This window comes from Isoptericola sp. NPDC055063 (assembly GCF_053608125.1).
The window spans coordinates 55,057-109,957 of record NZ_JBSGUW010000013.1 but is presented as its reverse complement, the minus strand read 5'-3'; the positions used below and the strand labels follow the sequence as shown (position 1 = coordinate 109,957).

Annotated in this window: 56 protein-coding genes and 1 tRNA gene (2 of these 57 running past the window's edge); 32 read left to right on the top strand and 25 right to left on the bottom strand. The window is 74.6% G+C overall.

The window, feature by feature from the left end; genetic code table 11:
- From ACWF41_RS16455 to ACWF41_RS16425, 7 genes are all read right to left on the bottom strand, one after another.
- A protein-coding gene (locus ACWF41_RS16455) for a S8 family serine peptidase (RefSeq protein WP_380320975.1) crosses the window boundary here: on the bottom strand, nt 1–65 show its 5' portion. The gene continues 2,470 nt to the left of window position 1, outside the view; only the first 65 of its 2,535 coding nucleotides appear in the window; the start codon lies at nt 63–65; its stop codon lies off the left edge, out of view.
- Nucleotides 66–174: 109 nt separating this feature from the next.
- Entirely contained in the window at nt 175–1,635 is a 1,461-nt protein-coding gene (locus ACWF41_RS16450; protein WP_380320978.1) for a hypothetical protein, read from the bottom strand.
- On the bottom strand, nt 1,632–2,234 hold the full coding sequence (locus ACWF41_RS16445) for an RNA polymerase sigma factor (RefSeq protein WP_380320981.1): 603 nt from the start codon (nt 2,232–2,234) through the stop codon (nt 1,632–1,634). Before ACWF41_RS16445 ends, ACWF41_RS16450 begins: the two co-directional genes overlap by 4 nt.
- A gap of 29 nt (nt 2,235–2,263) precedes the next feature.
- Nucleotides 2,264–2,737 carry a universal stress protein gene (locus tag ACWF41_RS16440; protein WP_380320984.1) on the bottom strand — a complete coding sequence of 158 codons (474 nt, stop codon included), beginning with the start codon at nt 2,735–2,737 and terminating at the stop codon, nt 2,264–2,266.
- Nucleotides 2,734–4,308, bottom strand: coding sequence for a tripartite tricarboxylate transporter permease (locus tag ACWF41_RS16435; RefSeq protein WP_380320987.1), 1,575 nt, complete (start codon nt 4,306–4,308; stop codon nt 2,734–2,736). The genes ACWF41_RS16440 and ACWF41_RS16435 overlap by 4 nt, the downstream gene beginning before the upstream one ends.
- 13 nt (nt 4,309–4,321) lie before the next feature.
- A complete protein-coding gene (locus tag ACWF41_RS16430; RefSeq protein ID WP_380320990.1) occupies nt 4,322–4,870 on the bottom strand; it encodes a tripartite tricarboxylate transporter TctB family protein in 549 nt (182 codons plus the stop codon).
- Nucleotides 4,867–5,877, bottom strand: a complete 1,011-nt coding sequence (locus tag ACWF41_RS16425) for a Bug family tripartite tricarboxylate transporter substrate binding protein (protein WP_380320993.1) — start codon at nt 5,875–5,877, stop codon at nt 4,867–4,869. Before ACWF41_RS16425 ends, ACWF41_RS16430 begins: the two co-directional genes overlap by 4 nt.
- A 108-nt stretch (nt 5,878–5,985) precedes the next feature.
- Here ACWF41_RS16425 and ACWF41_RS16420 point away from each other — a divergent pair, with 108 nt between their 5' ends.
- Nucleotides 5,986–7,731 carry a sensor histidine kinase gene (locus tag ACWF41_RS16420; protein ID WP_380320996.1) on the top strand — a complete coding sequence of 582 codons (1,746 nt, stop codon included), beginning with the start codon at nt 5,986–5,988 and terminating at the stop codon, nt 7,729–7,731.
- Nucleotides 7,728–8,417 carry a response regulator gene (locus ACWF41_RS16415; protein ID WP_380320999.1) on the top strand — a complete coding sequence of 230 codons (690 nt, stop codon included), beginning with the start codon at nt 7,728–7,730 and terminating at the stop codon, nt 8,415–8,417. The genes ACWF41_RS16420 and ACWF41_RS16415 overlap by 4 nt, the downstream gene beginning before the upstream one ends.
- A gap of 53 nt (nt 8,418–8,470) precedes the next feature.
- On the opposite strand, the gene ACWF41_RS16410 is transcribed toward ACWF41_RS16415, so the two are convergent.
- Complete coding sequence (locus ACWF41_RS16410) at nt 8,471–9,019, bottom strand: GrpB family protein (RefSeq protein WP_380321002.1); 549 nt, start codon at nt 9,017–9,019, stop codon at nt 8,471–8,473.
- A gap of 92 nt (nt 9,020–9,111) precedes the next feature.
- Here ACWF41_RS16410 and ACWF41_RS16405 point away from each other — a divergent pair, with 92 nt between their 5' ends.
- The 3 genes from ACWF41_RS16405 to ACWF41_RS16395 all read left to right on the top strand — a co-directional run bounded on the left by ACWF41_RS16405 (nt 9,112) and on the right by ACWF41_RS16395 (nt 11,067).
- Nucleotides 9,112–9,792: a histidine phosphatase family protein gene (locus ACWF41_RS16405; RefSeq protein WP_380321005.1), complete on the top strand. Its 681-nt coding sequence runs from the start codon at nt 9,112–9,114 to the stop codon at nt 9,790–9,792.
- 104 nt (nt 9,793–9,896) lie between these two features.
- Nucleotides 9,897–10,373 carry a GNAT family N-acetyltransferase gene (locus ACWF41_RS16400; protein WP_380321008.1) on the top strand — a complete coding sequence of 159 codons (477 nt, stop codon included), beginning with the start codon at nt 9,897–9,899 and terminating at the stop codon, nt 10,371–10,373.
- 43 nt (nt 10,374–10,416) lie between these two features.
- Entirely contained in the window at nt 10,417–11,067 is a 651-nt protein-coding gene (locus tag ACWF41_RS16395; protein ID WP_380321011.1) for a flavin reductase family protein, read from the top strand.
- 13 nt (nt 11,068–11,080) lie between these two features.
- Here the strand turns inward: ACWF41_RS16395 and ACWF41_RS16390 are convergent, their stop codons facing one another.
- Nucleotides 11,081–11,434, bottom strand: a complete 354-nt coding sequence (locus ACWF41_RS16390; RefSeq protein ID WP_380321014.1) for a DoxX family protein — start codon at nt 11,432–11,434, stop codon at nt 11,081–11,083.
- A 176-nt stretch (nt 11,435–11,610) separates the two neighbouring features.
- On the opposite strand from ACWF41_RS16390, the gene ACWF41_RS16385 reads away from it, so the two are divergent.
- The 6 genes from ACWF41_RS16385 to ACWF41_RS16360 all read left to right on the top strand — a co-directional run bounded on the left by ACWF41_RS16385 (nt 11,611) and on the right by ACWF41_RS16360 (nt 17,459).
- Nucleotides 11,611–12,597, top strand: a complete 987-nt coding sequence (locus tag ACWF41_RS16385) for a cold-shock protein (RefSeq protein ID WP_380321017.1) — start codon at nt 11,611–11,613, stop codon at nt 12,595–12,597.
- Between the two features lie 212 nt (nt 12,598–12,809).
- Nucleotides 12,810–14,693 carry a molecular chaperone DnaK gene (gene dnaK, locus ACWF41_RS16380; protein WP_380318318.1) on the top strand — a complete coding sequence of 628 codons (1,884 nt, stop codon included), beginning with the start codon at nt 12,810–12,812 and terminating at the stop codon, nt 14,691–14,693.
- A complete protein-coding gene (grpE, locus tag ACWF41_RS16375) occupies nt 14,690–15,310 on the top strand; it encodes a nucleotide exchange factor GrpE (RefSeq protein WP_380318225.1) in 621 nt (206 codons plus the stop codon). Before dnaK ends, grpE begins: the two co-directional genes overlap by 4 nt.
- A 119-nt stretch (nt 15,311–15,429) precedes the next feature.
- Entirely contained in the window at nt 15,430–16,431 is a 1,002-nt protein-coding gene (locus ACWF41_RS16370) for a DnaJ C-terminal domain-containing protein (RefSeq protein WP_380318228.1), read from the top strand.
- A 112-nt stretch (nt 16,432–16,543) separates the two neighbouring features.
- On the top strand, nt 16,544–16,969 hold the full coding sequence (locus tag ACWF41_RS16365) for a heat shock protein transcriptional repressor HspR (protein ID WP_380318233.1): 426 nt from the start codon (nt 16,544–16,546) through the stop codon (nt 16,967–16,969).
- 181 nt (nt 16,970–17,150) lie between these two features.
- Nucleotides 17,151–17,459: a DUF1540 domain-containing protein gene (locus ACWF41_RS16360; protein ID WP_380318236.1), complete on the top strand. Its 309-nt coding sequence runs from the start codon at nt 17,151–17,153 to the stop codon at nt 17,457–17,459.
- Nucleotides 17,460–17,471: 12 nt separating this feature from the next.
- Here ACWF41_RS16360 and ACWF41_RS16355 read toward each other — a convergent pair whose 3' ends face one another.
- A complete protein-coding gene (locus ACWF41_RS16355) occupies nt 17,472–18,248 on the bottom strand; it encodes a hypothetical protein (protein ID WP_380318239.1) in 777 nt (258 codons plus the stop codon).
- A gap of 226 nt (nt 18,249–18,474) precedes the next feature.
- Here ACWF41_RS16355 and ACWF41_RS16350 point away from each other — a divergent pair, with 226 nt between their 5' ends.
- Nucleotides 18,475–22,509: a sigma-70 family RNA polymerase sigma factor gene (locus tag ACWF41_RS16350; RefSeq protein WP_380318242.1), complete on the top strand. Its 4,035-nt coding sequence runs from the start codon at nt 18,475–18,477 to the stop codon at nt 22,507–22,509.
- Between the two features lie 66 nt (nt 22,510–22,575).
- Here ACWF41_RS16350 and upp read toward each other — a convergent pair whose 3' ends face one another.
- Entirely contained in the window at nt 22,576–23,211 is a 636-nt protein-coding gene (upp, locus tag ACWF41_RS16345) for a uracil phosphoribosyltransferase (RefSeq protein ID WP_380318246.1), read from the bottom strand.
- 172 nt (nt 23,212–23,383) lie between these two features.
- Between upp and ACWF41_RS16340 the strand changes: the two genes are divergently transcribed.
- Complete coding sequence (locus tag ACWF41_RS16340; protein WP_380318321.1) at nt 23,384–23,815, top strand: nucleoside deaminase; 432 nt, start codon at nt 23,384–23,386, stop codon at nt 23,813–23,815.
- A gap of 38 nt (nt 23,816–23,853) precedes the next feature.
- Nucleotides 23,854–24,894: a transglutaminase domain-containing protein gene (locus tag ACWF41_RS16335; RefSeq protein WP_380318249.1), complete on the top strand. Its 1,041-nt coding sequence runs from the start codon at nt 23,854–23,856 to the stop codon at nt 24,892–24,894.
- Between the two features lie 60 nt (nt 24,895–24,954).
- On the opposite strand, the gene ACWF41_RS16330 is transcribed toward ACWF41_RS16335, so the two are convergent.
- A complete protein-coding gene (locus ACWF41_RS16330; protein ID WP_380318253.1) occupies nt 24,955–26,535 on the bottom strand; it encodes a phytoene desaturase family protein in 1,581 nt (526 codons plus the stop codon).
- A 92-nt stretch (nt 26,536–26,627) separates the two neighbouring features.
- Here ACWF41_RS16330 and ACWF41_RS16325 point away from each other — a divergent pair, with 92 nt between their 5' ends.
- From ACWF41_RS16325 to ACWF41_RS16310, 4 genes are read left to right on the top strand one after another with little or no spacing between them, the layout of a single operon-like run.
- Nucleotides 26,628–28,028, top strand: coding sequence for a sensor histidine kinase (locus ACWF41_RS16325; RefSeq protein ID WP_380318256.1), 1,401 nt, complete (start codon nt 26,628–26,630; stop codon nt 28,026–28,028).
- Nucleotides 28,016–28,678: a LuxR C-terminal-related transcriptional regulator gene (locus tag ACWF41_RS16320; protein ID WP_380318259.1), complete on the top strand. Its 663-nt coding sequence runs from the start codon at nt 28,016–28,018 to the stop codon at nt 28,676–28,678. Before ACWF41_RS16325 ends, ACWF41_RS16320 begins: the two co-directional genes overlap by 13 nt.
- Nucleotides 28,675–29,535: a DUF4097 family beta strand repeat-containing protein gene (locus tag ACWF41_RS16315; RefSeq protein ID WP_380318261.1), complete on the top strand. Its 861-nt coding sequence runs from the start codon at nt 28,675–28,677 to the stop codon at nt 29,533–29,535. The genes ACWF41_RS16320 and ACWF41_RS16315 overlap by 4 nt, the downstream gene beginning before the upstream one ends.
- A gap of 30 nt (nt 29,536–29,565) precedes the next feature.
- Nucleotides 29,566–29,940, top strand: a complete 375-nt coding sequence (locus ACWF41_RS16310) for a hypothetical protein (RefSeq protein WP_380318263.1) — start codon at nt 29,566–29,568, stop codon at nt 29,938–29,940.
- 15 nt (nt 29,941–29,955) lie between these two features.
- Here the strand turns inward: ACWF41_RS16310 and ACWF41_RS16305 are convergent, their stop codons facing one another.
- From ACWF41_RS16305 to ACWF41_RS16290, 4 genes are read right to left on the bottom strand one after another with little or no spacing between them, the layout of a single operon-like run.
- Complete coding sequence (locus tag ACWF41_RS16305) at nt 29,956–30,864, bottom strand: NAD-dependent protein deacetylase (protein ID WP_380318266.1); 909 nt, start codon at nt 30,862–30,864, stop codon at nt 29,956–29,958.
- A gap of 20 nt (nt 30,865–30,884) precedes the next feature.
- The gene (locus tag ACWF41_RS16300) at nt 30,885–32,573 is read right to left on the bottom strand and encodes a carbohydrate-binding domain-containing protein (protein WP_380318269.1); all 1,689 of its coding nucleotides are present in this window, start codon (nt 32,571–32,573) and stop codon (nt 30,885–30,887) included.
- A gap of 32 nt (nt 32,574–32,605) precedes the next feature.
- Nucleotides 32,606–33,466, bottom strand: a complete 861-nt coding sequence (locus tag ACWF41_RS16295; protein ID WP_380318272.1) for a VTC domain-containing protein — start codon at nt 33,464–33,466, stop codon at nt 32,606–32,608.
- The gene (locus tag ACWF41_RS16290; protein ID WP_380318276.1) at nt 33,463–34,065 is read right to left on the bottom strand and encodes a DUF4956 domain-containing protein; all 603 of its coding nucleotides are present in this window, start codon (nt 34,063–34,065) and stop codon (nt 33,463–33,465) included. Before ACWF41_RS16290 ends, ACWF41_RS16295 begins: the two co-directional genes overlap by 4 nt.
- Nucleotides 34,066–34,243: 178 nt before the next feature.
- Here ACWF41_RS16290 and ACWF41_RS16285 point away from each other — a divergent pair, with 178 nt between their 5' ends.
- The 5 genes from ACWF41_RS16285 to ACWF41_RS16265 are packed head-to-tail and all read left to right on the top strand — an operon-like array spanning nt 34,244 to nt 37,860.
- A complete protein-coding gene (locus ACWF41_RS16285) occupies nt 34,244–34,759 on the top strand; it encodes a hypothetical protein (protein WP_380318279.1) in 516 nt (171 codons plus the stop codon).
- The gene (locus ACWF41_RS16280; RefSeq protein ID WP_380318282.1) at nt 34,756–35,985 is read left to right on the top strand and encodes an NRAMP family divalent metal transporter; all 1,230 of its coding nucleotides are present in this window, start codon (nt 34,756–34,758) and stop codon (nt 35,983–35,985) included. The genes ACWF41_RS16285 and ACWF41_RS16280 overlap by 4 nt, the downstream gene beginning before the upstream one ends.
- The gene (locus ACWF41_RS16275; protein ID WP_380318285.1) at nt 35,982–36,365 is read left to right on the top strand and encodes a hypothetical protein; all 384 of its coding nucleotides are present in this window, start codon (nt 35,982–35,984) and stop codon (nt 36,363–36,365) included. Before ACWF41_RS16280 ends, ACWF41_RS16275 begins: the two co-directional genes overlap by 4 nt.
- Nucleotides 36,362–36,796 carry a PRC-barrel domain containing protein gene (locus ACWF41_RS16270; RefSeq protein ID WP_380318288.1) on the top strand — a complete coding sequence of 145 codons (435 nt, stop codon included), beginning with the start codon at nt 36,362–36,364 and terminating at the stop codon, nt 36,794–36,796. Before ACWF41_RS16275 ends, ACWF41_RS16270 begins: the two co-directional genes overlap by 4 nt.
- A complete protein-coding gene (locus tag ACWF41_RS16265; RefSeq protein WP_380318291.1) occupies nt 36,793–37,860 on the top strand; it encodes an aromatic acid exporter family protein in 1,068 nt (355 codons plus the stop codon). Before ACWF41_RS16270 ends, ACWF41_RS16265 begins: the two co-directional genes overlap by 4 nt.
- A 36-nt stretch (nt 37,861–37,896) precedes the next feature.
- Here the strand turns inward: ACWF41_RS16265 and ACWF41_RS16260 are convergent, their stop codons facing one another.
- Nucleotides 37,897–39,093 (bottom strand): alcohol dehydrogenase catalytic domain-containing protein, encoded by a 1,197-nt coding sequence (locus tag ACWF41_RS16260; RefSeq protein WP_380318294.1) that lies wholly within the window; start codon nt 39,091–39,093, stop codon nt 37,897–37,899.
- 362 nt (nt 39,094–39,455) lie between these two features.
- On the opposite strand from ACWF41_RS16260, the gene ACWF41_RS16255 reads away from it, so the two are divergent.
- Nucleotides 39,456–40,124: a PAS and ANTAR domain-containing protein gene (locus tag ACWF41_RS16255; RefSeq protein ID WP_380318297.1), complete on the top strand. Its 669-nt coding sequence runs from the start codon at nt 39,456–39,458 to the stop codon at nt 40,122–40,124.
- Nucleotides 40,125–40,173: 49 nt separating this feature from the next.
- Here ACWF41_RS16255 and ACWF41_RS16250 read toward each other — a convergent pair whose 3' ends face one another.
- Nucleotides 40,174–40,740 (bottom strand): DUF2231 domain-containing protein, encoded by a 567-nt coding sequence (locus tag ACWF41_RS16250; RefSeq protein ID WP_380318300.1) that lies wholly within the window; start codon nt 40,738–40,740, stop codon nt 40,174–40,176.
- Between the two features lie 230 nt (nt 40,741–40,970).
- On the opposite strand from ACWF41_RS16250, the gene ACWF41_RS16245 reads away from it, so the two are divergent.
- The 6 genes from ACWF41_RS16245 to ACWF41_RS16220 all read left to right on the top strand — a co-directional run bounded on the left by ACWF41_RS16245 (nt 40,971) and on the right by ACWF41_RS16220 (nt 45,475).
- Complete coding sequence (locus ACWF41_RS16245; protein ID WP_380318303.1) at nt 40,971–41,174, top strand: hypothetical protein; 204 nt, start codon at nt 40,971–40,973, stop codon at nt 41,172–41,174.
- 117 nt (nt 41,175–41,291) lie between these two features.
- On the top strand, nt 41,292–42,017 hold the full coding sequence (locus tag ACWF41_RS16240) for a PAS and ANTAR domain-containing protein (protein ID WP_380318306.1): 726 nt from the start codon (nt 41,292–41,294) through the stop codon (nt 42,015–42,017).
- Nucleotides 42,018–42,064: 47 nt separating this feature from the next.
- Nucleotides 42,065–42,928, top strand: coding sequence for an SDR family oxidoreductase (locus ACWF41_RS16235; protein WP_380318309.1), 864 nt, complete (start codon nt 42,065–42,067; stop codon nt 42,926–42,928).
- Nucleotides 42,929–42,974: 46 nt separating this feature from the next.
- Complete coding sequence (locus ACWF41_RS16230; protein ID WP_380318312.1) at nt 42,975–43,430, top strand: DUF6098 family protein; 456 nt, start codon at nt 42,975–42,977, stop codon at nt 43,428–43,430.
- Nucleotides 43,431–43,536: 106 nt separating this feature from the next.
- Nucleotides 43,537–45,267: a glycosyl hydrolase family 18 protein gene (locus ACWF41_RS16225; RefSeq protein ID WP_380318315.1), complete on the top strand. Its 1,731-nt coding sequence runs from the start codon at nt 43,537–43,539 to the stop codon at nt 45,265–45,267.
- A 118-nt stretch (nt 45,268–45,385) separates the two neighbouring features.
- A tRNA-Ser gene (locus ACWF41_RS16220) sits at nt 45,386–45,475 on the top strand.
- Between the two features lie 66 nt (nt 45,476–45,541).
- Here the strand turns inward: ACWF41_RS16220 and ACWF41_RS16215 are convergent.
- Genes ACWF41_RS16215 through ACWF41_RS16190 form a run of 6 tightly spaced genes read right to left on the bottom strand, consistent with a single transcriptional unit; the run spans nt 45,542 to nt 50,873 of the window.
- Nucleotides 45,542–46,759, bottom strand: coding sequence for a tyrosine-type recombinase/integrase (locus ACWF41_RS16215; protein ID WP_380324716.1), 1,218 nt, complete (start codon nt 46,757–46,759; stop codon nt 45,542–45,544).
- 3 nt (nt 46,760–46,762) lie between these two features.
- The gene (locus ACWF41_RS16210) at nt 46,763–46,990 is read right to left on the bottom strand and encodes a helix-turn-helix transcriptional regulator (protein WP_380324719.1); all 228 of its coding nucleotides are present in this window, start codon (nt 46,988–46,990) and stop codon (nt 46,763–46,765) included.
- Between the two features lie 46 nt (nt 46,991–47,036).
- A complete protein-coding gene (locus ACWF41_RS16205; RefSeq protein ID WP_380324722.1) occupies nt 47,037–48,569 on the bottom strand; it encodes a replication initiator in 1,533 nt (510 codons plus the stop codon).
- The gene (locus tag ACWF41_RS16200) at nt 48,569–50,059 is read right to left on the bottom strand and encodes an FtsK/SpoIIIE domain-containing protein (protein WP_380324740.1); all 1,491 of its coding nucleotides are present in this window, start codon (nt 50,057–50,059) and stop codon (nt 48,569–48,571) included. Before ACWF41_RS16200 ends, ACWF41_RS16205 begins: the two co-directional genes overlap by 1 nt.
- Complete coding sequence (locus ACWF41_RS16195) at nt 50,059–50,427, bottom strand: hypothetical protein (RefSeq protein WP_380324725.1); 369 nt, start codon at nt 50,425–50,427, stop codon at nt 50,059–50,061. The genes ACWF41_RS16200 and ACWF41_RS16195 overlap by 1 nt, the downstream gene beginning before the upstream one ends.
- Nucleotides 50,427–50,873 (bottom strand): plasmid replication, integration and excision activator, encoded by a 447-nt coding sequence (locus tag ACWF41_RS16190; RefSeq protein ID WP_380324728.1) that lies wholly within the window; start codon nt 50,871–50,873, stop codon nt 50,427–50,429. The genes ACWF41_RS16195 and ACWF41_RS16190 overlap by 1 nt, the downstream gene beginning before the upstream one ends.
- A 121-nt stretch (nt 50,874–50,994) precedes the next feature.
- Here ACWF41_RS16190 and ACWF41_RS16185 point away from each other — a divergent pair, with 121 nt between their 5' ends.
- Nucleotides 50,995–52,140, top strand: a complete 1,146-nt coding sequence (locus ACWF41_RS16185) for a hypothetical protein (RefSeq protein WP_380324731.1) — start codon at nt 50,995–50,997, stop codon at nt 52,138–52,140.
- On the opposite strand, the gene ACWF41_RS16180 is transcribed toward ACWF41_RS16185, so the two are convergent.
- Nucleotides 52,108–52,581 (bottom strand): NUDIX hydrolase, encoded by a 474-nt coding sequence (locus ACWF41_RS16180; RefSeq protein ID WP_380324734.1) that lies wholly within the window; start codon nt 52,579–52,581, stop codon nt 52,108–52,110. The genes ACWF41_RS16185 and ACWF41_RS16180 overlap by 33 nt on opposite strands.
- Nucleotides 52,582–52,974: 393 nt before the next feature.
- On the opposite strand from ACWF41_RS16180, the gene ACWF41_RS16175 reads away from it, so the two are divergent.
- Nucleotides 52,975–54,901 carry the 5' portion of a DNA methyltransferase gene (locus tag ACWF41_RS16175; RefSeq protein WP_380324737.1) on the top strand. The gene runs 878 nt beyond the window's last position, so the window shows 1,927 of its 2,805 coding nt (coding positions 1–1,927); it begins with the start codon at nt 52,975–52,977; its stop codon lies off the right edge, out of view.

Below are 54,901 nucleotides of genomic sequence, written 5' to 3'. Positions count from 1 at the left end.
GCCGCCGTGAGCGAGGCTGCGGCCCAGACGGCGGTTCGGCGCCGGGACGGGCGGGGCGGGTGCATGGTGCGCTCCTCCAGTGGACAGGTATCGGGACCCTGAACGCTAGGAAGGAGGAGTTACTGAGGCGTTACCGGGTCGCCCGGCCGGCGCGCGCACCGGCCGGGCGGCCCGTCACCCGAAGGTGGGGGACCCGTGCCGGGTGCCGTCCTCGAGGCGCCAGACGAGCCGGGCGTCGTCCCACTGCTTCTCGCCGACCCCCGCGCCCGGGACCAGCCAGTAGCCGCCCGACAGGACCCCGTCGAGCAGGGTCCCGTCGGGGAGGCGCAGCCAGACGTGGGCCACGTCGTCGCCCGCCAGGCCGACCAGCGTCCGGGCGTCGTCCGAGCCGCCGCCGCCCAGGGCGATCGCCTCGTCCCGCGCCGGCCGGTCGGTCATCGTGCCGCTGAGCGTGTGCCACGCGCGGTACGGGGACTCGGCGTCCTGCGTGCACACGACGAACCGCTCGTCGTTCGCGAGGACGGTGATGCCGTCGTCGCCGGTCCGCTGCTCGATCACGGGCCGGACCCCGGTCGTGGAGCGGCCGGGTGCGCACGCGTCCCGGCGCGCCTCGGCGGGCGGCGTCACGGTCGTCGGGTCCGCGGGCCAGGCGCCCTCCAGCGGCGCCGTGCGCTCCGACCCGTCCGGGAGGCGCCAGCGGAGCGACACGTCGGCGTCCGCGGGCACCTCGTCGCCGTCGAGCAGCACCGCCCACCCGCCGTCGCCGGTCGAGCGCACCTCGACCACGAAGCCGTCACCCTCGGCCCGGTCAGCGCCCGAGGGGTCGGTGCTCGAAGGGTCGGTGCTCGAAGGGTCGGTGCTCGACGGGTCGGTGCTCGACCAGTCCGCCTGCAGGCGCAGGTCCCGCACGTCCGGCCCGGCGGTGCCCCACGCCACGTACCAGTCGTCGTCGCGGACCCCGGTGGCCACGACGCCGTCCTGGCCCGGCTCCACGGTGTCCTGGGCGTCCGGCCACAGGGTGGTCGACGCCGAGGAGCCGCCCGCGCCGCCGGCCTCCCCGCAGAAGCCGGTGAGATCGCCGTCCTCGGACCGCATCAGGGCGAGCCGCGTGCCGTCGTCGTGGGACTCGGTGGCGAGCGAGCGCCACGCCTGCGGCGGGTCGAGGTCGACGTCCTGGTGCGCGGCGGTCGTGAGCCGCGACGCGCACGCGCTCGGGGGCGGCCCCGCGGGCACGAGGGCGGGGGGGCGGCCGGTCAGCGCCAGCCCGACGGCGACCACGCCGACGACGCCCGCCGCGGCGGAACCGAGCAGCACGCGGCGCGTGCGGCGCTCGCGGGCGGTGCGGCCGCGGCCCAGCGGGACGACGACGTCGTCGTCGACCAGGGGGAGCGGGACGCCGCCGCCGTCGGCGTCGACGTCGTGGCCGGAGTGGCGGGCGCGCGCGGCGTCGAGGTCGAGCACGTGCGCGTCGCCGAGCCGCCGGCTGCGGGAGGGCCCGGTCCCATCGTCGGCGCCGTCGAGCACACCGTCGAGCACGTCGTCGAGCACGGCGCGCGCGGCGGTGAGCCGCTCGGGGTCGGGGGACGTGGTGGGCGCGAGGCGGGCGAGGCGCTCGTCGATGTCGGCGGTGCTCATGCGGACCTCCTCGAGGACGCGGGGGAGCGGGAGTCGTCGGTGCCGCCGCCTGCGGGGCGGCTCGTGGGGGCGTCGGCGGTGCCGTCCGCGAGGGACGAGAGCCGGCGTCGGGCGCGGTGCAGGCGCACGTGGAACGTCGCGGTGCTGCACCCGGCGACGGCGGCGGCCTCGGGCGGCGCGAGGCCGTCCCACGCCACCAGGAGGATGGCCTCGCGCTCCCGCTCGGTGAGGCGGGCGAGGGCCCGGAGCAGGTCGTCCCGCTCGACGGCGAGCGCCTCGGGGGCCGCCTCGGGCAGCGGCGCCGACGCCGCGAGGGAGGCGAGCTCCTCGTCGAGGGTGCGCCGCCGGCGCGCGGCCCGGTGGGCGTTGCGCACGAGGTTGCGCGCCACGACCAGCAGCCACGGCAGCGCCGGGTCGGGGACGTCGTCGAGGCGACGCCAGGCCACGAGGAACGTCTCGGAGAGCACGTCCTGGGCGGTGTCCGGGTCGGTGTGGCGCCACAGGTACGCCTGGACGCGGACGGCGTGCGCGCTCCACAGCGCGGACAGCCGGTCGCGCGGCTCGGCGGTGCCGTCGGGAGTGCCGTCGGGGATGGTCACACGACGTAGTGTCCCGGGCGGACGGTTCCTTACGCGGGCCGCTCGCCGGGCTTCACGGCGAGCACCGGGCACTCGGCGGTGAGCAGGATGCGCTGCGCGACGCTCCCCATGAGCAGCTTCCCCACCGGGCTGCGGTGCCGCAGGCCGACGACGACGAGCCGCGCGGACAGCTCGGACGCGACGTCGAGCACCTGCTCCGCGACGTCGCGCCCCATCTCCTGCCGCACCAGGTGCGGCAGGCCGGTGCCCCGCAGCCGCTCGGCCAGGTCGGCGAGCCCGGCGGGGGCGGCGTAGCGCTCGTCGACGAGGGCGTCGCCGCGGGTGCCGTTGACGACGGCGACCCCGCGCCCGCCCTCGCGCGCCCAGGCGATCCCGTGCTCCAGCGCCGCGTCGCCGAACTCGTCCGGGGTCCAGGCGACGACCACCCATCCGGTGTCGGTCGACGCCTCGGGGGACGTCTCGTGCTCGGTCGTCTCGTGCTCGGTCGTCTCGTGCTCGGTCACCGCAGTGCTCCTTCCGTCTCGGTCTCGCTCGCGGCCGCCGCCTCGGCCTCCAGCCGCGACTCGGTGCGCGACCGCCACCGCGACAGCAGCGGGCGGCCGGCGAGGGCGAGGGCGAGCACCACGTAGATGGCGATGGCCAGCGGCTCGCTCCACAGGATCGACGGGTCGCCGCCGGAGATGGTGAGCGCCTCGCGCAGCTTGGTCTCCATGAGCGGGCCGAGGATGACGCCGAGGATGAGCGGCAGCACCGGCAGCCCGAACCGTCGCATCGCCAGGCCCAGCAGGCCGAAGACGAGCAGCAGGCCGATGTCGAACGGGTCGAGGTTGGTCGCGTACGCGCCGAGGCAGGCGAAGAAGAGGATGCCGGCGTACAGCTGCGGCCGCGGGATGCGCAGCAGCCGCGCCCACAGGGGCGCCAGCGGCAGGTTGAGCACCAGCAGCAGCAGGTTGCCGATCAGCAGGCTGGCGAGCAGCGTCCACACCATGTCGGCGTGCTCGGTCATGAGCTGCGGGCCCGGCTGGATGCCGTACCCCTGCAGCGCGGACAGCATCACGGACGCCGTCGCGGTGACGGGCAGGCCGAGCGCCAGCATCGGCACGAGCATGCCCGCGGCCGAGGCGTTGTTCGCCGCCTCGGGGCCGGCGACGCCCTCGATGGCGCCCTGGCCGAACTCGTCCTTGGCGCCGGCCCGCCCCTTGGCGACGCCGCGCTTGGCCATGCTGCGCTCGGTGACGTACGACAGGAACGTCGGCAGCTCGGCGCCGCCGGCCGGCAGCGCGCCGAACGGGAAGCCGAACGCGGTGCCGCGCAGCCACGGCTTCCAGGAGCGCCTGAGGTCCTCGCGGCCCATCCACGGCTGCCCGACGGGCACGACCTCGGCGGGCTTGCGGCGCAGGTGGGCGGCCACCCACAGCGCCTCGCCGAGGGCGAAGATGCCCACGGCCACCACCACGATGTCCAGGCGGTCCACGAGCTGCGTGACGCCGAACGTCAGGCGCGGCTGGCCGGTGTTGAGGTCCAGGCCCACGAGGCCGATCGTCAGGCCCACGAACAGGGACATGAGGCCGCGCAGCGGGCTCGACCCGAGCACCGTGGCCGTGAGGACCAGCGCCAGCACCATGAGGGCGAAGTAGGACGGCGCGCCGATCTCGACCGCGACGTCGGCCAGCGACGGCGCGAAGAACGCGACCAGCAGGGTGCCGATCGTGCCCGCGACGAACGACCCGACGGCCGCCGTCGCCAGCGCCTGCGCGCCCCTCCCGGCGCGCGCCATCCGGCTGCCCTCCAGCGCCGTCATCACGGACGCCGACTCGCCGGGGGTGTTGAGCAGGATCGACGTCGTCGACCCGCCGTACATGCCGCCGTAATAGAGGCCGGCGAACATGATGAACGCCTGCGTGGGCTCCAGCCCGAACGTCACGGGCAGCAGCAGCGCGATCGCCATCGCCGGCCCGATGCCGGGCAGCACGCCGACGAACGTGCCGAGCAGCACGCCCACCGCCGCGTACAGGAGGTTCATGGGGGTGAGGGCGGCGCCGAGGCCGTCCCACAGCAGTCCGAGGTTCTCCATCAGTCCCGCCGCCTCACAGGATCCCGTCGAGGACGCCGGGGGTGAGCGGGATGCCCAGCCCGACGACGAAGCCGTACCAGCTGCCCACCGCGAGCACGAGCCCCACGAGGACGTCGCGCACGTGCGTGCGGCTGCCCAGCGCCCAGGCGGCGCCGGCGAAGAGGATGGCGCCCGCGAGCGCCCACCCGAGCCACGTCACCGTGGCGATCGTCAGCAGGACGACGCCCACCAGCTTGAGCACGGTGGGCCAGTCGGCCGCGGTCGTGACGTCGACGTCCTCGCCGGCCTCCGGCTCGGGGCGCGACCCGCGCGCCGTCGCCAGGGCCAGCAGCACGCTCGTCACGACGAGACCGCCGCCGATGAGGATCGGGAAGATGCGCGGGCCCACCGGGTCGGCGAACCCGACCTCCAGGGTGCTCGCGTCGTACACGGTGTAGGCGCCGACGATCAGCAGCACGGCGGCGAGGCCGTACTGCGCGCGGTCGACGCGCGGCGTCGCGGTCGGGCCCTGCGGACCCGGGTCCGCGGCCCCCGGTGCGGGGGTCTCCACGTCGGTGCTCACAGCAGGTTCAGCTCCTTGAGGGTGGTCGACACCCGCTGGTCCTGCTCGCGCAGGAACTGCTCGAAGTCGTCGCCGGTGACGAAGGCGTCCGTCCAGCCGTTGTCGGCCAGGGCCTGCTCCCACTCGGGCGAGTCGTGCATGCGGGTGAGGTGGTCGATGAGCCGGTCGCGGGCCTCGTCGCTGATGCCGGGCGGGGCCACGACGCCGCGCCAGTTGGTGAAGACGAGGTCGATGCCGCTCTCGGTGAGCGTGGGGACGTCGGCGAGGGTGTCCCCGGCGACGCGCTCGTCGCCGGAGACGGCGAGCACGCGCAGCTCGCCCGCCTCGATCTGCCCCTCGAACTCGGCGAGGCCGGAGAACCCCACCTGGATCTTGTGCCCCAGCAGGGCGCTGGTCAGGGGACCGCCGCCGTCGTACGACACGTACCGCAGGTCCTTCGGGTCGACGCCCGTGGCCTTCGCGAGCTGCATGGGGAACAGGTGGTCGGGCCCGCCGGGCGACGAGCCGCCGCCCAGCACCACGGAGCCCGGGTCCTTCTTCCACGCGTCGACGAGGTCGTCGATGGTCTCGAAGGGCGAGTCGGCGGGGACGAGGACGCCCTCCTGCTCCTCGATGAGCTGGGCGAGCGGGGTGGCGTCCTGGGGGCGGGCGTCCACGCCGAACGAGTACGTGGACCCGACGACGCCGAGGCCGAGCGTCATCATGAGCCGCTCGTTGCCGGCCTCGCCCATGAGCCGCGACATGGCGACCGAGCCGCCCGCGCCCAGGATGTTGGTGACCTGGATGTCGCCGCCGGTGATGCCGTCGCGGTCCAGGACGCCGACGGCCGCGCGGCCGGTCTGGTCGTACCCGCCGCCGGGGCTGTTCGGGATCCACATGTCGAGGTCGGTCGAGTCGTCGCCGCGCGTGACCCCGCACGCGGCGGTGACGGCGAGCAGGGCCGTCGCCAGGGTCGCGGCGACGGCGGCGCGGACGCCGCGTCGTCGCCGGGATGTCGTCGTCGACACCGTGTGCTCCAGACTGTCGGTGCTGCGGGGCGGCTGTGCCCCGGGTGCGATCGTCACAGGCCCGGGCCGGGCGCGTCATCATTGGACAACCAAAGGAGGTTGTGGAACTTGCGGTCACGCTCCTCGCGCCGCCCCCGCGGCCACCTCACCCTCGCCGGGCAGGTCCTGCTGCTCCAGCTCGCCGTGCTCCTCGTGGTGGTCGCGGCGGCCGCGGGCGTGTTCCTCGGGCAGGCCGACGCCCAGTTCCGCGACGACCGCGCCGACCGGCTCGAGGTGGCCGCCGAGGGGCTGGCGGGCATCCCCGCACTCCAGGGCGGCCTCGCCGACGGCGCGAGCGACACGCAGGCCCTGCTCTTCTACCTGCAGTCCCGGGCCGCGTACGTCGACGCGAAGACGGCCTACCTCACGGACCTCGACGGGCGGATCCTGCTGTCGACCGACCCGACGCGCACGGGCGAGCAGCTCGCGCTGCCGGCCGACGCCGGCACGGTCGCCGGCAGTGGCGACGTGACCGACCTCGGCGACCGCTCGATCGCCGCCTGGGTCCCGGTGTACGGGGGGAGCGCGCCGCACCCGCTCGCCGTCGCCGTGCTCGCCGACCCGTACCCGCCGCTGGCCGAGCGCGTGTCCCGTGCCGGCGGGGACGTCCTCGTGGTCCTCGGCATCGGCACGGCGCTCGCCGTCGCCGGGTCGTGGCTGCTGGCGCGCCTGGTCAAGCGCCGCACCCGCGGGTTGGAGCCGGCGCAGATCGCGGCGCTCGCGGACCACCGCGAGGGCGTGCTGCGCTCCATCCGCGAGGGCGTGGTCGTGGTGGGCGACGACGGCCGCGTGAGCCTCGTGAGCGACAGCGCCCGCGCGCTGCTCGGTCTTGCGGACGACGCCCCCGACCTGACGGGGCGGCGCCTGGACGACCCGGGCCTGGCGGACGTGGGCCTGGAGCCAGCCGTCGCCGACCTGCTGCGCGGCACGGACGAGGTGCACGACGTGGTGCTCGTCTCCGGGGACACCGTGCTGGTGCTGAACCGCCGCCGCGTGCTGCACGACGGCCGCCCGGCCGGCACGGTGACCACGCTGCGCGACCGCACGGAGCTGCTGGCGCTGCAGAGCGAGCTGCACGCGCGCGAGAGCGTGACCGAGACGCTGCGCGCGCAGACCCACGAGTTCAGCAACCAGCTCCACACGGTCTCCGGCCTCATCGAGCTGGGGGAGTACGAGGAGGTGGGCCGGTTCGTCGACCGCCTCACCCGCCGGCGCGCCGCCCTCAGCGACGTGGTGACGTCGCGGGTCGCGGACCCGGCGGTGGCGGCCCTGCTCATCGCGAAGGCGAGCCTCGCGGACGAGCGGCACGTGGAGCTCGTCGTCGACCAGGGCAGCGCGCTGCCGCGCCTCGACCCCGACCTGTCCGCCGACGTGGGCACCGTGCTCGGCAACCTCGTGGACAACGCGGTGGACGCCGCGGCGTGGGCCGCGGGCCCGGGCGCGGACGGCGTCTCCGCCCCCGCCATGGTCCGGGTGCGCCTGGCCCAGGACGGCCCCGCGCACGACGTCCTCGTCGAGGTCGCGGACACCGGGCGCGGCGTGCCGCCCGAGCAGGCCGACGCCATCTTCCGCCGCGGCTGGAGCACGAAGCCGCACGGCGAGACCGGGCGCGGTGTCGGCCTCGCGCTGGTGCACGTGCTGGCGCAGCGCCGGGGCGGCACGGTGACCATGCACAATGGCGGCGACCACGGCCGTGCCGGCCACGACGGCGAGGAGCCGAGCGGCGGCGCCGTGTTCATCGTGCGGCTGCCGCAGGCCGTCGCGGGGGCGGGCCGGGCCGACCGGGCGAGCGAGCAGGGGGTGCAGCAGGCGTGAGCCTCGACGTGCTGGTGGTGGAGGACGACTTCATGGTCGCGTCCATCCACCGCCGCTTCGTGGAGCGGGTGGACGGCTTCCGCGTCGTCGGGGAGGCGCACACCGGCGCGGACGCGCTCGCCGCCGTGGAGGCCCTGCGCCCCGACCTGGTGCTGCTCGACGTGCACCTGCCCGACATCAACGGCATCGAGGTGCTGCGGCGGCTGCGGGCGGCGGGCCGCGACCTCGGGGTCGTCGTGATCACGGCGGCCCGCGAGGCCGACACGGTCCGCGCGGCGGCGGCCGGCGGTGCCGCGCACTATCTCGTCAAGCCGTTCGCGTCGGAGGACCTCGCGGCCCGGCTGGAGGCGTTCCGCCGCGCCCACGAGGCCCTCGACGGCCGCGACCGCCCCGGCGGACCCGGTCAGGCCGAGATCGACGCCCTCCTCGCGCCGCAGCCCTCGCGCGCGGGCGGCGGCGCGCGCCCCGCGCTCCCCAAGGGGCTCAGCCAGGAGACCGCGGACGCCGTGCTCGCGGCCCTGTCCGACGGCGCGGAGCTGAGCGCCGCCGAGTGCGCCGACGAGATCGGCGTCAGCCGCGTCAGCGCGCGTCGCTACCTGGAGCACTTCGCGACGACGGGGCGCGCCGCCGTGCGCCTCAACTACGGCACCGCGGGCCGGCCCGAGCGGCGCTACCGGCTGCGCTGAGGCGCGGCCGCGGCGCAGCGCGCCGTCAGGCGGACGGGTCGTCGATGCCGGGGTCAGTCGATGCCGGGGTCGTTGGTGCCGAGGATCTCGCGCAGCTCGCCCGGCGTGAGGTCCGACTCGGCGAGGACCTTCTGCAGCACGGCCGACTTGCCGGCGACGTACCGGTCGATGTCCATCGTGGGGTCGGCGGCGAGCGCGGCCTTCACCGCGCCGTACTCGTCGCGCAGGTCGGCGCGGCGCCGCAGCACGTCCCGGACGGCGAGGTGGTTGCGCACGTGGAGCGTCCCGGCCGCGCAGACGTAGACGTGCCGGGCGGGGTCGTCGTCGGGCGCGTCCATCGCCTCGCGGCCGGGCAGGCCCAGGTCGCCGGCGTGGGCGTACCCCACGCCCTCGAGCGCCCGCACCGCGGCGGCGACGTCCTCGGCAGGGACGATCACGTCGACGTCGAGGACCGGCTTCGCCGCCAGGCCGGGCACGGAGGTCGAGCCGACGTGCTCGACGACGGCCGTCGGCACCCCGGCGAGCGCCGCCCGCAGCGCGGCCGCGACGCCCTCGAACGCGGCGGGCCAGTCGGGGGACGAGGGGACCACGGTGATCGGCACCCGGTCATCCTCGCAGGCGCGGTCGTCCGGCCGGCGGGCGGCGCGGTCCCCGCGACGGCGGCGGGTCGGCCAGGGTAGGAGAGGGTAGGACCATGCGCCTCCTCCTCCTGCGACACGGACAGACCCCCGCCAACGTGGCCGGCCTGCTCGACACCGGTGCCCCCGGGCCGCGGCTCACCCCGCTCGGGGAGCAGCAGGCCGCCGCCGTCCCCCGCGCGCTGGAGGGGCGGCGCATCGACGCCCTCGCCGTCTCGACGCTGCTACGCACCACCCTCACCGCCCAGCCGCTGGCCGACGACCGCGCCCTGCGCCCCACCGTCCTCGACGGGCTGCGCGAGATCGAGGCGGGCTCCCTGGAGATGTCCGCGGACCTCGCCGACCACCACACTTACCTGGAGACCGTGTTCGCCTGGTCGCGCGGCGACCGGTCCCGTCGCATGCCCGGCGGGCCCGACGGCGACGCGTTCCTCACCCGCTTCGACGACGCCGTCGCCGCGCTCGCGGGCGTGGCCGACCGTACCGACCGCGGCCACGGCGTCGTCCTCGCCGTCTCGCACGGCGCGGCGATCCGGTCGTGGTCCGGCGCCCGGGTGCGCGGGCTCGACGTCGACGAGCTGGCGCACACCCCGCTCGCGAACACCGGCCTCATCGAGGTCGAGGGCGACCCGGCCTCCGGCTGGCGCCTCGTCGAGTGGCACCGCGAGCCCGTCGGCGGCGAGCGCCTCGACGCGGTGGTTGCGAACGACCCCACCGGCGAGGCCGTCGACGACTGACCAGGCGTGGCCGTTGACGTAGTACCCGGTGACGCTTCCGGGCCCGGATCGGTCACCGGGTACTACGTCGGCCCGTGGGACCCGCGGTGTGCCAGCATGCGTCCATGACGACGGTGACGCTCCGCCCGATGACCGAGGCCGAGTTCGACGAGTGGCAGGACGACCTGGCCGAGGGGTACGCCGCGGAGCAGGTCGCCGCCGGACGGTGGCCGTGGGAGGGGTCGGTGCGCCGCGCCCGCGAGGAGAGCGCGGCCCTGCTCCCGCGGGGGCTCGCCACCGAGGGGATGCTCGTGCGGGTCGGGGTGGACGCGGACGGCGAGCCGGTCGGCCGCGCCTGGGTGGCGCTGGACCCGCCGCACTGCCTGCCGGGGGTGGCGTTCCTCTACGACATCGAGGTGCTGGAGCCGCGGCGAGGCCAGGGCTTCGGCCGCGCGCTCCTGACGGCCACGGAGGACGCGGCCCGGGAAGCCGGCGCCACCGCGCTGGAGCTGAACGTCCACGGCCGCAACGCGACCGCCATGGCGCTGTACGACTCCTCCGGGTACGCCGTCGTCACGCAGCAGATGCGCAAGCCGCTCTGACGGTTCGGCGGGGACCGAAGCGTCCCGCCCCGACGATGGGGCCATGAGCCCGACCAGCGCCGCGGCGCACGACACCGTGCCCGACGAGGCCTCGTCGTCGCACGTGCCCATCGACCCCCCGGTGCTGTACGTCGGCACCCCGATCGCGCTGGTCACCACCACCGGTCCCGACGGGTCGACGAACATCGGGCCGATGTCGTCGGCGTGGACGCTGGGGCGCACGATCGTGCTGGGCTGGGGCGCCGCGTCGCAGACGCTCGCCAACCTCGAGCGCGAGGGCCAGTGCGTCGTGAACTTCCCGCACGCCGAGCGCTGGTCGCAGGTGGAGGAGATCGCGCTGCTGAGCGGCAGCGACCCGCTCCCGCCGCACAAGCGGGGCCGGTTCCGCAGCAGCGGTGACAAGTGGACCCCCGGCGGCTTCACCCCGCAGCCCTCCACGGTGGTGCGCCCGCCGCGCATCGCCGAGTGCGCCATCCAGTGCGAGGCGGAGGTGCAGGCGATCCACGCGCCGAAGGGCCCCGACGGCGACGACTTCCGCATCGTCGAGGTCTACGTCCGGGCGGTCCACGCGGACCGCGCCGTCGTGGACACCGGCACCGGGCACGTCGACACGGACGCCTGGTCGCCCGCGCTCTACGTGTTCCGCGAGTACTTCGGCACCGGGCCCCGCCTCGGGCGCACCCGGCGCCGCTGACGGGTCCGCGCGGTCAGGCGCTGCCCGCCAGGAGCCCCAGCGTCAACGCGGCGGCCGCGACGGCGAGGAACACGATCGCGCCCACGACGTGGTGGGAGCCCACCCGCAGGTGGGCGACGATCGCCCCCACGAAGTACAGGACCAGGCCGCCCGCGGCGAGGACGCCCACGAGCGGCAGCGCGAACCCGACCAGCAGCCCGACGGCGCCAGCCGCGAGCAGCATCCCGAGCATCGGCACGTACCGGCGCGGGATGCCCTTCATGTCCGCCTGGCTGCGCGGGTACTCGTGCCCGGCCAGGTAGAAGGCGGCGGCCGCCCCGTTGATCACCGCTCCGAGGATCGTCACCACCACGGCGGCCGTGTCCATGCGCACCCGCTCCCTCCGTCGTCGTGCCCGGGCGTCGTGCCCGGGTCGTCGGTACGACGAGGCGGGCGGCGCGGGTGTGACGGGCGCCGCGTCCCCGAGGGCCGCCCGAACCGCCTGTCGACGGCCCCGCCGGGGGACACTGGGGAGGAGAAGTCAGTCGAGACGAGGAGTTTGACGTGCCCCAGGGAACAGTCCGATGGTTCGACGCCGACCGAGGGTTCGGTTTCATCGACCTCGGGAACGACGAGGAGGACCTGTTCGTGCACGCCTCCGAGATCGTCGGCGGGGACGGGCCGAAGCAGCTCCGCGAGGGGCAGGCCGTCGAGTTCGAGGTCGGCGAGGGCGACCGCGGCCCCCAGGCGCGGCGCGTCCGCGTCACGGGCGACCGGGCCGCCGACGCACCCCTGGGCGTGCTCGGCACCGTGAGCTGGTACGAGCCGGCCAAGGGGTACGGCTTCGTCACGCCCGAGGACGGTGGCCAGGAGATCTTCCTGCACAGCTCGGCCATCGTGGGCGGCGGCGTGGTGTCGGAGGGGCAGCGCGTGGCGTTCCTCGTCGTCGAGGGGGAGAAGGGGCCGCAGGCGGACCACCTGCTGCCGCTCGCGTCGGAGTCCGCTCGGGCGGCCTCGGACGGCGCGGACGGCACCGTGTCCTGGTTCGACGACACCAAGGGCTTCGGGTTCATCGCCCCGGACGCGGGCGGCGGCGACCTCTTCGTCCACGTCAACGCGCTCGGCCCGGGGCTGACCTCGCTGCCCGAGGGCGCGCGGGTGACCTACGACGTCGTCGACGGCGACAAGGGGCCGAACGCCCGCGACGTGCGGCTCGTGCGCGGCTCCGGCGTGCGCGGGGCCGACCGCGGCCGCTCGGACCACGGCCGGGACCGCGGTCGCGCGGATCACGGTCGGGACCACGGCCGCTCGGACCGGGGGCGCTCGGGCCGCCCGGCCGGCGGGCCGGTGCGCGGCGGCGAGGGCACCGTCGCGCGCTACGACGCGGACCGCGGGTTCGGCTTCATCACGCCCGACGCCGGGGGCGAGGACCTGTTCGTGCACGTGTCGGTCGTGCGCGACGTCGAGTTCCTCGAGGAGGGCGACCGGGTCCGCTTCAAGGTGCGCCAGAGCGACCGGGGCCCTCAGGCCGACGGCGTCGAGCTCGTCTGACCCTGCGACTGCCCCTCAGCCCCCGCTGTTCGCTCACGGCGAACAGCGGGGGCTGCCTGCGGGAATATCGACGCCCTGAGCAAGGTTGAGCCATGCAGACTCAACTTTGGCGCCTGCGGTTTGCGAGGCGGGGACGCCGAGATTTACGTTGAGTGCAGTTGACTCAACCTCGGGCGCAGAGGCGCCCGGACGTACGCATGGAGGCAGCACACATGGCTCGAGCAGTCGGTATCGACCTGGGTACCACCAACTCGGTGGTCGCCGTCCTGGAGGGCGGCGAGCCCACCGTCATCGCGAACGCGGAGGGGTCGCGCACGACGCCGTCCGTCGTCGCGTTCTCCAAGACCGGCGAGGTCCTCGTCGGTGAGGTGGCCAAGCGCCAGGCGGTCACCAACGTCGACCGCACCATCTCGTCGGTCAAGCGCCACATGGGCACCGACTGGTCGGTCGAGATCGACGACAAGAAGTACACCGCGCAGGAGATCTCCGCGCGTGTGCTCGGCAAGCTCAAGCGCGACGCCGAGGAGTACCTGGGCGAGCCCGTCACCGACGCGGTCATCACCGTCCCGGCGTACTTCAACGACGCCGAGCGCCAGGCGACCAAGGACGCCGGCCAGATCGCGGGCCTCAACGTGACGCGCATCGTCAACGAGCCCACCGCGGCGGCCCTCGCCTACGGCCTGGAGAAGGGCAAGGAGGACGAGCTCATCCTGGTCTTCGACCTGGGCGGCGGCACCTTCGACGTCTCGCTCCTCGAGGTCGGCAAGGACGAGGACGACTTCTCCACCATCCAGGTGCGCGCCACGTCCGGCGACAACCGCCTCGGCGGCGACGACTGGGACCAGCGCATCGTGGACCACCTCATCAAGCAGGTGAAGAACAGCGCGGGCGTCGACCTGTCGAAGGACAAGATCGCCCTGCAGCGTCTGCGCGAGGCGGCCGAGCAGGCCAAGAAGGAGCTCTCGTCCGCGACGAGCACCACCATCTCGATGCAGTACCTGTCGATGAGCGAGAACGGCCCCGTCCACCTGGACGAGAAGCTCACGCGCGCCCAGTTCCAGCAGATGACGCAGGACCTCATCGACCGCACCAAGGCGCCGTTCCACGCGGTGATCCGCGACGCGGGCATCTCCGTGTCCGACATCGACCACGTCGTGCTCGTGGGTGGCTCCACCCGCATGCCCGCCGTGACCGAGGTCGTCAAGGAGCTCACCGGCGGACGCGAGCCCAACAAGGGCGTCAACCCGGACGAGGTCGTCGCCGTGGGCGCGGCCCTGCAGGCCGGCGTCATCGGCGGCGAGCGCAAGGACGTGCTGCTCATCGACGTGACCCCGCTGTCCCTCGGCATCGAGACCAAGGGCGGCGTGATGACCAAGCTCATCGAGCGCAACACGGCCATCCCGACCAAGCGCAGCGAGATCTTCTCGACGGCGGAGGACAACCAGCCGTCCGTCGCGATCCAGGTCTTCCAGGGCGAGCGCGAGTTCACCCGCGACAACAAGCCGCTGGGCACGTTCGAGCTCACCGGCATCGCCCCGGCGCCCCGCGGCGTCCCGCAGATCGAGGTCACCTTCGACATCGACGCGAACGGCATCGTGCACGTGTCCGCCAAGGACCGCGGCACGGGCACCGAGCAGTCGATGAAGATCACCGGCGGGTCGGCCCTCCCCAAGGAGGACATCGACCGCATGGTGAAGGACGCCGAGGAGCACGCGGCCGAGGACAAGAAGCGTCGCGAGGAGGCCGAGACCCGCAACCAGGCCGAGGCCTTCGCGTACTCGATGGAGAAGCAGATCGCGGACAACCGCGACAAGCTCCCCGCCGAGGTCGTCACCGAGGTCGAGGCGGACGTCGCCGCCGTCAAGACCGCCCTGGAGGGCGAGGACGCCGACGCCGTGAAGTCCGCGTACGAGAAGCTCGGCGCCTCCTCGCAGAAGATCGGCCAGGCGCTCTACGCCACGGCCGAGCAGGAGCAGGCCGCGGGTGACACCGCGGCGGCCGAGGACGACGCGGCCGCGGCCGCGGGCGCGACCTCCGCCCCCGACGAGGACGTGGTCGACGCCGAGATCGTCGACGACGAGGACGACAAGAAGTGACGGAGAACCCGCAGGGGACCCCCGAGCCCGAGGGCTCGGGGGACGCCCCCTTCCACTTCACCGACAAGCGCAAGGTCGACCCCGAGTCGGGGGAGGCCCGGGAGTCGGCGGCCGGCGGCGAGGGCGAGAGCACCGACCCGCTCGCGGCACTCGACTTCGAGCCCGAGGGCGAGGCCGCCGAGAGCGCCGAGGTCCTCAAGGCCAAGGCCGAGGCGGCCGAGCACCTGGATGCGCTGCAGCGGGAGCGGGCGTCGTTCACGAACTACCGCAACCGGTCGCTGCGCGACCAGGAGGTGGCGCGCACGCAGGGCACGCAGGACGTGCTGGTCGCGCTGCTGCCGGTGCTCGACGACATCGAGCGCGCCAAGCAGCACGCCGAGCTCACCGGGCCCATGGCGGCCATCGCGGAGAAGCTCGACGCGTCGCTGGCGAAGTTCGGCATCGAGCGGTTCGGCCAGGTGGGGGAGGAGTTCGACCCCACGGTGCACGAGGCGCTCATGCACAACGTCGACCCGGACGTCGCGGCCACGACCGTCAGCCTGGTGGTGGAGCCCGGCTACCGGATCGGCGAGAAGGTGGTCCGCGCCGCCCGTGTGGGCGTCGTCGGCCCCGAGTGACGCCGGGCCGCTGAAGGACACCGTGGTCCGGGTGGGGCATGCCGAGCGTTCGGCGTGGCCCGCCCGGACCCGTTCGACGAGGATGATGAGATCACGAGCATGACCAGGAAGGGGGCGTCGTGACAGGTCAGGACTGGATCGAGAAGGACTTCTACTCCGCTCTCGGCGTCCCCAAGGACGCGGACGACGCGGCCATCAAGAAGGCGTACCGCAAGCTCGCCCGCCAGTACCACCCGGACCAGAACCCGGGGGACGCATCGGCCGAGGCCAAGTTCAAGGAGATCGGCGAGGCGTACGCGGTGCTCTCGGACACCGAGCAGCGCCAGCAGTACGACGCCGTCCGCGCGATGGCGGGCGGCGGGGCGCGGTTCGCCGCGGGCCCCGGCGGCGGCGGCAACGGCTTCGAGGACGTCTTCGGCTCGATGTTCGGCGGCCAGGGCGCACCGAACGCGCGCTACACGCAGTACCCGCAGGGCGGGTCCGGAGGCTTCGAGGACATCCTCAGCTCGATGCTCGGCGGCCAGGGCGGCTTCCGCGCCGCCGGCCGGCAGCGCGCCGGCTTCACCGCGCCGCAGAAGGGCCCGGACGTCGCGGCGGAGACCACGCTGCCGTTCCGCACGGCCGTGGAGGGCGCCACCGTGGAGTTCACGGTGGACGGCCGCAAGGTCAAGACGAAGATCCCGGCAGGCGTGAACGACGGCCGCAAGCTCCGTATCCGCGGCAAGGGCCGGCCGGGCGCGGGCGGCGGCGACGCGGGCGACCTCGTGGTCACCGTGCACGTCGCGCCGCATCCCGTGTTCACGCTCGACGGCGCCAACCTGCGCATGTCCGTGCCCGTGACGTTCGCGGAGGCCGCGCTGGGCACGACCCTCGAGGTGCCGACGCTCGACGGCGGCACGGTGCGGCTGAAGGTCCCGGCGGGCACGCCGTCGGGCCGGGTGCTGCGGGTCAAGGGCCGCGGCGTGAAGACCGCGAAGACGCAGGGCGACCTGCTGGTCACCGTCCAGGTGACGGTGCCGCAGAAGCTCAGCCGCAAGGCGAAGGAGGCGCTCGAGGCGTTCGCCGCCGAGAGCGACCACGAGGACGTCCGCGCCGGCCTCGCGCAACGCGCGGCGGAATGACGAGTGCAGCGCGCGGCGGAATGACGAGTGCAGCGCGCGGCGGAATGACGAGTGCAGCGCGCGGCGGAGCGATGCTCCTCCGCGCGACGGACGCCGAGCGAGGGAGGTAGCGATGGTTGCCGAGGACGCCCCGGTGCTGACCGTGTCGCAGGCGGCCCGGCTGGCGGGGATGCACCCGCAGACGCTGCGGCAGTACGACCGCCTCGGCCTCGTGACGCCGCGCCGCACCGCGGGGCGCGGCCGGCGCTACTCGCAGCGGGACGTCTCCCGGCTGCTGGAGGTCCAGCGGCTCGCGCAGGTCGAGGGGATCAACCTCGCCGGCATCCGGCGCATCCTCGACCTGCAGGAGCACGTGGCGCAGCTCGAGGCCAGGTTGGCCGCGCTCGCGATGCAGCCCGGGGGCCGGGTGTTCACCGCCGGGACCTCGGGCGACGTCGTCGTCGTGCGGCGAGGGCAGCGCGTCCGCCGCGTCGAGCGGTCGGAGCTGGAGGCCGAGGAGGGGGCGCTGGTGCTGTGGCGTCCGCACCGCCGCGGCTGACGACTTTCCGCAACGCAATTCTTCGCTAATTCGCGGGAACCCATTCGTGAGGGCAATGGGTAAGGCATTCCTTATTTGTGCAGACGTGAATTCCCTCTCGCATTCACTGTGCATTTCCGTGCGCGAGGAATATCGTGGTCGAAGGCGGCGAGAGCCGGCGTCGAGCGGCGAGGAGCGCACCATGAGCACGCTGATGGAGATGCCCGAGGTCACCGAGTGCACCGTCGAGGGCTGCGGCTACAACCACGACCACGGCTGCCACGCCGGCGCCGTCACGATCGCCGGGCACTCCGGTGACGCGTCGTGCGCCACGTTCATCCCGCTGAGCGCCAAGGGCGGCCTGGAGAAGGTCGTCGCCCACGTGGGGGCGTGCCAGCGCGGCGACTGCGTGCACAACCACGAGCTCGAGTGCGCCGCCGCCGCGATCCGCGTCGGGCCGGGCCAGGACGACGTGAACCACGCCGACTGCCTCACCTACGCGCAGTCCTGACCGCCCGACCTGTCAGCGGGCGAGCTGCGCCAGCAGCTGCGCGGCGGCGGCGTGCGTCGTCGGCAGGCGCTCCACCCACACGCGGGTGGGGCGCCGCAGCGCGTCCCCGAGCCCCATGAGCGCGGCGTTGCGCTCCACGACGCTGCGCGTGGACTTCGCGAGGTCGGGGACGCCCGTGTCGCGCCGCGCCAGCACGGCGAAGACGCCGTCCGTCAGGGCCGCCATCGGGTGCCCCTCCCCGAAGATCTGCTCCAGGGCGCGGCCCACGGTCGCGGACCGCGCGGCCCGGTCCCACGGGGCGAGCCCGTCCACGGCGACGTCGACGACGACGAGGCAGTGCGTGGCCGGCACGCCGTCCTCGGCGCCCACGGCGGCGCCGTAGGTCTCCCGCAGCCGCTCGGCGAGGTACTCGCGCGTGGGGAGCCCGGTGCCGGGGTCGCGCACGCCCCCGAGGGCCGGTTCGGTGTCGCGCCCGCGGACCCAGCCGACGGCCACCGCGCGGATCGCGTCCGGGTCGGGTTCGCAGCCGGTGGCGCGGTACAGGCACTCGACGTCGTCCAGGGTCTCGCCCAGCCCCACGCCCGCGCGGCCCCGCGCGGAGCCCAGGCGGTGGGCGGCGGCGTGCGGGGAGCGCCGCTCGTCGAACGCCTCGACCAGCGCGTCGACGGCGGGGTGGTACCAGTCGTCGGGGCGCAGCCACACCTCGGCGAGGCTCGTCGCGCGCCAGCGGTCGAGGACGTCCGAGGGAAGCTCGGGCGCGTCCGGCGGCCCGCTCGTGGACCGGTTCATGATGATGGGACCCCCATGAACAGCCATCATGACGCAGTTGTGCGGCATTTTCACCGGGCATGGCATACCGGGTATGCTCTTTCCGCTGCCCGAGGCACGGAATCCTGCGGTTTTCCTGCTCCTTTCTTGAGGAAGTTCACCCGCCGACCAGAGGCTGAACGCACGTAAGGTACGTGAGTCGCGTCGGGCATCCGACGGCGCGCCGAAAGCCAGAGCGAGGGCGGCGATGACGGACGTCTACGTGGGGTCGGACGACTCGGCGCGCAGCGACGCCGAGCTGATCCTCGACGTGCGCGGAGGCGACCTCGAGGCGTTCGGTGCCCTGTACGTGCGGCACGTGCCCGCGGCCCGTGCCGTCGCCCGGCAGTACGTGCGCTCCGCGGCCGACGCGGACGACCTGGTGTCCGAGGCGTTCCACCGCGTGCTCGACGTGCTGCAGCACGGCGGCGGCCCCGACGCCACGTTCCGGGCCTACCTGCTGACGGTCGTGCGACGCCTCGCCGCCGACCTGGCGCGCGGCGTGCGGCGGACCCGGCCCACGGCCGACGACGGCACCTTCGAGGCCGCGCTCGGGCTGGCCGACTCCACCGACGTCCCCACCCTCGAGGGCTTCGAGCGCTCCGTCGTGAAGAACGCCTACCAGGCGCTGCCGGAGCGCTGGCAGGCCGTGCTCTGGTACACGGAGATCGAGGGGCGCACCCCGGCGGAGGTGGCGCCCATCCTCGGGCTGACCCCCAACGGCGTCTCGGCCCTCGCCTACCGCGCCCGCGAGGGGCTGCGGGTCGGCTACCTGCAGGAGCACCTCACGCACGCGCCGACCGACGGGTGCCGCGCGGTGAACCCGCTGCTGGGGGCGTACGTGCGCGGCGGGCTGGCGCGGCGCGAGGTCGCCAAGGTCGACACCCACCTGGAGTCGTGCGGCGAGTGCCGCGCCCTGGTGCTCGAGCTCGGCGACATCGCGCACGGCATGCGCTCCGTCGTCGCGCCGCTGATCGTGGGGCTCGCCGGCCTGGCAGTCGTGGGAGCGCTGCCGATCGGGGGCGCGGTCGGGGGGCTCGTCGGGGCGCTGGGCGGGACCGTCGGCACCGGCGCGGCGGCCGGCACGTCGGTGGGGACGGTCGTGGGCAGCGTCACGGGCTCGACGGTCGGGGCGACGGGGACCGCCGGGGCCGCGGGCATCTCGTCGGGGGCGGCTGCCGCGACGGGCACGACGGCGGCCGCCACGACGGGTGCCGCCACGACGGGTGCTGCTGCGACGGGTGCTGCGGCGACGAGCGCCGCGGGCGGCGCGTCGCTGGCGGGCGTCGCGACCGCGGGGGTGGCGACGGGATCGGCCGCCACCGCGGCGACGGCGGGCACCGCGGCCGCCGCGGGCGCCGTCATGGGCACCGCGAGCGTGGCCGCCGCCGCCAGCGCGGTCGCCGTGGCGACCGTCGGGGTCGTCACCGTGCTCAACGCTCTCGGCAGCAGCCAGGAGCCGCCGGCGGCCGTCCCGACCGCCCCCGTCACCATCCAGGGCCAGCCGTGGGTGCCGCCCGGGGACACCACGGACATCGCCGTCGAGCCCGGCGACGGCGGGACGGGCGCGGACCCCGCCACCGACCCGACGGACCCGACGAACCTGCTCGCAGCCCCCGCCCTGGTGGTCCCGCAGGTCGCGGACCTGACCGTGTCCGCGGCGGGCACGCCGCTCCAGCCGCGCACGACGCAGCCGCTGGTCCTCACCGTCACCAACACGGGGACGGCCGCCGCCGAGGAGACCGTCGTCGAGGTGGCGCTGCCCGCCGGGGTCGACCTGGCCCTCCCGTCGGCGTCCGTCGGGGCGGCGGTCGTCGACGCGATCGCCCCGGACGCGCTCGCGTGCACCCCCACCGACGCCACCGCGCGCGTCGCGCGCTGCACGGTCGGCTCCCTCGCGGCGGGCGAGTCCCGCACCGGCTCGGTGCCCGTACGGGCGGACGCCGGCGGCGCCTACGCGATCGGCGCGTCGGTCTGGGCCACGGGCGTCGCGCCCGAGTCGCTCACGCTGGCGCCCACCACCGTGCTGCCGTACGGCGCCGAGCTCACGGCGTCCACGGGCGACGCCGTGCCCGTCTCGAACCCGGGCGCCGCGTGGGTGCCCGTCGTCGTGCGGAACACCGGCGACCAGCCGGCCGCCGGCTGGTCCGTGGCGCTCACCGTGCCGCCCGGCCTGCGGCCCGCGGCCTCCGACGGCGACCTCACCTGCGTGCCCGGGGCGGGCGGGTCGACGGGCGCCGGCACCACGTGGTCGTGCGTCGCCGCCCCGGACGCCGCCCCCCTGGCGCCGGGCGAGCAGCGGTCGGTGCGGGTGCGCGTCATCGCCGACGGCGCCACCACTCCCGGGTCCCTGTCGGTGACCGCCGCACCGCAGCTGCCCGGTTCCACGCACGCGCTGCCGTCGTCCGCCGCCGTGACCGTCGCCGCCCCGTGGGTCGGCGCCACGGCCGGTGCGCGGTCCGTCGCGGCGCGCTGCCTCGTGACCGGCGGCATCCGCACGGCGAGCTCCGCCGTCGAGGGCACCTACACGAACCTCACGGACCAGACCCTCGCGGTGCGCCTCGACGCGGCGGGCAGCTCCGCCGCCGCGGCGCAGCAGCTCGCGCCGGGGGAGACGGCCACCGTGCAGGTGCCGGACGGGATCCGCGTGCCGTCGGGCACGGCGACGTGGACCGTCTCCACGACGCTCGGCGGGGAGACCTACCGCACCACCGTGGCCGCCGGCCCGCACCAGGCGGCCGACTGCTACGCCCCGCGGTGGGACGTCGACGGCACCGCCGTCGTCACCGACGACGACGGGCGCCTGCAGGTGCGCGGCACGCTGACCAACACCAGCGACGAGCCGATGCGCGTGGGCATGACGGCCGCCGGCGGGAGCGCCGCGGACCAGAAGCGGATCGGGCCGGGGGAGAGCGCGACGTTCGTCGTCCCGACCGACCGGACGTCGCTGGACGCCGGCGCCGCCGAGTTCCAGCTGTACCGCTGGGTGGCGGACAACGACGGCGACGAGCCCGCGCAGGGCGGCATCGTGCCCGCGGTGGCCCCGACCGCCCGCTACGCCGCGGCGGCACTCGCCCCGGCCGTCGGCGGGCCGGCGACGCTGACCGCCGCCGAGTGCCGCTTCGACCCGTCGTCCGACACGTCGTGGCGCACCGTGACCGTCCCCGTGGACAACTCCGCCTCCACGTTCCCGGTGAAGTTCGCCGTGGCCGCGGGCACCGGCGACGGCCGCACCGCGCTGGTCGCCGCCGGGGCGAAGGGCGAGCTGCAGGTGACGGTCCCGTGGAACACGCGCACCGTGGCGGTGACCGCGGACGGCCGCGACCTGGCCGTCGTGGACGTGCCCGCCTTCGAGGGCTGCGCCACCGCGACGTGGCCCGCCTCGACGGTCGACGTGAGCGTTGCGACGCAGTGCGTCGACGACCGGGCGCAGGTGGCCGTGACGGTGCAGAACCGCGGGACGGTCGACTGGACGGCACGGCTCGCCGACGGCGACGGCACGCGCGTCGCGGCCGGCTCGGACGCCACCGTCACGACGCGCGTCGGCGGGCTGCGTGCCGACGCCGGCGAGCTGACGCTGCGGCTGTCGCGGCCGATCGAGGACCGTGAGCCCACGGTCGAGCGGACCGTCTCCTACGACGCCGTGTCGTGCGTCGTGGTCGACCCGCACGCGCAGGTGGAGCAGGGCGACGTGCAGGTCACGAAGGACCGGTGGCGCTCGACGTCGACCCGGCCCGCGACGGTGGTGCTCGACAACTCCGGGTCGTCCGTGCCGCTCGACTTCACCATGACCGGCACGAACGGCGCCGCGGCGCAGGTGACCGTGCCCGCACGGCAGAGCGTGCGCGCCGACGCCGGCACGGTGACCGGCCGCAAGGGCGCCACGTTCACCGTCCGCGCGGGCGACTGGAGCACCGACCTCGTCGTCGACCCGTTCACCGGCACCGCGGGCTGGTGCTCGCCGCGGTACCGCTGGGGCGCGAGCTACGAGGTGGGAGACGTCGCCTCGTGGCGCGGCGCCGACTACCGGTTCGTGGGCGCCGGCAACCAGGGCAACGGGCAGGGTGACGGCAACGGCCATGGTCAGGGGAACGGCCAGGGCAACGGGAACGGGCAGGGCAACGGCCAGGGCCAGGGCCAGGGCCAGGGCAACGGGAACAGCAACGACGGCAACGGCCGCTGGTGGGGCGGCCACCACTGGCGCGGCGGCTGGGAGCGGATCGCCGACTGCGAGTACCGCTGACGTCTCGGACGCCGGTCGTTCTCAGAGGCTGAGGCCTCAGACGACGCCGTCTCAGACGATGCCGCCTCAGACGATGCCGTAGAGGCGGTCCCCGGCGTCGCCCAGGCCGGGCACGATGTACTTCTGGTCGTTGAGGCGCTCGTCGACCGCGGCGACGACGATCTGCACGTCCACCCGCGACCCGATCGCGTCGTCGAGCACCTGGAGGCCCTCGGGGGTGGCCAGCAGGCAGACGGCGGTGACGTCGCGCGCGCCGCGCTCCAGCACGTAGTCGATCGCCGCGACCAGCGTGCCGCCGGTGGCGAGCATCGGGTCGAGGAGGAAGACCTGCCGGTCGGTGAGGTCGTCGGGCAGGCGGTTCGCGTAGGTGACGGCCTCGTAGGTGGACTCGTCGCGCTGCAGGCCGAGGAAGCCGACCTCGGCGGTGGGGATCATGCGCGTCATGCCCTCGAGCATCCCCAGCCCGGCGCGCAGGATCGGCACGACGATGGGGCTCGGGTCGCTGAGGCGCACGCCCGTGGTCGTGGTGACCGGGGTGCGGATCTCCTTGGGCTCCGTGCGCACGTGCCGCGTCGCCTCGTAGGCGAGCAGGGTCACGAGCTCGTCGACGAGGAGACGGAACGTCGCCGACGGGGTGTTCTCGTCACGCAGGACGGTGAGCTTGTGGTCCACCAGCGGGTGGTCGGCGACGTGCAGGCGCATGGCCCCCACGGTACCGGCGCGCGGGGCTGCGGCACCTCCCCGCGGCTAGCCTGGCCCTGTGACGTCCGACGCCGCGCCCGGCCCCGCAGGATCCGGCCTCGCGCTGCCCTGGGCGGACGGCGAGTTCCCGCCGCACACGGTCAGCGGCCGGCGGCGCGTGTGGGACGCGCTCATGGGGCTGGCGCTGCACGAGGCGTCGCACGCGCTCGCCAGCGACGACGTGCCCGTCGGGGCGCTCGTGATCGACGCGGACGGACGGCTCGTGGGGCTCGGCCGCAACCGCCGCGAGGAGACCGGCGACCCGACCGCGCACGCCGAGGTGCTCGCCCTGCGGCAGGCCGCCGCCACGCGCGGCGAGTGGCGGCTCGAGGGCTGCACGCTCGTCGTGACCCTGGAGCCGTGCGTGATGTGCGCGGGGGCGCTCGTCGCGGCGCGGGTGCGACGCCTCGTGCTCGGCGCCTGGGACCCGAAGGCGGGCGCCACCGGCTCCGTGTGGGACCTGGTGCGCGACCAGCGCGCCAACCACGCCGTCGAGGTGGTGGGCGGCGTGCGGGAGGACGAGTGCGGGCAGCTCCTGCGAGACTTCTTCGAGTCCCGCCGCTGACGGCGATGACTCGCGCAGCCGACGGAGGTCTCACCCGGATGGACACCACCGCCCAGCCCGACGAGAAGCACGACGCTCCGGCCGCCGCCGGTCGGGCGGCCCCGACGCTCGCCGACTACGCGCGCCAGAGCGCGTACTCCGACCCCGGCCCGCACGCGGACCTGCTGCGCGCCGTCGCGCCCGACCCCGCGGCCACGGCCGCCGCGGCGTGCGCGACGATCGTGCACTACCGCGCCGGGAACCCCGACCTCTCCGACGACCAGCGCGACGACGTCGACCGGCGCTGGCTGTCCACGATCCTCGACGCCGCCGCCGCGCGGCAGCCCGGCCCGCTCGACGCGGCCCGGGAGGCGTCCCGCCAGGTCGCCGGCTGCTGCCGCGACCACACCCTGTTCTCGCTGGGCGTGCTGCGCGAGCACGGGGTGCCCGCCCGGTCGCGGATCGGGTTCGCGGGGTACTTCGAGCCGCCGTTCTTCCACGACCACGTCGTCGTCGAGCACTGGGACGCGGGGGCCGACGGGGGCGCCGGGCGCTGGGTGCGCTGGGACCCGGAGCTGACGTCCGACGGGCCGTGGGGCTTCGACCCCCGCGACATGCCCACCGGCCCGGCCTCCCCGTTCCCCACCGCCGCCGAGGTGTGGCGGGCGATCCGCGCCGGCGAGGTCGACGCGGCGTCCTACGGCGTCTCGCCCGACGTGCCCGAGCTGGGCGGCAAGGACTTCGTGCGCGGCTACGTGCTGCTCGAGCTGGCCCACCGGATGCGCGAGGAGGTGCTGCTCTGGGACGTCTGGGGCGCGCTCCCTCCCCACCCGGGGCTGACGGCGCTCGCGGCGGCCTCGCCGCCCGGGTACGTGCCCGCGGTGCCGCTGTCCGACGACGCGTGGGACGCGGTGACCGACGCTCTCGCCGCGCTGCTCGTGGCCGCCGACGCCGGGGACACCGCCGCGGAGGGAGCCCTCGCGGAGCGGTACGCCTCCGGGCTGGGGCCGCGCGGGCGGGTGGCGACGCTCTCGCCGTCCGGCCGCGTCGGCGTCACCGACCTGCGCGAGCGCACCACCCGCTGGGACGCCGCGGGCTGACCCGCCGCGCCGGGAGCACGACGACGGCACGACGACGGCGACAGCGCGACTACAGCGCGACTACAGCGCCGCGACGCGGATGCCGAAGACGTCGCGCAGCGCGTGCCGGGCGGCGTGCCAGCCGCCCATGCCGTGCACCCCGGGCCCGGGGGCGGTGGAGGCGGAGCACAGGTAGACGCCGCCCGCGCCGACGCGGTACGGGTCGGCGGACAGGGTGGGCCGGGCGAGGATCTGCCACATGGTGGCGGCGCCGGCGGAGATGTCGCCGCTCACGTAGTTGGCGTTGTGGTGCGCCATCGCGGCGGCCGGGATGCCCCGCGAGGCGACGACGACGTCGCGGAAGCCGGGGGCGAACCGCTCGATCTGCGCGGTGACGGTCTCGGTGACGTCGACGTCGGAGCCGGCGGGCACGTGCGTGTACGCCCACAGCGGGCGCAGCTCGCCGCTCGGGGAGGCGCCGTCGGCGACGCGGCGCGACGGGTCGACGACGGTGGGGTCGCTGACGAGGCACATCGGCCGGTCGGCGTGCCGCCCGGCCGCGACGGCGTTCTCGGCGCGGGCCATCTCGGCGCGGGTGCCGCCCACGTGCACGGTGCCGGCGCGGCCCACCTCCGGGTCGGCCCACGGGACCGGCCCGGACAGCACGTAGTCGACCTTGGCGGCGGCGTTGCCGTGGCGGAACGCGGCGAGGCGGCGCCGGGCCGAGGGCGGCGCGGCCGCGCCGAGCACGTCGAGCAGGGTGCGGGGGGTGGTGTCGAACAGGACGGCGCGCGCCGCGGGCAGGTCCGCAGGGGTGCGCACGCGGTGCCCGGTCACGACCGTGCCGCCGTGCGCCTCGAGGTCGGCGACCAGCGCCGCGACGATCGCACCGGACCCGCCGCGCGGCACGGGCCACCCGCCGTCGAACGCGTCGGCGCCCGACAGGTCGCGGGGGCGGGCGTGCGCGAGGGCGCCGAGGAGCAGCGCCGTCCCCGCCGCGGACAGCGACGGCAGCGAGGTGATCGTGTGGGCGGCGACGCCGGTGAGCAGCGCGCCGCCGTCGCCGGAGAACCGCGCGTCCCACGCCCGCGAGCCCTGCTCCAGCACGGCGAGCGCGAAGCGCACGGCACCCTCCGTGGCGCGCAAAGGGGCGCGGGAGTCGAGCACGCCGGGCGGGACGGAGCGGTGGTCGCCCATCCCGACGGCCACGACGGCCTCCCACTGCTCGGCCAGCGGCCCGAGCAGCGAGCGCCAGGCCGCGCCGTCCGGCCCGAGCCGCTCCGCGGTGCGCTCGAGGTCGCGGTAGGCGACGGCCGACCGCCCGCCGGGCAGCGGCTGCGCGTACGACACCTCGGGCGTGCGGAGCTCGACGCCGTGGGCGCGCAGGTCGAAGGCGCGGAAGAACGGCGACGCCCAGGCCATCGGGTGCACGGCGGAGCAGAGGTCGTGCACGACGCCGGCGGGCAGGCCCTCGCACAGGTCGTGGCCGTCGCACCGCTCGTCGCCGGGCGCGAGCGTGCGGGCCCCGCCGCCGACGGTCGAGTTCGCCTCCAGGACCGTCACCGACAGGCCCGCACGGGCCAGCGTGACGGCGGCCGCCAGGCCGTTGGGGCCCGACCCGACCACGACGGCGTCCAGCACGCTGTCTCCTTCCGGCCGCATCCCGTGGCCTCGCGCGACGTGGGATTCCCCTACCTCCAGGACGTGGGGACGCGGACTGTCCGGCCTGTACCCCGCAGCCTAGTCTCGAGGGCATGACCAGCACGGACGCCGCTGGGCCCACGACCGGGGCCGCGCCGGACCCGGCCCCGGCGCTCGCCTCCCGGGCCGGGCTGCTGCGCGCGCCGGTCGACCCGGCCACGGCGCGCGCCGTCGCGCTGCTGGCCGTCGGCACGGTGTGGCTCGCGAGCGTGGGCACGGTCGTGTGGGTGCTGGTCCTGGTGTCCTCCGCCCTCGTCCCGCTGCTCGGGCTGGGGCTCGTCGCGCTCGGGGTCACGCTGCCCGGGGCGCGGGCGTTCGCCGCCGTCGAGCGGGCGCGGCTGGCCGCGCAGGCCGGCGTCGTCGTGCCCGCCCCGACGCCCGCCCCCCTCGGCCTGCCGCGGTCGTGGACCCGGCTCCGCGCGACCCTGCGCGACGGGAGGGCGTGGGCGGCCGCCGCCTACGCGCTGGTCGGGCTGCTGGTGTCCGTGGCGTTCCTCGTCGTCGTCGTGGCGTGCGCCGCGGGCGCGGTCGCGCTGCTCGTCGTCGCGGTGCGGGGCGGCGTGGGGAGCGCGGCGGGCCAGGCCGGGGTCGCGTGGCCGGTCGCCCTCGTCCTCGGCGCCGCGGGCGCCGCGCTCCTCGCGTGGCTCGCGGCGGCCGCCGCGCAGGCGGGCTGCGGGCTGGTGCTCCGGCTGGCCCAGGCCTGCCTCGGCCCGTCCGCGGCCGACCTGGCGCGGGCCCGGGCGCGCGACGCCGAGCACGACGCCGAGGCGGCGCGCGAGCGGGCCGTCGTCCTCGCCGAGACCCGGTCCCAGGCGGTCGCGGCCGCGGACGCGGAGCGCCGCCGCATCGAACGCGACCTGCACGACGGTGCCCAGCAGCGGCTCGTCGCCCTCGGCGTCGAGCTCGGCGTGGCCCGCCGGCTCGCCGAGCGCGACCCCGCCGCGACGGCCGCCGCCCTCGAGCACGCCCACGACGAGGTGAAGGCGACGCTCGCCGAGCTGCGCGACCTCGTGCGCGGCATCCACCCCGCGATCCTCGACGACCGCGGCCTCGACGCCGCGCTGTCGGCGCTCGCCGCCCGCAGCCCGGTCCCCGTGCGCGTCGAGGCCGGCGCCGGCCTGGAGCGCGCCGGGGCGGCCGCGCAGGCCGCCGCGTACTTCGTGGTCGCCGAGGCGCTGACCAACGTGGCCAAGCACGCGGGTGCGCGCTCCGCCCGGGTGCGCGCCGACGTCGTGGACGACGGTGCGGACGAGGGCGGGGTCGACGTCGCGGGCGACGGCGCGCGCCTGCGTGTCGTCGTCGAGGACGACGGCCGTGGTGGCGCCGAGCCGTCGCCGGGCAGCGGCCTCGCCGGGCTGCGCGGGCGCGTCGCCGCGCTCGACGGCCGCTTCGACCTGACCAGCCCGCCCGGCGCGGGCACCCGGCTCACCGTGGAGGTGCCGTGCGCATCGTGATCGCGGAGGACTCCGTGCTCCTCCTGGACGGGCTCTCCCGCCTGCTGGCCGCGGAGGGCCACACGGTGACCGGCCACCGCACCGCGGACGAGCTGGTCGCCGCCCTGTCGCGGCCCGGCGCCGCGCTGCCCGACCTGCTCGTCACGGACGTCCGCATGCCGCCGTCGCACACCGACGAGGGCCTGCGCGCGGCCCTGCACCTGCGCAGCCTGCACCCCGACCTGCCGATCCTCGTGCTGTCGCAGTACGTGGAGCAGCGCTACGCCTCCGAGCTGCTGGCCCGCGGCGCGCGTGCCCTCGGCTACGTCCTCAAGGACCGGGTGGCCGACGTCGACGCGTTCCTCGACGCCGTCGCGCGCGTCGCCTCGGGCGGCACCGTCATCGACCCCGAGGTGGTCACGCAGGTCATCGCCCGCAGCCGCCGCTCCGACCTCGACCAGCTCACGCGGCGCGAGCGCGAGGTGCTCGCGCTCATGGCGGAGGGGCGCTCCAACACCGCGATCGCGGACCGCCTCGTCGTCGGGATGCCCGCCGTCGAGAAGCACGTCACCAACATCCTCACCAAGCTCGGGCTGCCGCCCGACGCCGACGACAACCGCCGCGTGCTCGCGGTGCTGCGCTGGCTCGACCAGAACGGAGCACGACCATGACCACCACCGAGCCCACCCGCACGCCCGCGCCCGGCCCGGCCCAGCCGCACCGCGGCCCCACCGGGCGCGCGCTGCTCGTCCTCGGCGTCGTCGTCGGACTGCTGGCGGTGGCCTGGGGCGCCCTGTTCCTCGTGGACCGCGCCGTGGCGAGCACGACGACGCAGCACGAGACGTACGCGGCCGTCGGCACCGTCGAGCTGGTGGCCGACGGCGACGTGACCGTCAAGGCCGCCGACGGCGGCGACGTGGAGGTCGACCGCATCGCGCGCAGGGGCCTCACCAGCCCCACGTACCGCGCGGACGAGCGCTCCGACCGCCTCGTGCTGACCCACGAGTGCCAGTCGTGGCAGTGGGTCCCGGGGTGGTGCGCCGGCGAGCTCGCCGTCACCCTCCCCGCCGACACGGCCGTCGTGGTGCGCACGTCCAACGGGGACGTCCTCGCCGCCGGCGTCGCCGGGGACGTGGAGCTGCGCTCCAGCAACGGCGACGTCGAGACCACCGGCACGGGTGCCCGCGTGGACGCCGACACGTCGAACGGCGACGTCACGGTGGACCGCGCGACCGGCGGCGACGTCGTCGCGACCTCGTCCAACGGGTCGATCGAGGTGACCGGCGTCGACGGCAACCTCGAGGCGGTCACGAGCAACGGCCGCGTGGAGGTGTCCGGCGTGACCGGCGACGTCCGCGCCGAGTCCAGCAACGGCGACGTCACCGTCGTCGGCGACGGCGAGCCCGTGCGGCTCACGATCGACACGTCGAACGGGGAGCAGACCACCGAGGGGCCAACCGACCCCGACGCGGACCGCACCGTCGAGGTCCGGTCGTCCAACGGCGACGTCGCCTACCTGGCCGAGTGACCCGGGCGCCGGCGGCTATCGTCGTCGGCCATGGGGATCTTCTCGCGCCGGAGCGCCGGCGCCGACGGCCCGGCGGGGTCTTTCGACGCGGCGCCGTTCGAGCTGGTGGTCGACACCGTCTTCGCCGTCCCGACGCGGGGCCACGTCGTCACCGGCACGGTGACCTCGGGGCGCGTGCGCGTCGGCCAGGCCGCGGTGCTGCACCTGCCCACGGGCGAGCACGCCGTCACCGTCGCGCGGATCGACGTGCGGCGCCGCAAGGCGGACGTCGCCGAGGCGGGCACGGAGGCCGCCGTCTACCTCGGCGGGCTCGGCCGGGGCGCGCTCCCGGTGATCGCCGGCGGCGACGGGAGCCTGGTCGACGCCGAGGCCGTCGCCGGCTCGCGGCTGGTCGCGGCGTCGTAGGTCGGGCGGGGCTCGTCAGAGCCGGTCGGCGAGCGCGACGAGCGTCTCGGTGACGCCGTCGTCCACCTTGAGGGTGGCGAGCGGGTCGCCGCGCGTCTCGCCGCGGTTGACGATGACGACGGGCTTGTCCGCCTTCGCGGCGTACCGCACGAACCGCAGGCCGCTCATCACGGTGAGCGACGTGCCGGCCACCAGCAGGGCGTCGGCGTCGTCCACCAGGGCGTACGCCCGCTCGACGCGCTCGCGGGGCACGTTCTCCCCGAAGTAGACGATCTCCGGCTTGAGCACCCCGCCGCAGAACTCGCACGCGGCGGGCACGAAGTGGCTGGTCTCCTCGATGACGGCGTCCGCGTCGGGGGCGGTCTCGATGTCGGCGACGGTGGCGCCGTCCTCGAGCACGGACTCGACGAACCCGGGGTTGAGCGCGTCCAGCCGCTCTGCGAGGTGGGTGCGGCTGATGACGCGCCCGCACTGGAGGCAGATGACGCGGTCGTAGTGGCCGTGCAGGTCGATGACGTGCCGCGAGCCGGCGTCCTCGTGCAGCAGGTCCACGTTCTGGGTGATGACGCCGCGCACCACGCCCCGGCCCTCCAGCGCGGCGAGCGCCCGGTGCCCGGCGTTCGGCTCCGTGCGGCGCACCACCTGCCAGCCCACGTGGTTGCGGGCCCAGTAGTGGCGGCGGAACGCCTCGTCGGCCACGAACTGCTGGTACGTCATCGGGGCGCGCTTCGGGGAGTCCGGGCTGCGGTAGTCGGGGATGCCGGAGTCCGTGGAGACGCCCGCGCCGGTCAGCGCGGTGACCGTGCGGCCCCGCAGCAGGCGGACGGCGTCGTCCACCGTGCCGTGGTGCACCACCGCGTCCGGCGGGAGCTCCCAGCGGCGGTCCTGGTAGGTGGGGGCGAGCGGCCGGGGCACGGGTTGCACGCCTTCGAGCGTACGTCGACTCAGCTCGCGCCGTCGGGCAGGGTGCCGTCCGCGGGACCGCCGGGCTGGCCCCCTCCGCCGGGGCCGCCCATGCCGCCGGCGGGCGGGTCGCCCGCGGTGGCGGTGCCGACCTCGGTGCCGTCGGCGGTCAGGGTGTACGTGCCGCCGTCCGTGATCTCCGGCCCGGTGTAGACGACCGACCGCGCGGCCTTCGTCAGTGTGATCGTGGCGACCTCGGTGCCGTCCGCGTCCACGACCGCCACCTCGGTGCCGGCCTCGAGCGTGGAGTCGGCGGCCAGCGCCACCCAGCCCTGCGTCGAGCCGGACTCGGGCGCCTCGGCCATGCCCGACGAGCCCACGGCGAGCAGCGTGCCGCCCGACGCGGTGAGGCCGCCGGCGGAGTCCAGCGCGCCGTTCCCGTCGTTCGTCGGGCCCTCGACGACGACGTCGCCGCCGCTGATCTCCGCGACCCCGTTCGAGTCGAGCCCGTCGCCGTCGGCGTCCACGTGCAGCGTGCCGCCCGTGATCGTCAGCGACGCGCCTTCCTGGACCGCGTCCATGCCGCCGCCTCCGCCGCCCTGCGGCATCTCGCCGTCGGCGGGGGGCTCCGGCTGCGCCTGCTGGTCGCCGCTCGTCCCGTCGTCCGTCGCGGTGTCGTCCGTCGTCGCGTCCGTCGTGTCGTCCCCCGGCTCCTTGACGGTGGCGTTGAGACCGTCGTCGCTGGAGGTGATGTCGACGTCGCCGCCGGAGACGGCGATGGTCGCCGCCTCGATGCCCTCCTCGGAGCCGGTCACGGTGAGGTTGCCGTCCGTGACGGCGACGTCGGTGAAGCCCTGCACGCCGTCGGAGCCCGCGTCGACGGTGACGTCGCCGCCGGTGAGCGCGACGTACCCGGCCGTGGCGTCGTCGTCGGCGTCGGACTTCAGCCCGTCGCCGCCCGCCCGGACGTCAAGGGTGCCGCCGGAGACGACTAGGTAGTCCTTGCCGCGCACCGCGTCGTCGGCCGCGGTGACGGTGAGGTCCCCGCCCGCGACGACCAGCCCGTCCTTGCCGGTGATGCCGTCGTCCGCGTTGCCCACGACCTCCAGCGCGCCGGAGCCGGAGATCGCCAGGTCCGCAGTCGAGTAGAGGGCCGCGTTGGCAGCGTTGTCCGAGGTCATCTCGGCGTACTCCTGGGCGTCCTCGAGGCGGTTCGTGGAGCCTTCGGCGAGAACGACGGACACCTGGTCGGCGTCCTGGACGTCGATCGCGGCGCCGGTGGAGCTGGTGACGTCGGCGCCGTCGAGCACGAGGCGCACCACGCCGTCGGCCGAGCAGTCGACCACGACCTGGCCGTCGTCGAGCGTGCCCGACACCCGGTACGTGCCGGGCTGCGTGATCGTGACGGTCGAGCCGTCCACGGTGGCGCCGTCGCCGGACGCGCTCGCGCGGTCGCCGTCGAGGGAGACCGCGACCTCGTCGGCCGTGTCCCAGGTCTGGTCGGCGAGGGCCGCCGTCTCCTCGGACGACAGGTTCGCCGCGAGGACGTCCTGCGCCGACCGGCCGGAGTTGTCCGTCGCGGAGATCTCGGCCGTCGTGGTGCCGGAGTCGCCGGACGCCGAGGTGGCGGAGCCGGCGTCGCAGGCGGCGAGCGCTCCGACGGTCAGCGTGCCGGCGGCGGCGACCGCCAGGGTCCGGGTCCAGAGCTTCTTCGGGCGGGGGATGCGCATGGTGGGTCCTCTCGGGGGTGTGCGAGGTCGGGTCAGGCGACGCCCAGCCGCCGCCGGCGCAGGCGGCGCCAGGGGTGGTCGGGCAGGTCAGGCCGCAGGGTGGCGAGCCCGGTCGCGTACTTGGAGATGCGGTCGGGGCGGTGGCCGGCGCGCCACAGGGCGCGGTCGGCGGACGACGGCGCGGTGCCGGCCTTCGTCTCGACGACCACGAGGTCGCCGACGTCGGCCGTGCGGTCGTCGGGCGTGTCGGCGCCGTCCGGGTGGTCCCTGCCGTCGAGCCGCCAGCGCAGGCCGGCGTCGAGGGTCAGGCGCGCGTCGGGCAGCAGCACGGTGGTGCGGCGGTAGACGGAGCGCAGCACGGGCGCGAGCTCCGCCGACGGGGGAGCGTCGAGGCACGCGGCGGTGAGCCGGTCGTCGACGAACTCGAGCCCGGCGCCCTCCAGCGGGGCGGCGAGCTCCCACGGGCAGCGCTCCTTGACGGTGACGCCGCGCGCGGCGCGGGTCTTGACCTCGAGGAACGTCGTGTTCCCCGTGTCGACGTAGGTGCGGGTGCGCACCTTGAACCGGCGCCGCCGGCGGCGCGCGGCCTGCCGGAACGTCAGCAGGTCGGCGGTGTCGTAGTAGGTGGAGGCGTAGGTGAACGACCGGTCGCCGTCGATCTCCAGCACCCGGGGCGCGCTGTGCGCGGCCCCGGAGGTGAGCGCCGCCAGCAGGGCCGCGACCTCCGCGGGCGTGAGCACGTACTTGCGGTCCACGCGGGTCTGCAGGGCGGCGGTCGCGTCGAGCTCCTCCAGGGTCACCGCGTCGCTGCCGGCCAGGCCTCGCGCGACGACGGCGTCCGCCGTCGAGCCGGCGACGTCCCTCGATCCGGCCACGCCCGCCGGGGCGCTCATCGGGTCACCGTCAGGTGGTCGTGCGCGCCGGTCGCGGCGGCGGCCCGGGCACCGGGGCGGGGCAGCTCGTAGCGGACCTCGACGCGCGTCGTGTCGTCGGCGAGGTCGATCGCCTGCACGCTCACCGAGTGCACGCGGGCGCCGAGCAGCGCCTCGAGGTGCGCGGTCAGCTCGTCCCGGTCGACGACGGCACGGTCGAGCACGATCGTCTGCGCGGCGTGGCGGGCCAGGAGCCGCGGGTGGTCGGCCACGGCCATCACGACCAGGATCAGCGCGGAGCCCGCGAGGCCCAGCCAGCCGACCGACGTGCCCAGGCCGCCGAGCAGGCCGAGGGCGAGCGCCGCGAAGTAGTACGCGACCTCGCGCTGCGACAGCTCGTCGGACCGCAGCCGGATGATCGACAGCACGCCGAACAGCCCCAGCCCCAGGCCGGCCGCGATCGTGCTCGACGAGAGCACGGCCGACACCGCGAGCACGCCCACGTTCACCCCGAGGTACGCGACCACCAGGTCGCGGCGCCGGTGCCGCGGGAAGTACAGGGCGAAGGTCAGGATCGACACGGCGACGAGGTCGACGGCGTACAGGGCGACGGGGGGCATACGTGCTCCGGGGGTGAGGTGGACCGTCGTTCACGGTCGGTGGGTGGGGACGTCACCCAGTGGACACCGTCGGCTCCGGCACCCGCTGAGGCCGGCCTGGGAATGCACTGCGAGCGATGGGACGCGGCTGGGAGGGCCTCCGCGTGCGTGCATCCGGGCACCGTGACGACCATCGGGCGTGCGGACCAGAGAGCGGGGCGGCGGCCGACGACGGGGCGCGGGCGGGGCCGTCGCCGTCGCGCTCGCCGTCGCGCTCGCCTGCGCCGGCTGCGTCGCGAGCCGGCAGGAGCCGGGCCAGGCGACCGCGGCCGTCGCGGACGCGGTCGCGCAGGCCGCCTCCGCCGGGGAGTCCGCGCGGATCGCCGTCGGGCTGCTCGACGAGGGCCGGCTCACCGGGCCCGTCGCCGACACCGCCCTGCTGGACCAGCTCCACGCGCTCGACGAGGCGGAGACCGCGCTCACCACCCTCGTGCCGCCCGACGCGGCGTCGTCGGCCCACCGGACCGCGGGGCTGGCGGCGGTCGGGGACGTGTCGGACGCGGTCGTCGCCGCGCGCTCGTGGGTGGCCGCGTGGTCCGGCGGGCGCCTCGCGGGCGCGGCCGACGTCCCCGCCTCCGCGGACGCCGTGCTGGCCGACCTCGCGGACGCCACCGACGCGGCCGACGCCGCCCTGGCCGAGGCAGGTGGCCCGTGAGCAAGCTGCTCGCCGCCGCGCTCGGCATCCTCACCGCGATCGGCGGCTTCGTCGACATCGGCGACCTCGTGACCAACGCCGTCGTGGGGTCCCGGTTCGGGATGTCGCTGGCGTGGGTGGTGGTGCTCGGCATCGTGGGCATCTGCCTGTTCGCCAGCATGTCCGGACGGGTCGCGGCGGTCAGCGGCCGCGCCACGTTCGAGGTCATCCGCGAACGTCTGGGGCCGCGCGCGGCCGGGGCGAACCTCGTGGCGTCGTTCGCGATCAACCTCCTCACGCTCACCGCGGAGGTCGGGGGCATCGCCCTCGCGCTGCACCTGGCCAGCAGCGTGGAGCCGCGGCTGTGGATCCCGGTCGCGGCGCTCGCGGTCTGGCTGGTCCTGTGGCGCGTGAAGTTCCAGATCATGGAGAACGTCGCCGGACTGCTGGGCCTCCTGCTGGTCGGCTTCGCGGTGGCCCTGTTCCTCCTCGGCCCGGACTGGGGCGAGCTGCTGCGCCAGGCGGTGCCGCCGTCGCCGCCGGGCACGGAGTCGCCGGCGTCGTACTGGTACTACGCGATCGCGCTGTTCGGCGCCGCGATGACGCCGTACGAGGTGTTCTTCTTCTCCTCGGGCGCCGTCGAGGAGCGGTGGACGGCCAAGGACCTGTCCACCAACCGCGTCAACGTGCTGCTCGGCTTCCCCCTGGGCGGGATGCTCTCCCTGTCCATCGCCGCGTGCGCGGCCGTCGTGCTCCTGCCGGCCGGCATCGAGGTCACGGCGCTGTCGCAGCTGATGCTCCCCGTGGCGCAGGCGGGCGGGGTGCTGCTGGTGGCCGTCGTCCTCGTCGGCATCGTGGCCGCGACGTTCGGCGCCGCGCTCGAGACCGCCCTGTCCAGCGGTTACACGCTGGCGCAGTACCTGGGCTGGTCGTGGGGCAAGTTCCGTCGTCCCGCCCGGGCCGCGCGGTTCCACCTCACGATGATCGTGGCGCTGCTGCTGGCGGTCGGGATCCTCATGACCAGCGTCGACCCGGTGGCCGTGACGGAGATGTCGGTGGTGTTCTCCGCCGTCGCGCTGCCGCTGACGTACATCCCGATCCTCGTGGTGGCCAACGACCCCGCCTACATGGGCGAGCACGTCAACGGGCGGGTGGTGAACGCCCTGGGCACGGTGTTCCTGGTGATCGTGGTCGTCGCGGCGGTCGCGGCGATCCCGCTGATGATCGCGACGGGGGCGGGGTCATGACCGGGCGGACCGAGCGGGTCGTCGACGCCCGCCTGCACCTGCTGAGCCGTCAGGTGCTCGACGTCGACGGGGAACCCGTGCGGACCGTCGACGACCTGGAGCTGACCGGGCCGGACGGCGGCGCGGTGGTCGCCGGCCAGGAGGCGGAGGTCGCCGCCATCCTCGTCGGCCCGCTGCTGGCCACGCGACTCTTCGGCGGGAAGGTGCCGGAGTCGCGGATGCCGCGCATCGCGTGGGACGACGTCGGCCACGTGGGGACGGCGGTCGAGCTCACCGTGTCCTCGGACCGGCTCGACGCCGACTGGGTGGAGCACTGGCTCCGCGACCGGCTGATCGGCCGCATCCCCGGCGGTCGCCACGATCCGGAGGCCGGCTCATGAACGTGGGCGACCTGCTCGACGTGCCCGTCGTCGACCACGACGGTGCCCCGCTCGGCGTGGTCGTGGACGTGCGCCTCGCGCTCGAGGTCGTCGACGAGCCGGAGGGCGCCCCGGGCGCGGGGGAGGACCGCGAGGAGCCCGAGCACGACGGCCCCCTGAGCGCGCAGGCGCGACGCGACGCCGTCGGCCGCGCCCGGGTGGTGGGGCTGCTGGTGGGCCCCCGCGGCGCGGGCTCCTTCCACGGCTACGAGCGGACCGACGTGCGGTCGCCGTGGCCGGTCCCGCAGCTCGTGCGCCGCCGCCATCGCGGCACGTTCCTGGTGCGGTGGGCGGACGTCGAAGCCCTCGGCGACGGTGCGGGCGGCGGCGGGGACGACGGGAGCGTCCGCCTCGCCCGGGGGTACGAGCAGCTGCCGCCGGACCTCGGATGACCGGTACCGAGACCTCGGGCCGGCGGGTCGTGCGCGCCGTGCACCGCGCGTGGGTGCTGCACCCCCGCTGGTCGCTCGCGGTGCGGGGCGCGGTGGCGGCCGGGCTGGCGTGGGCGGTCGCGGTGCTGGCGCCGGCGCCGTTCTCCGAGTACCCGTTCTACGCGCCCCTCGGGGCCGTGGTCGCCACGACGGCGACGCCGGTCCGGTCCCTGCGGGAGTCGCTGCACACCGTGGGGGCGCTGCTCCTCGGCGCGCTGATCGCGCTCGTCGCCGATGCCGTGCTCGCACCGAGCGTCCTCGCCGTCGCGCTCGTGGTCGGTGTCGCCCTCCTGTGCGCGGGGTGGCGCGTGCTCGGCGGCGCCGGGGTGTGGGTCGCGAACTCCGCGATCTTCGTGCTGGTCCTCGGCCAGGGCGAGGACGCGAGCTACGTGGCCGCGTTCGCCGGGCTGATCCTCGTCGGCGCGCTGATCGGCACGGGCGTCAACCTCCTGCTGCCCTCGCTGGCCCTGGCGCCGTCCGACGTGGCGCTCGACGCGCTGCGCGACGCCCTCGCCGAGGAGCTCGACGATCTCGCCGGCTGGCTCGAGCACGAGGGGGCGCTCGACGCCGCGGAGTGGGAGCGCCGGCGCCAGGCGCTGGTCCCGACGATCGAGCGCGCCCGCCGGGCGGTCGACGTCGCGCGGGAGTCGTCCCGGGGGAACCTGCGGGCGCACCGCCACAGCGAGAGGGCGTCGTCCCAGGGCAGGCGGGCGCGGACGCTCGGCACCGCGGCGGGCGTCGTCGACGAGGTGGTGCGGCTGCTGGTGGACTGGGAGGCGTCCGGCCGTGACGACGTCGCGCTGGGGCCGCCGCTGCGCCCCGCGGCCGCGCGGACCTTGCAGGCCCTGGCGGCGGCCCTGCAGGACACGACGGAGGACGACGAGGCCGCGCGCCGGTTCGTCGACGCGGTCGACGACCTGCGGGCCGAGGTCCGCGACTCGCGCGAACGGTCCGGCGACGACCACCTCGTCGCGGGCGCGCTCGTCGTCGTGCTCGGGCGCGCCACGGAGGCCGTGACGGGGTGACGGCGCGCGGCGGCGGAGCTGCCCGGGCGGTGCCGGTCAGGAGGCGGCCCAGGGGTCGAGGACGACCTTGATGCAGCCGTCCTCCTTGCGCTGGAACGCGCGGTACGCCTCGGGCGCGTCCTCCAGCGGGAGCCGGTGGGTGCGCAGGCCGAGCACGTCGAGGGGGTCGGCGGGGTCCGACACCAGGGGCAGCAGGTCGTCCGTCCAGCGGCGGACGTTCGCCTGGCCCGAGCGCAGGGTGAGCTGCTTGTCGAAGATCTGCATGAGCGGCAGCGGGTCCTTCGCCCCGCCGTACACCCCCGACAGCGACACGGTGCCGCCGCGTCGGACCAGCGCGACCGCCGCCAGCAGCGCCGCGAGCCGGTCGGTACCGCCGCGCTCGGTCAGCGGCGCGGCGACGGCGTCGGGGAGCAGCCCCACCAGCTTCTGCGCGGTCTCCGCCAGCGGCGAGCCGTGCGCCTCCATGCCGACCGCGTCGATCACCGCGTCGGGGCCGCGGCCGTCGGTGAGGTCGCGGACGGCGGTGCGGACGCCGGGCGCCCCGGGGTCGAACGTGATGACGCCGTGGCACTGCGCGACGAGGCGACGCTCGGGCACGGGCTCGATGCCGATCACGACGTCGGCGCCGCGGTGCCTGGCGACCCGGGCCGCCATCTGGCCGATCGGCCCGAGGCCCAGCACCACGACGCTGCCGCCGTCCGGCACGTCCGCGTACTCCACCGCCTGCCACGCGGTGGGCAGGACGTCGGACAGGTAGAGCCAGCGCTCGTCGGGGGTGCCGTCGTCCGGCACCCGGACCGGGCCGTACTGCGCCTGCGGCACGCGCAGGTACTGCGCCTGCCCGCCGGGCACCTGGCCGTACAGGCGGGTGTACCCGAACAGGGCCGCGCCCTTGCCGTGCTCGTGAACCTGGGTCGTCTCGCACTGGCTCTGCAGCCCGCGGGTGCACATCCAGCAGCGGCCGCAGGCGATGCCGAAGGGCACGACCACACGGTCGCCGACGTCGAGGCCCTCGACGTCGCCGCCTACCTCCTCGACGATCCCCATCGCCTCGTGCCCCAGCACGTCGCCGGCGTCGAGGAACATCCCCAGCACGCCGTACAGGTGCAGGTCCGACCCGCAGACGGCCGTCGACGTCACCCGGATCACGGCGTCGGTAGGCTCCACGACCCCGGGGTCGGGGACGTCCTCCACGCTCACGTGCTCCCGTCCCTGCCATGTCAGTGCGCGCACCGGGGTTCCTCTCGCCGTGGGGACGACCGCCCCTCGGCCGGCGGGCTGCTGCACCGACGCCGCCAGTGAACCACCGCCCGCCCGTGCTCACCCGGCGCGGGCGGCCCGGGCGTCCCACCTGCGGGGGCGTGGCGCCCGGTGGGGAGAACCGGGTGCCGCGCTGCTGGACATCCGGCCCGCGGTTCCCGCGAACGGGGGCCGCACCGACGATCGTCACGTCGATCGCGCCTGGTCGCCAGCGCGCCCGCCGGAGGGCCAGGTGGGGCGACCGCGCTGTCCCTCCGCGGACGAAGGGGCTACGGTCGAGGGGAGTCATGAGGCGGCTCACCTCGAGCGGCGTATGCCACGACGGGAGGATCCACATGACCGACACCACATCGTGGGACATCGAGGGCACGCTCGCCCTCGGCGCGAGCCACCCGGTGGGCAGGTACCGCCACGACCTCGCGACGGGCCGGTGGTGGTGGTCGGACGAGACGTTCCGCATCCACGGCTTCGAGCCGGGCGACGTCGTGCCGACCACGGAGCTCATCCTGGCGCACAAGCACCCCGACGACCGGGACCGCGTGAGCCAGGTGCTCCGCCGGGCGTGCGCGACGGGCGAGCCGTTCAGCAGCGTCCACCGCATCATGGACGCGCACGGCGACGAGCGGACCCTGGCGGTCGTGGGGGAGGGTCGCACGGACGCGACGGGCGTGGTCTGCGAGCTCGTCGGCTTCTTCACCGACGTGACCCCCGCCGTGGCGCGCATCGCCGACGTGCGGGCGACGGCGAGCATCCGCGCCTCCGCGGAGAACCGCGCAGCGATCGAGCAGGCCAAGGCGATCGTCATGTGCGCGATGCGCACGGACCTCGAGGGCGCCTTCGCCTGGCTGCGTGAGGCGTCGAACCACTCGAACGTCCCCCTGCGCGACGTCTCCGCACGCGTCGTGGCGCTGGCCGCCGCGAGCAACGGCGACATGCGCGTCGTCGCCGAGGCGCTGGCCGACCTGCTGACGAACCGGCCCGAGTCCCCGACCGAGCCTCGCTGACCGTCGTCGCGCGGGCCTGCGGGCGGGCCGGCGCCGTGCGGGCCGGTCGTCAGGCGGCGCCGGGGACGTGGCGCGGCTCGCGCATCGCCTGCGCCACGTGGCCGCCCAGGTAGCCGCCGACCCCGACGGCCCCCAGGCCCGCCAGGGTGAGCAGGGTGCCCAGGCCGTCGCTGCCCGCGCGTCGTGCCCGCCACGACGCGAGGGCCAGGAGGGTCCCGATCCCGTTGCACGTGGCGTGCAGGGCGGCCACGCGCCTCCCCGGCGCGCTGAGCGCCCCGTAATCGGCGAGGCCGGTGAGGGCGGTCGGCGGCGCCGCGAGGAGCCCGAGGGCGACCAGGCGGCGGGCGGCGCCGGTGTGGCCCGGCGGGCGGGTCAGGTCGAGCGCGGCCGCGCCGGCCCACAGCCCGATCGGCAGGTCGGTGAGCACGCCGTGCAGCGGGTGCCCGACGGACCGGCCGCGCAGCTCGTCACGGACGCGGCTCGGGGCGGGGACGACGGTGCGCGAGATCCGCTCGTACAGCCCGGCCAGCGGGTCGAGGCGCGCGGCGTGCTCCAGCCGCGCGGCCAGGCGCGGCAGCGGTCGGGCGGTCGGAGGTGCGGTCGAGTGGGCGGGCATCATGCCTCCTCGTGGCGAACCGTGCCGGTCGCGACGTCGGCCGAGGCGCCCTGACTCGACGCCTCGCCACGACGGTAGGGCGCGCGCCGGTTGCTCGCCGCACGTCCCGGTGCCCCGGGTGGCCGCGCTTGCCCCGCGTTACGGTGGCGGGAGGTCCAGCAACGGCCGCCCCCTCGAGTGCCGCGCCGCGAGCGCCCGGTGCCGCACGACACCGCGAGCGAGGAGTGACGATGAGCGAGAACCCCGCACACCAGGACCGCACGGACGGCGAGGACCGCAGGGAGGACGCGTCCCGACCGGACGACCCGCGTCGTCAGGCGGAGCGCGAGCGCGCGGTGCACGACGGCCGCGCCGCGGACGTCGGTGCCGTGCCGGGCGAGAAGCCGAAGGACGACCCCGACGCGGAGGGCGAGGAGCGCTTCGACGCCGGGTGATGCCATACCGGCGAGGCCGCGGGCCACGACGTGTGGACGACTCCCGGCCGTGGGGCTAGCGTGAGGACCGGCGTCAGGAAGCGGCACCATCCCTCCCTTCTTCATCCGGAGGTCATGATGACGACAACGACTCCCGCCGACTCCGACCATCCCACCGCGGAGCAGGTCGTCGAGGCGCTCGCGGTCGGGACCAACCTGCTGACCGGCAGCTACCGGGCCGACCCTGCCTCCGGGCGCTGGTGGTGGTCCGACGAGGTCGACGTGATGTTCGGGCACAAGCCGGGCGAGCTCGAACCGGGCGCCGCGACCCTGGAGGGCCGCCTGCACCCGGATGAGCGCGAGCGCGTGGTGCGGGACGCCGTCCGCACGCTGGCCCTGGGCGGTCCGGTGACGACCGCCCGCCGCATCGTGGACGCGCACGGCCGCACCCGCACCCTCCTGTTCACGGCGCAGGCCCGCCGGAGCCGGGACGTCGGCGCGTCCGAGGTGGCCGGGTACGTCGTCGACGTCACCCCGGTCCAGCGCGAGGCGGTGCAGCGTGAGGTGCGGCGCGCGATCGACAGCGCGTTCGTCTCCGCCGCGTCCATCGAGCGTGCCAAGGGCGTGCTCATGGCCGTCCACGGGGTGACCGACGAGCAGGCGGAGAGCATGCTCACCGAGGCCGCGGGCGCGACGGGCGCCACCCTGCGCGAGGCCGCGACCCAGATGATGGCCCACCTGGCGAAGGCCGACGGGTTCGGGCGGCGCGCGAAGGAGGGCGTGCGCGAGGCGCTCGACGAGGTCAAGCCGGCCAAGCGTCCGCACGTGCACGAGCCGCAGCTCGCCCGTCGTCGCGCCGCGTGACGCCACCGCGACGACCGACCCAGCACCGCACGACCGAGGAGGTCAGCATGGCCGACGAACCGCAGTCGTTCCCCGCCCAGCAGCAGGACCCGCCCGGGCTCACCGGCGCGATGGACCCCACGCCCGACCACGGTGAGGGCAGTTACCGCGGCTCGGGCCGCCTGGAGGGCCTGCGGGCCCTGGTGACCGGCGGGGACTCCGGCATCGGGCGCGCCGTGGCGATCGCCTTCGCGCGCGAGGGCGCCGACGTCGCTATCGGCTACCTCCCCGAGGAGGAGGACGACGCGCAGGAGACGGCGCGCTGGGTCCGGGAGGCGGGCCGCGTCGTGGTGCTGCTGCCCGGCGACATCACGGACGAGGCGACGGCGCGGGCCCTGCCCGACCGGGCGGTGGAGCAGCTCGGCGGCCTCGACGTCGTGGTGAACAACGCGGGGTTCCAGATGGCGCGGCGCGAGTCCGTCGAGGACGTCACCACGGACGAGATCGACCGCGTGCTGAAGACGAACCTCTACGCGCTGCTCTGGATCACGCAGTCGGCGCTGAAGCACCTGGGCGCGGGGTCGAGCATCGTCAACAACTCGTCGATCCAGGCGTTCGAGCCGTCGACGTCGCTGCTCGACTACGCGTCGACCAAGGCGGCGATCAACAACCTCACGGTGAACCTGGCCGCCGAGCTGGGGCCGCGGGGGATCCGCGTGAACGCCGTCGCGCCGGGCCCGATCTGGACCCCGCTGCAGCCGGCGACGCAGCCCGAGGAGAAGGTGCAGAAGTTCGGCCAGGACACCCCGCTCGGCCGCGCCGGGCAGCCCGGTGAGGTCGCCCCGGCGTTCGTGTTCCTCGCCTCGCCGCGGGACGCGAGCTACGTCTCGGGCACCGTGCTCGGGGTGACGGGCGGCAAGCCGGTGTTCTGAGTCGCCGGCCCGCCGGTCGGTCGGGTCTGTCGGTCGAGGAGGTCGGATGGCGTTGCATCCGGCGGGCACACCGCGCTCGCTCGACGACGTCCCGCGGCTGCGGTCGCTGCGGGAGGTCGTCGAGCTGCTCGGTGTCGGCGCGCCCCTGTACGTGCGGTTCAGCGCCGGGCCGGAGGCGGACGAGGCGGCCGAGAGCCGCGACCACGAGAGCGGCTGCCTCCTGCCCGGCCTGAGTGTGAACCCCCTGGACCCGGAGCCCTGGTGGGACCGGCCGCCCGAGCACTGGGTCGCGCGGCAGCTCTGCCAGTACGCGCACCTCATGACGCCGGAGCGCTTCCCGTGGGTGCTCACCGGGACGGTGGCGGGCCGCGGGCCGGACTGCGAGCCGCTGCTGGTCGGGACGGTCCCGGTCGCGTCCGTGGACCGCGCCGTCGTCGACGAGGCGGCCGAGCTGTACGCGCGCGCCTTCGACCGGGGGGACGACGGCACCCCGGCGCGGTAGCGCTGACCTGGGCAGGGGCTGGTCACTGGCTGACGGCCACGGTATTGTGCAGGAGCCCGAACAAACCCGTATCCGGGTGCGCCCGGAGGAAGCAACGAGGCTCCCGATGAGACACCGACCGTCCCCGCGCCGCCACGGCGCCCTCACGCTCGTCGCGGCCGTCGCCGTCGTCGGGCTCACCGCCGCCGGGGCGTCCGCCGCGCCCGCGCCGTCGTCGCCCACCGCGAGCGGGGCGTCCGCGCACGACGCCGACGGCGTCAACGGCTACAAGACCCTCGGCTACTACCCGGCCTGGGCCACCGAGACCCACGACTACGAGGTGGCCGACCTGGCGCGCACCGGCGCCGCAGCCGACCTCACGCACCTCACGTACGCGTTCGGCAACGTCACGTCGGACCTCGTCTGCGACATCACCGACGCGCAGGGGACGGAGGGGCCCGAGGGTGACCCGCAGAACGACTACCTGCGGATCGTCGACGCCGAGGACTCCGTGGACGGCGTCGCCGACTCCGCCGACCAGGCGCTCGCCGGCAACTTCAACCAGCTGCGCAAGCTCAAGGCCGCCTACCCCGGGCTGAAGGTGATGATCTCGCTGGGCGGGTGGACCTGGTCCGACAACTTCGCCGAAGCGACGCTGACCGCCGAGTCGCGCGAGCGCCTCGTCGACTCCTGCATCGACACCTACCTCGACGGCAACCTGCCCCAGGTGGGGGCGCAGGGCGGCGCCGGCGTCGCGGCCGGCATCTTCGACGGCTTCGACATCGACTGGGAGTGGCCCGCCGCCGACGGCGAGCACGCGCCCACGTACCCGGACGTCGAGAAGGAGAACTTCCTCGCGCTCATGGAGCTGTTCCGCGCCAAGCTCGACGAGCGCACCGCCGACACCGGCGACCACTACCTGCTGACCGGCTTCGCGCCCGCGGGCTGGGCGCCGCGCACGCAGGGCGGCTGGGACGACCCGCGCCTCGCGGCCGTCGTCGACTTCCTCAACGTGCAGGGCTACGACTACACCGGGCCGTGGGCCGCCACGCAGACGGGCCACCAGGGCAACCTGCACCCGTACAGCAACCCGGACGGGTCGTCGGCGAACTGGGGCCTCGCCGCCGACGGCCTGCTGGGCGCCTACCGCGCCGCCGGGTACGACGGCGACCAGCTCGTGCTCGGAATGGCCGCGTACGGGTACGGCTGGGAGGGCGTGAAGGACGCGACCCCGGGCGCCGCCGCGACCGGCTCCCTCGGGCAGAAGAACTACTCCGCGCTGCACGACGTCGGCCGCGAGTACTACGACGAGGCCGCCGCCGCCGGCTACCGGTATGACGGCGACCAGTGGTGGAGCCTCGACACCCCGCGCTCCGTGACCGCCAAGGCCGAGTGGCTCGCCGAGAACGGCTTCGGTGGCGCCTACTTCTGGGACATCGCGGGCGACTATCGCAACCAGCTCGGGTCGGCGCTCGCCGGCACCTTCCGTGCCGCCACCCCCGGCCCGCAGGTCGTGGGCGAGGGCGCGGACCCCTGGTACGCCACCGGCGTCTACACCAAGGGCGACGTCGTCGCGCACGACGGCGTCGAGTACCGCGCCCGCTGGTGGACGCGCGCCGAGGAGCCCGGCGCCGTCACGAAGAAGCAGGGACCGTGGGAGGAGATCGGGCCCCGCGGCACCGTCCCGGCCCCCGCGGCCGCCGACTGCGCCCCCGCGTGGGACGCGGGCACCGTCTACCGCAAGGGCGACGTCGTCTCCCGCGCCGGCGTCAACCACACGGCGCTCTGGTACGCCAAGGGCGAGCGCCCCGGCACCGACGTGACCGGCGCCTGGGACGCCGGCGCGCCCTGCGTCTGACCCCGTGCGCCTGACCCCCTGAACCGACGGCGGCGGGCGGTCCGTCCCGCCCGCCGCCGTCCGGATTTCGAGTCTGCCGATCCATTGGGTATCCTCGGTGGGCCGGTCCGACCGGCGAGGTAGCGTGTCCGAGCGGCCTAAGGAGCACGCCTCGAAAGCGTGTGTGGGTGAAAGTCCACCGTGGGTTCAAATCCCACCGCTACCGCCACCCGAAGGGCCCCACCCGCACATTCCTGCGGCTGTGGGGTCCTTCGTCGTTTCCCGTACTCCCTTTTCACTCCGTTTTCCCTTCCGGGACGCCCGACGTCGACGCCTGGGTGACGAGCTGGTCGATCACCGTCCGCAGGTCCGGGGCGACGTGGGTCCGCTTCACGTAGTGCCGCACGGTGGTGCCCTCGTCGGCGTGACCGAGCAGCGCGGTCGCGTTCGCGATGGTGGTCGAGTTGGCGACCTGGGTGGCGACGGTGCGGCGGAAGTCGTGCGGCGTGACCTTGGTTCCGATGGCGGCCTGCGCGTCGCGGAGCTGGTCGCGGATCCGGCTCGGTGCGCGCGGCGTGGCGTTGGTCGACGGGAACACGAGGTCGTCCGGACCGCCGTCGAGCCCGAGGTCCAGCGCCTCGGTGATGGCGGCGACGACGAAGGCCGGCAGCGTGATCGTGCGGCGCGACGTGTCCGACTTGGGCTTGGACTGCCGCAGCAGCCGCCCCTCGACGCGGACGATGGTGCCCGTCACGGTGAGCGTCGGGATCAGAGCCTCGAGGTCGAGGTCCGCCTCCCGCAGCGCCAGGCACTCACCGATCCGCAGCCCGGTGCCGAGCATCGTGTCCACGATCTGCGGCAGCAGCGTGATGTTCCGCCGACCGCGAGGGAGCGCGGGGCGGTTCTCCCACTCGCGGACGGCCTTGCGCAGCAGGGCGATGTCCTCCAGCCCGAGGGCGCGGACCTCGTCGCGTCGAGGCTTGCGCACCGTCACGGCGTCCCGCACCGGGTTGAACGGCGCCGCCCCGTACCGGACGCACATCATCATCACCTGCGACAGCACGTTGCGAGCCTGCCGGGCGGTGTCGAACTTCCGCGCCGCGCTCAGCGCCATGAGCACCCGGTTCACCGCGACCGGAGTCACCTCCCGAACTCGCAGTGCGCCGAACGCCGGACGCAGGTCCCGCTCCAGCACGCCGAGGTACGTCGTGAGCGACTGCGGCGTGATCTGCCCCTCGACCCGCTTCTCTGAGACCCATTGGTCGAAGACGACCGTCATCCGGGACTCCGGCGTGATGGCGGCGCCACCGCTGGTCGTACCGTCCGCGCTCGAACGGTGCAGCTTGTCCTCCAAGCGACGCTGCGCCGCAGCACCGGACGGTCCGCGGGCCTCGTACTTGTGGAGCACGCCGGCAAAGTCGCGGTACAGCGCCTGCGCCCGCCAGACGCCGGGGGAGATCTCACGGCGGCGGATCTGCCCCCAGCGTCCCGGCTCGATGGGCTTGCGAGGCATCGGTCAGCCCACCGCGTGGTCGTCGGTGACCCGGTCCAGCCACGCCTCGACGTCGTCGGGCCGATAGCGCAGGCGGGCGCCGACGCGGACCACGTTCGGCCCACCGCCGCGGCTCGACCACGCGTACACGCAGTGCAGGCTCACGCCCAGGTACTCGGCGAGCTCGTCCGGCGTCATCAGGCGCCGACGGGTGGTCGCTCTGTCGATCTGGTTCACGCTCGTGGTGCTCATTGCAATTCCCTCCCGTGTCCGTTCTTCTGTCCCTCGTCGTTGCGGGTCATGCGGTACGGCTGGCCTTCCACTGGGCGTACTCGCGGGCACGGGCGGCAGCGGCGTCGGCGAGGGCCTTGTCTCCCGGGTTGGTCCAGCCGGTTCCGGCGTACGTCCAGTGCCCGATGACGAGCGTCGTGCCTTCGTCGTCGGCGAGCAGGCGGTTCTCGAGGTCGGCGGTGTCCATCGGGGTGCCGTCGCGGTCGGCGTCGGCCTTGAGCTTCTGGAACCGTGCGCGGGCTCGGCGGAGCCGGCCGAGGGGGATGGAGTACCGCCGGGACTTGCTGGAGAAGTGGCCGCGGAAGCCGAGCATGTGCGCCCACTTGGTCAGCAGCCGGTAGGGGCTGTCGGCGCACTGCCCGCACAGGCAGCCGTCGTCGTCCTCGGGGTCCGGGCCTGCGAGCCCTCGGCACGCGGTACGAGCGCGTTCCGCGAGCCAGCGGCAGGTGCGGATGAGGCGCTGGTGGTGCGGTCGCGGGGCGGACGGGTCGGCTCCGGTTCCCTTGGTCGAGTACTTCGCGAGGTAGCCGGCCACCTGTTCGGGGCGCAGGTCGTCGGTGCCGTCGTCGTTGTCCGGCACGCCGGAGCGCACGCACCGCACGTCGAGCTGCTTGCCGAAGCGCAGCACGCGCGGGACGTCGCCGCCGTCGACCGGGGGAGCGGTGACCACGACAGCCCGTGCGGCGTCCCTGGCAGCCTGGGCCAGGGTCTCGCCATTCAAGGGTGCGGGGGAGCCGGGCCCATCTGGTCCGTCGAGACGGATGAGGGCGTGGAAGTGCACGAGGCCGCGCACCTGGTACTCGGCGACCTTGGCGAACTGAACCGACGCGACGTCGCGCAGGGCGGACTCGCGGACGCCGAGGCGGTCGGCGACCTGGCGGCGCAGGGCGATGGTGAAGCGGCGCCACAGCTCGGGGGCGTGCCACTGCCACACGACAGCGGAGTGCCAGTCGTAGCAGGCGTCGCACAGCGGCCCACCCACGAGGGGGTCGGTGTCGGAGTGCTGGGCGGTGCACGAGCGCGGGCGACCGTGCGGGCAGACGCCGATGCCGTGGGGGCGGCAGCGTCCGCCGCCGTGCTTGCCTCCGGTGCCGTGGACGCGCCCGAACGACGGTGCGGTGAGGGTGGCGAAGACGAGCGGGTTGTCCGCGACGGTGTCGGGGACGGTCTTGCCGCCCAGCAGGCCGGTGCGGATCATCTCGAACGTGTCGCGGGCGTAGACGCGGGAGCAGGCGGGGCAGACGGACTCGCGCCGGTTGCCACATGCCCGGTACAGGGTGCCGAGCGGGGTGTCGGCGGAGCTGAACTGCGACAGCACCTCACCCGTCGCCGCGTCGATCGTCGTCGAGGTGCCCTGCAACCGGACGGGGTGGGAGCAGTAGCCAGTGCGGGCGGCGGCTTCGGCGAAGGCTCCCGCCGTGCGGTCGCGCAGGCGGGCCACGATTCCAGCGGCCTGCACGTCGGTGAGGTCGGCCAGGTCGAGGGGGACTTCGGGGGAATGCCCCCAGAAGCCCTCAGCCGTCGTCGTGGCCGCGTTCATCAGGCGACCTCGGCATCCCGCTCGACGGTCGACCTGCGAGGGGACCGCTTGCGCGGCGTGCGCGGACGCGGCGCCGTCTCCACGGTCTCGCCCGGGGCCTCCGCTGGGACGTCATCGCCCACGGGGGAGCCCGCCTCGGACTCGGCGGGCAGCGGGGGCGCGGGCGGTGCGGGGTAGGTGGCGGCGACCATGCGGATGAAGTCGTCGGCCCAGTAGTCCGCGCGTACGCGCTCGACGTGGCCGTCGTCTCCGACGAGGTACCCGGCGCCGGGCATCGTGGTCGCAACGTGGTGGGCGGGCGCCGCGGCAGCCATGCCCTCTCCGAGGACCATGCGCGTCTCCGACGCCGACGCGAGGCGCAGCGCGATGGTCTGGGTGAACAGGTCGCGCATGCCCACGGTCTCCTTGCGCGGGTCCTGCACGAACGCCACGACCATGACCCCGAACGCACGCCCCTGGGTCAGGATCAGCTTCAACAGGGTCGCGGCCTCGTTGACGACGTCCTTGGAGGCGTAGGCGGTCAGCACGGCGAGCTCGTCGATCATCAGCACGTGCACGGGATCGCCCGGTGAAGGGGTGAACGTGCGCGCCAGGCCACGCATGAGGCTCTGCCGGTGGACGATCACGCGGTGCAAGTCGCCGAGGAGCCGGACCGCGTCTGGCTCGTTCATGGCAACGTGGGAGAACATCGGCACCCCCACCGAGACCTCGACGCCGCCCTTGAGATCGACGCCCCACAGCTCTACCATCCCGGCGTGCGAGGCCGGGGCGAGGTTCCCAGCGATGCCCCAGAAGATCGACCCCTTCCCCGACCCGGAGCGGCCCACGACGAGGGTGTGCCGGGCCGCGAGGTCGAGACGCCACAGTGACCCGTCGGCGGTGCGACCGAGGGTGACCGCGCCGGTCTCGATCGCGGACGGGATCACCGGCAGGGTCGGCACGTGCAGCAGCTCGCGCATCGTGAGCGACAGTTCGAGCCACCCGCCGCCGATCCGTTGGGTCTCGACCGCTTCGGCTCCGACCGACGTCGCGATGGCCTCGGCCGCGGCCGCGACGTCGTCCACGGTGTGTCCCACGCGGGGGCGGACCCGGAAGGTGAGCGTGTTCCCCGAGGTGCGCACACGGCGCAGGAGGGGGATCACCCGTGCCCCGTCGTCGGAGTCCGAGGTCGCCAGGCCGCAACGGTCGGCGATTTTCGGCCACTGCTTGCGCAAGTACCGACGCCACCCGCGACGCCGGATCGGCCCGCCGAGTACCGCCTCATAGGACAGTGGGTGTGCGACTGACCAGACCGCGCGCAGCAGGCAGAACGCCGGGACGCACCACATCACCGCGTAGCCGGCGAGGCGGTGATCGAGGATGAGCAGGACGTTGCCCAGCACGACGCAGGCCAGCAGCAGCCGCCAGGACCGCAGCGTCCACCAGACCAGGTGCCACACCGCACCCGCGACCGTCCGGATGACGACCCACGCCATGCCGAGCGCGTCCATCACGCCGCCTCCGCCCCACCGGTCGGACGGTCGTCGAGGTCGTCCCACCACGGCTCGACCGGAGGGAACGCGCGCACCGGTCGGACGAGCTCGCCGGCATAGTGCACCGCGAACCGGGGCTCGACCCCGGACATCGAGGACCAGACCGTGAACCCTCGGGCGTGCTCCTCGGGCGGGTACTCGGTCACCTCGCCCAGCGACAGCAGGCGGGCCAGGTGCTCGGCATCTTCCTGGGAGTCGACATGCACACTCACGCAGGTGCGTCCGAGGGCGAGGTACCCGACCCGGCCGCCGACCCACTCGACCAGGTCCCCAGCGACCTGCAGCAGCTCCGCAGGCGCGAGCCCACCGCTCACGGGCGTGGACATCAGGCCGCCGCCTTGGACTCGGCCTTGGCCTCGGGCGGCTTCGCCTCGGTGCGGCCCTGCCCGGGAGCGACCAGGTCGCTGGCTCGGAAGGACCAGGCGATGCGGGGACGGGTGCCGTTATCGTCCACGTACGGCAGCGCCGTCAGGCCGACGAACTCCACCGGCGTCCACGGCATCGGGGACTTGTTCTCCGGCGGCACCGGCTGGTACTTCGCCGCGATCTTCACCGTCACGCCGATGTCCCGCCGCCCGGCCTCCTCGTCGCCGTCGATCACGACGCACTGCCACAGCGGCAGGTCGGTGTCCTTGTCTCGCTGCTGCGGACGCTGGCCCTCCGGCCCGGCAGGAGCGTTGAAGTCCGCCACCGCCGTGACCTCACCGTGGAGGAAAGCGCCGTTGGGGAAGACCATCGCGTGATCGACGGGGAATCGCTTCTGCATCGCCATCGTGCCCACTCCTTCGCGATTTCTACAGACACACTCTGTATCTGCCTAGGTCGACCGTACAGACTGTGTCTGTAGGGTGCAAGTGCTGCCGACCAGCACTGCCTGATACAGACTGGGCAAGGTGGAACCGACCACGGCAGAGGACTCCGGGGGACTCGGAGGGGACTCGCTCGACATCGGGGCGATGTGCGCAGCGCGCGGCTGGAGCCGTTCGCGCCTCATCGCGGCCATGCGACGGACCGCAGCCACTGACGGCGCCAAGCTGCCCGGGGACGACAGCCTGAAACGGATGATCCGACTGTGGGTCAACGGCGAGCGGAGGCCAAGCGACGAGTACGCCGCATTGCTCGCGCGGACCTTCGGAGTAGCGCAGGTCAATACACGGAGCGACTCCCCAGACGAATTCCTGGACTTGCTCGCCCGGGCAGAATCGTCAGTGGTGGACGCCGAGCTCGTCGACCGGCTCGAAATGCAGACCCAGAGCCTCCGCGTCCTGGATCGTCGCCTGGGCGCCCGAAGGCTGCTCGGACAGGCTGAAGCGCACGCACATAACGTGGCTGACCTCGTTCAGTGGGCAGAGTTCGGAGCCGTCCGAGAAGGGATGGCCACAACTGGCGCCGAGGCCGCCGCACTTGCGGGATGGCTGGCACTCGACCTCGGGAGGGCCTCCGATTCGTGGCGCCTGCACAACCTAGCCCGAGCTCTGGCCGCCGAGGCCGGAGACAACGCCGTCGCCGCCCACGTGACCGCTCAGCAGGCATACGCGTTGCTCGACGCCGGTAGGACGTCGAGGGCGATCAAGCAGTTCGAAGCGGCGCGCCAGATGGCCGGCACAAGCGTTCCGGGCGTGGTTCGGTCCTGGCTCTTCGCGGCGGAGGCCGAGGCGCACGCGGCAGCCGGCGACACATCGACGACGCTTGGCCTTCTCGACCGGGCCGCTGAAGCCCTCGACGGCGACGACGTCCCGTTCGTTGTTCTGGACTCCGCACATCTCGCCCGATGGCGCGGGAGCTGCCTCGCCCGGCTCGGGCATCCGGAGGCGATACAGGTCCTCAACGACGCTCTGAGCCGGCTCGACCCCGATTTCAACCGAGCCGCGGCGGGCCTCCATGCTGACCTGGCAACTGCCTACACGGTTGCCAGGCAAGCCGACGCAGCACGCCACCACGCGCAACACGCGTCCAAGTTGTCTTCCGCGACCGGATCGAAGCGTCAGCGCTCCCGCATCCTGGCGCTACTCGGTGCCGAAGGCGAGCAAGTGCAGTAGCGCCACGAGGGTTCCCGAATTCTGGACCTCACCGTCCTCGATGCGCCGGCGGATCGAGTCGAGGGCGATCCACTGCAGCCCGCTCCCCTCGTTGAGTTCGGTCGGAGTCGAAGCGCCATCAAGGGCCGTCGCGGCGTACACGTGGTGCGGACTCCGGACCATCCCGATCACCGGCTCGAACGTGACCAGGTGCCGGAGTCCCTCGACGCGCAGTCCGACCTCCTCGACCAGCTCGCGGCGAGCGGCCTCCGCCGGATCTTCGCCGTCATCGACGAGCCCCCCGGGAAGCTCCCAGTTCCACACATTGGGCGCGAACCGATGGCGCCAGATCAGCCCGACGTGCCGACCCTCCTTATCAAGAACAGCAGTCATCGCGGCCGGCCGCATCGTCACAACGTGGTGCTCGAAGCGCCCGCCGCTCGGCGGCTCGACATCGACCATGCTGAGCCGCACCCACTCCGACGAGTAGAGGTCACGCTCACCGTGGACCAACCACTCGTGCGAGTCCGTCCTACGAGGCGGATTACTGGTCTCAGCATCCGCACCGTCTCGGCGCTCCGCGCGCCACGCTCGGATGGTCGCCGCGTCCCATAGGTGTGTCCGTGCCCCAACTGTCCGCGCCGGTGCCGGCATCTGACCACGATGGCGGTACGCGCTCACAGTCCCCGGTTTCACGCCGAGAAACTTGGCAACCTCCGTGGTGTTCCAGAGCTCAGTACCGCCCGCGTCCATAGCCTCATCCTTGCACCCGGGCCAGGAGACCGGCTGAACGGGGCCGACGGAGAAGCGTGTGGCAGACATCCTCTTGGCGCAGCCAGCAGTACCCTCCAGACCATGCCGAAGCCCCCGTCCCTGAACGAGATCCGGACACGCGCTGCAGGGTTCGTCAATGACTGGAGAGACGCCGAGGGATACGAGCGGGGTGAGGCACAGTCGTTCGTGCGGGACCTGCTCGCTGTGTACGGCATCACCGCGACCCGCGCAGGGCTGTATGAGTTCCGCGCGAAGCGTTCCTCGAGCGGTGCCCGGGGTTACATCGACGCACTGGTCCCAGGGGTCGCGGCGATCGAGATGAAGTCTGCTGGCAAGGATCTTGTCGAGGCTGAGAAGCAAGCGCTCGACTACCTGGACTCGCTCAGCGACGCGGAGATGCCGCGGTGGGTCATCACCTCCGACTTCCGCCGCTTCCGACTGCTCGACCTCCACGCCGAAGCAGTCGCTGGTGACGTGCCCGGCGCGGTTGAGTTCACGCTCGCGGACTTCCCCTCCAACGCCGAGCGGATGGCGTTCTTCGCCGGCTATGGCGTGCGCCAGTTCGGCTCGACCGACCAGGAGAAGGCCTCAGTCAAGGCGGCGCGCATCATGGCCGAGCTGTGGGAGGGCCTGGAGGGCTCCGGATACGGCGACCACGAGGCATCCGTCTTTCTCGTGCGCACGCTGTTCGCGCTTTACGCCGACGACGCTGGTGTGTGGGAGCGGGACCTGTTCTACGAGTTCGTCGCGACCCGTACCTCCGAGGACGGCTCCGACCTCGGATCGCAGTTGACGCACCTCTACCAGGTGATGGCGACCGACCCTGGCAGGCGCCAGCGGAACCTCGACGAGCTCGTAGGCCGCTTCCCGTACGTCAACGGCGGCGTGTTCGTCGAAAACCTGCCCATCCCGTCCTTCGACGCAGCGATGCGACGTCGCCTGCTGGACGCGTGCACGTTCAACTGGTCCGCGATTTCGCCGGCGATCTTCGGCTCTCTGTTCCAGGCAGTGAAGGACAAGAAGGCCCGACGCGAGCTCGGAGAGCACTACACGACCGAGACGAACATCCTGAAGCTCATCGGCCCGATGTTCCTCGACGAGCTGCGTCAGCGGTACACGGACCAGCTCCACGACGCAAAGAAGCTGCGAGAACTGCGTCGTGACATGGGCAGGATGCGTTTCCTCGACCCCGCGTGTGGATGCGGAAACTTCCTCGTTGTCGCGTACCGCGAGATGCGCGCGCTCGACCTCGCCGTCCTCACGCGGCTGCAAGAGCTCGGCGTCCGCGGACACGAGGCCACCCTGATGTTCGACGTCGCGGACCTTCCCGTCCGCCTGGAGAGCTTCCACGGCATCGAGATTGACGACTGGCCAGCCAGGATCGCGGCAACGGCACTGCACCTCGTCGAGCACCAGGCGAATCAGGCTATGGAGCTCGCGCTCGGCCAGGGCCCGGACACCCTGCCGCTAAACAAGATCGACACGATCCGGGCAGGGCAGAGCGCGCTCACGCTCGATTGGGCGACCGTCGTCGAGCCCTCCGAGCACCTGTACGTGCTGGGCAACCCGCCGTTCCTCGGGCACGCCTCACGCAGCGACACCCAAGCGACCGAGCTTCGAACCGTGTGGGGACGCAACGACATCGGCCGACTTGACTACGTCACCGGCTGGTACGCCAAGGCCCTCGCCCTGTTCGAGCAGCCCGGGTACGAGGGCGAGTTCGCCTTCGTCTCGACGAATTCGATCACCCAAGGCGAGCCCGTCCCCGCGCTCTTCGGACCAGTGTTCGCCGCTGGCTGGCGCATCAAGTTCGCTCACCGCACCTTCGCATGGACGTCCGAGGCCCCGGACGCCGCGGCCGTGCACTGCGTCATCATCGGCTTCGACAAGCACCCGCGCCGGCCCGCCTGGCTCTACGACTACGAGGCGCTGCGGGGCGAACCGACTCGACACGTGGTCGCCCAGCGCATCAACGCCTACCTCGCTGACGGACCGAACATCCTCGTCG

Excerpts from the sequence above, each read along its gene's own strand:
- ACWF41_RS16450 (WP_380320978.1), bottom strand. The coding sequence starts at position 1,635 with ATGAGCACCGCCGACATCGACGAGCGCCTCGCCCGCCTCGCGCCCACC.
- ACWF41_RS16435 (WP_380320987.1), bottom strand. The coding sequence starts at position 4,308 with ATGGAGAACCTCGGACTGCTGTGGGACGGCCTCGGCGCCGCCCTCACC.
- ACWF41_RS16405 (WP_380321005.1), top strand. The coding sequence starts at position 9,112 with ATGCGCCTCCTCCTCCTGCGACACGGACAGACCCCCGCCAACGTGGCC.
- ACWF41_RS16400 (WP_380321008.1), top strand. The coding sequence starts at position 9,897 with ATGACGACGGTGACGCTCCGCCCGATGACCGAGGCCGAGTTCGACGAG.
- ACWF41_RS16395 (WP_380321011.1), top strand. The coding sequence starts at position 10,417 with ATGAGCCCGACCAGCGCCGCGGCGCACGACACCGTGCCCGACGAGGCC.
- ACWF41_RS16390 (WP_380321014.1), bottom strand. The coding sequence starts at position 11,434 with ATGGACACGGCCGCCGTGGTGGTGACGATCCTCGGAGCGGTGATCAAC.
- dnaK (WP_380318318.1), top strand. The coding sequence starts at position 12,810 with ATGGCTCGAGCAGTCGGTATCGACCTGGGTACCACCAACTCGGTGGTC.
- ACWF41_RS16365 (WP_380318233.1), top strand. The coding sequence starts at position 16,544 with ATGGTTGCCGAGGACGCCCCGGTGCTGACCGTGTCGCAGGCGGCCCGG.
- ACWF41_RS16360 (WP_380318236.1), top strand. The coding sequence starts at position 17,151 with ATGAGCACGCTGATGGAGATGCCCGAGGTCACCGAGTGCACCGTCGAG.
- ACWF41_RS16355 (WP_380318239.1), bottom strand. The coding sequence starts at position 18,248 with ATGAACCGGTCCACGAGCGGGCCGCCGGACGCGCCCGAGCTTCCCTCG.
- ACWF41_RS16350 (WP_380318242.1), top strand. The coding sequence starts at position 18,475 with ATGACGGACGTCTACGTGGGGTCGGACGACTCGGCGCGCAGCGACGCC.
- upp (WP_380318246.1), bottom strand. The coding sequence starts at position 23,211 with ATGCGCCTGCACGTCGCCGACCACCCGCTGGTGGACCACAAGCTCACC.
- ACWF41_RS16340 (WP_380318321.1), top strand. The coding sequence starts at position 23,384 with ATGGGGCTGGCGCTGCACGAGGCGTCGCACGCGCTCGCCAGCGACGAC.
- ACWF41_RS16335 (WP_380318249.1), top strand. The coding sequence starts at position 23,854 with ATGGACACCACCGCCCAGCCCGACGAGAAGCACGACGCTCCGGCCGCC.
- ACWF41_RS16330 (WP_380318253.1), bottom strand. The coding sequence starts at position 26,535 with ATGCGGCCGGAAGGAGACAGCGTGCTGGACGCCGTCGTGGTCGGGTCG.
- ACWF41_RS16325 (WP_380318256.1), top strand. The coding sequence starts at position 26,628 with ATGACCAGCACGGACGCCGCTGGGCCCACGACCGGGGCCGCGCCGGAC.
- ACWF41_RS16315 (WP_380318261.1), top strand. The coding sequence starts at position 28,675 with ATGACCACCACCGAGCCCACCCGCACGCCCGCGCCCGGCCCGGCCCAG.
- ACWF41_RS16310 (WP_380318263.1), top strand. The coding sequence starts at position 29,566 with ATGGGGATCTTCTCGCGCCGGAGCGCCGGCGCCGACGGCCCGGCGGGG.
- ACWF41_RS16300 (WP_380318269.1), bottom strand. The coding sequence starts at position 32,573 with ATGCGCATCCCCCGCCCGAAGAAGCTCTGGACCCGGACCCTGGCGGTC.
- ACWF41_RS16295 (WP_380318272.1), bottom strand. The coding sequence starts at position 33,466 with ATGAGCGCCCCGGCGGGCGTGGCCGGATCGAGGGACGTCGCCGGCTCG.
- ACWF41_RS16290 (WP_380318276.1), bottom strand. The coding sequence starts at position 34,065 with ATGCCCCCCGTCGCCCTGTACGCCGTCGACCTCGTCGCCGTGTCGATC.
- ACWF41_RS16275 (WP_380318285.1), top strand. The coding sequence starts at position 35,982 with ATGACCGGGCGGACCGAGCGGGTCGTCGACGCCCGCCTGCACCTGCTG.
- ACWF41_RS16270 (WP_380318288.1), top strand. The coding sequence starts at position 36,362 with ATGAACGTGGGCGACCTGCTCGACGTGCCCGTCGTCGACCACGACGGT.
- ACWF41_RS16265 (WP_380318291.1), top strand. The coding sequence starts at position 36,793 with ATGACCGGTACCGAGACCTCGGGCCGGCGGGTCGTGCGCGCCGTGCAC.
- ACWF41_RS16255 (WP_380318297.1), top strand. The coding sequence starts at position 39,456 with ATGACCGACACCACATCGTGGGACATCGAGGGCACGCTCGCCCTCGGC.
- ACWF41_RS16250 (WP_380318300.1), bottom strand. The coding sequence starts at position 40,740 with ATGCCCGCCCACTCGACCGCACCTCCGACCGCCCGACCGCTGCCGCGC.
- ACWF41_RS16245 (WP_380318303.1), top strand. The coding sequence starts at position 40,971 with ATGAGCGAGAACCCCGCACACCAGGACCGCACGGACGGCGAGGACCGC.
- ACWF41_RS16240 (WP_380318306.1), top strand. The coding sequence starts at position 41,292 with ATGACGACAACGACTCCCGCCGACTCCGACCATCCCACCGCGGAGCAG.
- ACWF41_RS16235 (WP_380318309.1), top strand. The coding sequence starts at position 42,065 with ATGGCCGACGAACCGCAGTCGTTCCCCGCCCAGCAGCAGGACCCGCCC.
- ACWF41_RS16230 (WP_380318312.1), top strand. The coding sequence starts at position 42,975 with ATGGCGTTGCATCCGGCGGGCACACCGCGCTCGCTCGACGACGTCCCG.
- ACWF41_RS16225 (WP_380318315.1), top strand. The coding sequence starts at position 43,537 with ATGAGACACCGACCGTCCCCGCGCCGCCACGGCGCCCTCACGCTCGTC.
- ACWF41_RS16215 (WP_380324716.1), bottom strand. The coding sequence starts at position 46,759 with ATGCCTCGCAAGCCCATCGAGCCGGGACGCTGGGGGCAGATCCGCCGC.
- ACWF41_RS16210 (WP_380324719.1), bottom strand. The coding sequence starts at position 46,990 with ATGAGCACCACGAGCGTGAACCAGATCGACAGAGCGACCACCCGTCGG.
- ACWF41_RS16205 (WP_380324722.1), bottom strand. The coding sequence starts at position 48,569 with ATGAACGCGGCCACGACGACGGCTGAGGGCTTCTGGGGGCATTCCCCC.
- ACWF41_RS16200 (WP_380324740.1), bottom strand. The coding sequence starts at position 50,059 with ATGGACGCGCTCGGCATGGCGTGGGTCGTCATCCGGACGGTCGCGGGT.
- ACWF41_RS16195 (WP_380324725.1), bottom strand. The coding sequence starts at position 50,427 with ATGTCCACGCCCGTGAGCGGTGGGCTCGCGCCTGCGGAGCTGCTGCAG.
- ACWF41_RS16190 (WP_380324728.1), bottom strand. The coding sequence starts at position 50,873 with ATGGCGATGCAGAAGCGATTCCCCGTCGATCACGCGATGGTCTTCCCC.
- ACWF41_RS16180 (WP_380324734.1), bottom strand. The coding sequence starts at position 52,581 with ATGGTCGATGTCGAGCCGCCGAGCGGCGGGCGCTTCGAGCACCACGTT.